The 42,539-nt window shown below is 59.6% G+C and carries 41 protein-coding genes and 2 pseudogenes; 25 read left to right on the forward strand and 18 right to left on the reverse strand.

Annotation, left to right across the window (positions count from 1 at the left end; translation table 11 throughout):
- Positions 1-19 precede the first annotated feature (19 nt).
- From cyoA to ACQKPS_RS20205, 5 genes are all read left to right on the forward strand, one after another.
- Entirely contained in the window at positions 20-943 is a 924-nt protein-coding gene (gene cyoA, locus ACQKPS_RS20185; RefSeq protein WP_427605458.1) for a ubiquinol oxidase subunit II, read from the forward strand.
- Between the two features lie 5 nt (positions 944-948).
- Positions 949-2,922 carry a cytochrome o ubiquinol oxidase subunit I gene (gene cyoB / locus ACQKPS_RS20190; RefSeq protein WP_427605459.1) on the forward strand — a complete coding sequence of 658 codons (1,974 nt, stop codon included), beginning with the start codon at positions 949-951 and terminating at the stop codon, positions 2,920-2,922.
- A gap of 3 nt (positions 2,923-2,925) precedes the next feature.
- Entirely contained in the window at positions 2,926-3,540 is a 615-nt protein-coding gene (cyoC, locus tag ACQKPS_RS20195) for a cytochrome o ubiquinol oxidase subunit III (protein WP_283722993.1), read from the forward strand.
- Positions 3,537-3,875 (forward strand): cytochrome o ubiquinol oxidase subunit IV, encoded by a 339-nt coding sequence (cyoD, locus tag ACQKPS_RS20200; RefSeq protein ID WP_283722994.1) that lies wholly within the window; start codon positions 3,537-3,539, stop codon positions 3,873-3,875. The genes cyoC and cyoD overlap by 4 nt, the downstream gene beginning before the upstream one ends.
- A gap of 208 nt (positions 3,876-4,083) precedes the next feature.
- Positions 4,084-4,908: an MBL fold metallo-hydrolase gene (locus ACQKPS_RS20205; protein ID WP_427605460.1), complete on the forward strand. Its 825-nt coding sequence runs from the start codon at positions 4,084-4,086 to the stop codon at positions 4,906-4,908.
- 194 nt (positions 4,909-5,102) lie between these two features.
- Here ACQKPS_RS20205 and ACQKPS_RS20210 read toward each other — a convergent pair whose 3' ends face one another.
- Positions 5,103-5,852 (reverse strand): gamma-glutamyl-gamma-aminobutyrate hydrolase family protein, encoded by a 750-nt coding sequence (locus ACQKPS_RS20210; protein WP_313202265.1) that lies wholly within the window; start codon positions 5,850-5,852, stop codon positions 5,103-5,105.
- Between the two features lie 212 nt (positions 5,853-6,064).
- Here ACQKPS_RS20210 and ACQKPS_RS20215 point away from each other — a divergent pair, with 212 nt between their 5' ends.
- On the forward strand, positions 6,065-6,418 hold the full coding sequence (locus ACQKPS_RS20215; protein ID WP_427605461.1) for a hypothetical protein: 354 nt from the start codon (positions 6,065-6,067) through the stop codon (positions 6,416-6,418).
- A gap of 43 nt (positions 6,419-6,461) precedes the next feature.
- Here the strand turns inward: ACQKPS_RS20215 and ACQKPS_RS20220 are convergent, their stop codons facing one another.
- From ACQKPS_RS20220 to ACQKPS_RS20245, 6 genes and pseudogenes are all read right to left on the reverse strand, one after another.
- Positions 6,462-6,839, reverse strand: a complete 378-nt coding sequence (locus ACQKPS_RS20220) for a DUF4440 domain-containing protein (RefSeq protein ID WP_427605462.1) — start codon at positions 6,837-6,839, stop codon at positions 6,462-6,464.
- Between the two features lie 18 nt (positions 6,840-6,857).
- Positions 6,858-7,370, reverse strand: coding sequence for an IclR family transcriptional regulator (locus tag ACQKPS_RS20225; protein ID WP_427605492.1), 513 nt, complete (start codon positions 7,368-7,370; stop codon positions 6,858-6,860).
- Positions 7,371-7,424: 54 nt separating this feature from the next.
- Positions 7,425-7,628, reverse strand: a pseudogene (locus tag ACQKPS_RS20230) (helix-turn-helix domain-containing protein); the annotation flags it as partial.
- A gap of 136 nt (positions 7,629-7,764) precedes the next feature.
- On the reverse strand, positions 7,765-9,084 hold the full coding sequence (locus ACQKPS_RS20235) for an MFS transporter (protein ID WP_427605463.1): 1,320 nt from the start codon (positions 9,082-9,084) through the stop codon (positions 7,765-7,767).
- A 174-nt stretch (positions 9,085-9,258) separates the two neighbouring features.
- The gene (locus tag ACQKPS_RS20240) at positions 9,259-10,461 is read right to left on the reverse strand and encodes a CaiB/BaiF CoA transferase family protein (RefSeq protein WP_427605464.1); all 1,203 of its coding nucleotides are present in this window, start codon (positions 10,459-10,461) and stop codon (positions 9,259-9,261) included.
- A complete protein-coding gene (locus tag ACQKPS_RS20245) occupies positions 10,458-11,399 on the reverse strand; it encodes a hydroxymethylglutaryl-CoA lyase (RefSeq protein WP_427605465.1) in 942 nt (313 codons plus the stop codon). The genes ACQKPS_RS20240 and ACQKPS_RS20245 overlap by 4 nt, the downstream gene beginning before the upstream one ends.
- A gap of 390 nt (positions 11,400-11,789) precedes the next feature.
- On the opposite strand from ACQKPS_RS20245, the gene ACQKPS_RS20250 reads away from it, so the two are divergent.
- The 4 genes from ACQKPS_RS20250 (at position 11,790) to ACQKPS_RS20265 (ending at position 15,781) form a co-directional block, all read left to right on the forward strand.
- Entirely contained in the window at positions 11,790-12,722 is a 933-nt protein-coding gene (locus tag ACQKPS_RS20250) for an SMP-30/gluconolactonase/LRE family protein (RefSeq protein WP_427605466.1), read from the forward strand.
- Positions 12,723-12,828: 106 nt separating this feature from the next.
- Entirely contained in the window at positions 12,829-14,115 is a 1,287-nt protein-coding gene (locus tag ACQKPS_RS20255; RefSeq protein ID WP_427605467.1) for a CitMHS family transporter, read from the forward strand.
- Between the two features lie 150 nt (positions 14,116-14,265).
- Positions 14,266-14,763, forward strand: coding sequence for a GNAT family N-acetyltransferase (locus ACQKPS_RS20260; RefSeq protein ID WP_427605493.1), 498 nt, complete (start codon positions 14,266-14,268; stop codon positions 14,761-14,763).
- A gap of 172 nt (positions 14,764-14,935) precedes the next feature.
- Complete coding sequence (locus tag ACQKPS_RS20265; RefSeq protein WP_427605468.1) at positions 14,936-15,781, forward strand: alpha/beta fold hydrolase; 846 nt, start codon at positions 14,936-14,938, stop codon at positions 15,779-15,781.
- A gap of 61 nt (positions 15,782-15,842) precedes the next feature.
- On the opposite strand, the gene ACQKPS_RS20270 is transcribed toward ACQKPS_RS20265, so the two are convergent.
- The 3 genes from ACQKPS_RS20270 to ACQKPS_RS20280 all read right to left on the reverse strand — a co-directional run bounded on the left by ACQKPS_RS20270 (position 15,843) and on the right by ACQKPS_RS20280 (position 18,758).
- Positions 15,843-17,063, reverse strand: a complete 1,221-nt coding sequence (locus ACQKPS_RS20270) for an MFS transporter (protein ID WP_427605469.1) — start codon at positions 17,061-17,063, stop codon at positions 15,843-15,845.
- A 123-nt stretch (positions 17,064-17,186) separates the two neighbouring features.
- Entirely contained in the window at positions 17,187-18,047 is an 861-nt protein-coding gene (locus ACQKPS_RS20275; protein ID WP_427605470.1) for an N-acyl homoserine lactonase family protein, read from the reverse strand.
- Between the two features lie 162 nt (positions 18,048-18,209).
- Complete coding sequence (locus ACQKPS_RS20280; protein WP_427605471.1) at positions 18,210-18,758, reverse strand: TetR/AcrR family transcriptional regulator; 549 nt, start codon at positions 18,756-18,758, stop codon at positions 18,210-18,212.
- Positions 18,759-19,090: 332 nt separating this feature from the next.
- Between ACQKPS_RS20280 and ACQKPS_RS20285 the strand changes: the two genes are divergently transcribed.
- The 6 genes from ACQKPS_RS20285 to ACQKPS_RS20310 all read left to right on the forward strand — a co-directional run bounded on the left by ACQKPS_RS20285 (position 19,091) and on the right by ACQKPS_RS20310 (position 24,401).
- Complete coding sequence (locus tag ACQKPS_RS20285; protein ID WP_427605472.1) at positions 19,091-19,885, forward strand: SDR family NAD(P)-dependent oxidoreductase; 795 nt, start codon at positions 19,091-19,093, stop codon at positions 19,883-19,885.
- 25 nt (positions 19,886-19,910) lie between these two features.
- The gene (locus ACQKPS_RS20290; protein WP_427605473.1) at positions 19,911-20,675 is read left to right on the forward strand and encodes an SDR family oxidoreductase; all 765 of its coding nucleotides are present in this window, start codon (positions 19,911-19,913) and stop codon (positions 20,673-20,675) included.
- Positions 20,676-20,713: 38 nt separating this feature from the next.
- On the forward strand, positions 20,714-21,232 hold the full coding sequence (locus ACQKPS_RS20295; RefSeq protein WP_427605474.1) for a carboxymuconolactone decarboxylase family protein: 519 nt from the start codon (positions 20,714-20,716) through the stop codon (positions 21,230-21,232).
- 181 nt (positions 21,233-21,413) lie between these two features.
- Complete coding sequence (locus ACQKPS_RS20300) at positions 21,414-22,421, forward strand: zinc-binding alcohol dehydrogenase family protein (RefSeq protein WP_427605475.1); 1,008 nt, start codon at positions 21,414-21,416, stop codon at positions 22,419-22,421.
- Between the two features lie 81 nt (positions 22,422-22,502).
- On the forward strand, positions 22,503-23,600 hold the full coding sequence (locus ACQKPS_RS20305; protein ID WP_427605494.1) for an L-dopachrome tautomerase-related protein: 1,098 nt from the start codon (positions 22,503-22,505) through the stop codon (positions 23,598-23,600).
- Between the two features lie 12 nt (positions 23,601-23,612).
- Positions 23,613-24,401: a glycine betaine ABC transporter substrate-binding protein gene (locus tag ACQKPS_RS20310; RefSeq protein ID WP_427605476.1), complete on the forward strand. Its 789-nt coding sequence runs from the start codon at positions 23,613-23,615 to the stop codon at positions 24,399-24,401.
- A gap of 36 nt (positions 24,402-24,437) precedes the next feature.
- Here the strand turns inward: ACQKPS_RS20310 and ACQKPS_RS20315 are convergent, their stop codons facing one another.
- Both ACQKPS_RS20315 and ACQKPS_RS20320 read right to left on the reverse strand, forming a co-directional pair.
- Positions 24,438-25,328 (reverse strand): LysR family transcriptional regulator, encoded by an 891-nt coding sequence (locus ACQKPS_RS20315; protein ID WP_090346847.1) that lies wholly within the window; start codon positions 25,326-25,328, stop codon positions 24,438-24,440.
- 478 nt (positions 25,329-25,806) lie between these two features.
- Entirely contained in the window at positions 25,807-26,742 is a 936-nt protein-coding gene (locus ACQKPS_RS20320) for a DMT family transporter (protein WP_427605477.1), read from the reverse strand.
- Positions 26,743-26,880: 138 nt separating this feature from the next.
- On the opposite strand from ACQKPS_RS20320, the gene ACQKPS_RS20325 reads away from it, so the two are divergent.
- Positions 26,881-27,384, forward strand: coding sequence for an Lrp/AsnC family transcriptional regulator (locus tag ACQKPS_RS20325; RefSeq protein ID WP_085601731.1), 504 nt, complete (start codon positions 26,881-26,883; stop codon positions 27,382-27,384).
- Between the two features lie 287 nt (positions 27,385-27,671).
- Here ACQKPS_RS20325 and ACQKPS_RS20330 read toward each other — a convergent pair whose 3' ends face one another.
- Complete coding sequence (locus ACQKPS_RS20330) at positions 27,672-28,022, reverse strand: putative quinol monooxygenase (RefSeq protein ID WP_427605478.1); 351 nt, start codon at positions 28,020-28,022, stop codon at positions 27,672-27,674.
- Positions 28,023-28,422: 400 nt separating this feature from the next.
- Between ACQKPS_RS20330 and ACQKPS_RS20335 the strand changes: the two genes are divergently transcribed.
- On the forward strand, positions 28,423-28,683 hold the full coding sequence (locus ACQKPS_RS20335) for a DUF2790 domain-containing protein (protein ID WP_254480317.1): 261 nt from the start codon (positions 28,423-28,425) through the stop codon (positions 28,681-28,683).
- A 50-nt stretch (positions 28,684-28,733) separates the two neighbouring features.
- Here the strand turns inward: ACQKPS_RS20335 and ACQKPS_RS20340 are convergent, their stop codons facing one another.
- Positions 28,734-29,681, reverse strand: a complete 948-nt coding sequence (locus ACQKPS_RS20340; protein ID WP_427605479.1) for an AraC family transcriptional regulator — start codon at positions 29,679-29,681, stop codon at positions 28,734-28,736.
- Positions 29,682-29,853: 172 nt separating this feature from the next.
- Here ACQKPS_RS20340 and rclC point away from each other — a divergent pair, with 172 nt between their 5' ends.
- Both rclC and ACQKPS_RS20350 read left to right on the forward strand, forming a co-directional pair.
- The gene (gene rclC / locus ACQKPS_RS20345; protein WP_427605480.1) at positions 29,854-30,453 is read left to right on the forward strand and encodes a reactive chlorine resistance membrane protein RclC; all 600 of its coding nucleotides are present in this window, start codon (positions 29,854-29,856) and stop codon (positions 30,451-30,453) included.
- A 65-nt stretch (positions 30,454-30,518) separates the two neighbouring features.
- A pseudogene (locus tag ACQKPS_RS20350) lies at positions 30,519-30,686 on the forward strand (arsenate reductase ArsC); the annotation flags it as partial.
- Here the strand turns inward: ACQKPS_RS20350 and ACQKPS_RS20355 are convergent.
- From ACQKPS_RS20355 to ACQKPS_RS20365, 3 genes are all read right to left on the reverse strand, one after another.
- A complete protein-coding gene (locus ACQKPS_RS20355) occupies positions 30,653-31,498 on the reverse strand; it encodes a sugar phosphate isomerase/epimerase family protein (protein ID WP_427605481.1) in 846 nt (281 codons plus the stop codon). The pseudogene ACQKPS_RS20350 and the gene ACQKPS_RS20355 sit on opposite strands and share 34 nt — an antisense overlap.
- 23 nt (positions 31,499-31,521) lie before the next feature.
- Positions 31,522-32,574, reverse strand: a complete 1,053-nt coding sequence (locus ACQKPS_RS20360; protein ID WP_427605482.1) for a Gfo/Idh/MocA family protein — start codon at positions 32,572-32,574, stop codon at positions 31,522-31,524.
- Positions 32,575-32,714: 140 nt separating this feature from the next.
- Positions 32,715-33,491, reverse strand: coding sequence for an IclR family transcriptional regulator (locus ACQKPS_RS20365; protein WP_427605483.1), 777 nt, complete (start codon positions 33,489-33,491; stop codon positions 32,715-32,717).
- Between the two features lie 186 nt (positions 33,492-33,677).
- Between ACQKPS_RS20365 and ACQKPS_RS20370 the strand changes: the two genes are divergently transcribed.
- From ACQKPS_RS20370 to ACQKPS_RS20380, 3 genes are all read left to right on the forward strand, one after another.
- Complete coding sequence (locus tag ACQKPS_RS20370) at positions 33,678-35,390, forward strand: FAD-dependent oxidoreductase (protein WP_427605484.1); 1,713 nt, start codon at positions 33,678-33,680, stop codon at positions 35,388-35,390.
- A 104-nt stretch (positions 35,391-35,494) separates the two neighbouring features.
- A complete protein-coding gene (locus ACQKPS_RS20375; protein ID WP_225923498.1) occupies positions 35,495-35,881 on the forward strand; it encodes a YidH family protein in 387 nt (128 codons plus the stop codon).
- The gene (locus ACQKPS_RS20380; RefSeq protein ID WP_054883855.1) at positions 35,874-36,203 is read left to right on the forward strand and encodes a DUF202 domain-containing protein; all 330 of its coding nucleotides are present in this window, start codon (positions 35,874-35,876) and stop codon (positions 36,201-36,203) included. The genes ACQKPS_RS20375 and ACQKPS_RS20380 overlap by 8 nt, the downstream gene beginning before the upstream one ends.
- An 11-nt stretch (positions 36,204-36,214) precedes the next feature.
- Here the strand turns inward: ACQKPS_RS20380 and ACQKPS_RS20385 are convergent, their stop codons facing one another.
- Positions 36,215-39,058, reverse strand: coding sequence for an HD domain-containing phosphohydrolase (locus ACQKPS_RS20385; protein ID WP_427605485.1), 2,844 nt, complete (start codon positions 39,056-39,058; stop codon positions 36,215-36,217).
- 378 nt (positions 39,059-39,436) lie between these two features.
- Here ACQKPS_RS20385 and nhaA point away from each other — a divergent pair, with 378 nt between their 5' ends.
- Together nhaA and ACQKPS_RS20395 are read left to right on the forward strand one after the other, a co-directional pair.
- Positions 39,437-40,795 carry a Na+/H+ antiporter NhaA gene (nhaA, locus tag ACQKPS_RS20390; protein WP_427605486.1) on the forward strand — a complete coding sequence of 453 codons (1,359 nt, stop codon included), beginning with the start codon at positions 39,437-39,439 and terminating at the stop codon, positions 40,793-40,795.
- A 126-nt stretch (positions 40,796-40,921) separates the two neighbouring features.
- Positions 40,922-42,301, forward strand: coding sequence for an 8-oxoguanine deaminase (locus tag ACQKPS_RS20395; protein ID WP_283723011.1), 1,380 nt, complete (start codon positions 40,922-40,924; stop codon positions 42,299-42,301).
- Positions 42,302-42,539: the final 238 nt, after the last annotated feature.

Consider the following 42,539-nt stretch of genomic DNA (forward strand, 5'->3'; position numbering starts at 1 on the left):
CAATTACAGGACCGGGCGCATGGTAAAGGGAACTTCCAAAGCCGCACGACTATTCGGGCTGTTGATGCTGGGCATCATCGCGCTGCAGCTTTCGGGCTGCGACATGGTGTTGTTCAACCCAAAGGGCCAGGTCGGGCTGGAACAACGCAACCTGATCATCCTGGCCACGCTGTTGATGCTGGTGGTGGTCGTCCCGGTCATGATCATGGCGTTGGTGTTTTCGGTGCATTACCGCGCCTCCAACGAAAAGGCCCGCTATACGCCCGAGTGGAGCCACTCGCGCGCAATCGAGGCCGTGGTCTGGGGCGTGCCGCTGATCATTATCATCGTGCTCGGGGTGGTGACCTGGCGCTCGACCCATGCGCTCGACCCCTACCGCCCACTCGATGCCGCCAAGGCGCCGGTCAAGGTGCAGGTCATCGCCACGGACTGGAAGTGGCTGTTCGTCTACCCCGAACTAGGTATCGCCACGGTCAACGAGCTGGCCATGCCGGTGGACACGCCCGTGGATTTCCGGGTGACCTCCGATGGCGCCATCACCTCGTTCTTCATCCCGGCACTGGGTGGGCAGATCTACGCGATGGCCGGCATGCAGACCCAGCTGCACCTGATCGCCAACGCGCCGGGTCGCTACACCGGTATCGCCGCCAACTACAACGGCCCCGGCTTCTCCGACATGCACTTCAACGCCCTGGCACTGGACCAGGCCGGTTTCGATGCCTGGGTGGCCAAGGTGCGCAGCTCGCAACGCCAGCTCGATCAGAGCCGCTATGCGCAGCTGGCCAAACCCAGCGTCGCTCACCCGGTAGAGCATTACGCAGCGGTCGACGCCGGCCTGTTCCAGTCGTTGATCGACAAGTACCAGGGCGTCAACCGGTCCCGCGAGGTCGAGGAGCGCCTGGGCGCTCCTGAGGGTCAATCGCCGCAAGGCAGCAAGGAGTGAGGCACATGTTCGGAAAACTGACCTGGGATGCCATCCCCCTCGGCGAGCCCATCATCATGTATACCCTTGCAGTGGTCGGGCTGATCGGCTTCGGCGGGGTCGCAGCCATCACCTACAAACGCAAATGGACCTACCTGTGGAAGGAGTGGTTTACCTCGGTCGACCACAAGCGCATCGGCGTGATGTACATCGTCGTCGCCCTGGTGATGCTGCTGCGCGGTTTCGCCGACGCGTTGATGATGCGTACCCAGCAGGCCATGGCCTCGGACGGTTCGCCTGGTTATCTGCCGCCAGAGCACTATGACCAGATCTTCACCGCCCACGGCGTGATCATGATCTTCTTCATGGCCATGCCGTTCGTGGTCGGCCTGATGAACATCGTGGTGCCGTTGCAGATCGGCGCCCGCGACGTGGCCTACCCGTTCCTCAACGCGGTGAGTTTCTGGCTGTTCGTTTCCGGCGCGGTGCTGGTCAACCTGTCACTGGGCATTGGTGAGTTCGCCCGCACCGGCTGGGTCGCCTATCCGCCCTTGTCCGGCATCGCCTACAGCCCCGGAGTGGGTGTGGACTACTACATCTGGTCACTGCAGATATCGGGGATAGGCACCTTGCTGACGGGGCTCAACTTCCTGGTCACCATCCTCAAGATGCGTACCACGGGCATGACGCTGTTCCGCATGCCGGTGTTCACCTGGACGGTACTGTGCACCTCGATCCTGATCCTGGCGGCATTCCCCATCCTGACCGCCACCTTGTTCATGCTCAGCCTCGACCGCTACCTGGGGATGCATTTTTTCACCAACGAGCTGGGTGGCAACCCGATGATGTACATCAACCTCATCTGGGCCTGGGGCCACCCGGAGGTGTACATCCTGATTCTGCCGGCGTTTGGCATCTTCTCGGAAGTTGCCTCGACCTTCTCGCGCAAGCGGCTGTTCGGCTATTACTCGCTGGTGTGGGCGACCATCGTCATCACCGTGCTGTCGTTCATCGTCTGGGTCCACCACTTCTTCACCATGGGTGCCGGGCCGAACGTCAACGCATTCTTCGGCATCATGACCATGATCATCGCCGTGCCCACGGGGGTGAAGATCTTCACCTGGCTGTTCACCATGTACCGCGGGCGGGTGCGTTTCGAGACACCGATGCTGTGGACCGTCGGCTTCATCGTCACCTTCAGCATCGGCGGCATGACCGGCGTGCTGCTGGCCGTGCCAGGCGCCGACTTCCTGCTACACAACAGCCTGTTCCTGATCGCGCACTTTCATAACGTGATCATCGGCGGCGCAGTATTCGGCTACATGTGCGGGCTGACCTACTGGTTCCCCAAGGCGTTCGGCTTCAAGCTCTACGACCCGTTGGGGCGCGCTGCGTTCTGGTGCTGGCTGGTGGGGTTCTATTTCGCTTTCATGCCGTCGTACTTCCTCGGCTTCATGGGCATGACCCGGCGCCTCAACCATTTCAACGTGCCCGAGTGGCGCCCGTTCCTGCTGCTGGAGATGGTCGGCGTGCTGATCATCCTCTGCGGCGTGGCCTGCCAGCTGACGCAACTGGTTGTGAGCATCCGCAAGCGCCACGAAAACCGCGACCACACCGGCGACCCTTGGGACGGCCGCACGCTGGAATGGGCCACTGCATCTCCGCCGCCGTTCTACAACTTCGCCGAGCAACCGGTAGTACACGGCATCGACGCCTATTGGGGCATGAAGGAACGCGGGGTCAAGACGCTGATCGAGGCGGATTTCCGCAAGATTCACATGCCCTGCAACACCAGCCTGGGCGTGGTGATCGGCGCGTTGAGCACGGTGCTGGGCTTCGCCTTGGTCTGGCATATCTGGTGGCTGGCGATCGCCGGCCTGCTGGCCACGGTGGCGGCATTGATCGTGCGCAGCTACGACCAGCATACCGAGTACTACGTGACTGCCGAGGAAGTCGAACGCGTGGAAACCGAACGGCGCCAACTGATGGCGGAGGCCTGATCCATGTCGCATATCGTCCTGAACGAAACCGCCCATCAGCAAGAGCAAGGTTACGAGGATGCCGGCTCCCTGAGCCTGTTTGGCTTCTGGATCTACCTGCTGACCGACTGCATCCTGTTTGCCACGCTGTTCGCCACCTACGCCGTGCTGGGCCAGTCTGTGGCAGGTGGCCCGGGCGCGGCAGACATCTTCGAACTGCCCTACGTGCTCGCTGAAACCGGCCTGCTGCTGTTCAGCAGCGTCACCTACGGCTATGCCATGCTCGCCAATCACCGCAAGGACAAACGCCGCGTGTTGCAGTGGCTGGGTGTCACCTTCGCGCTGGGCCTGGGCTTCATCGCCATGGAGGTGAACGAGTTCCACCACCTGATCGCCGAGGGCTACGGGCCGCAGCGCAGCGCGTTCCTCACCGGCTTCTTCACCCTGGTCGGCACCCACGGCCTGCACGTGCTGACAGGCCTGGTGTGGATGGCCCTGCTGATGATTCAGGTGCAGCAGCGCGGCCTGTGCTGCGTCATGTCCACACGGCTGAGCTGCCTGAGCCTGTTCTGGCATTTCCTCGACATTGTGTGGGTGTGCGTGTTTACCGTCGTTTACTTGTTCGGGGTGATCCGATGAGCAGCGAAAGCCAGGTTCATAGCAGCGCAGGGGCCAGCCAGTCCAGCCACAAGTCCTACAACATCGGCTTTGTGCTGGCCGCTCTGCTGACGCTCGTTCCCTTCGGGCTGGCCATGTATCCCAGTTTGTCGCGCAGCGCCACGTTCCTGCTGGTGCTGGCCTGTGCGGTGATGCAGATTCTGGTGCACATGGTGTTCTTTCTCCACCTGACCACCGCGCGCGAGCAGCGCTGGAGCCTGGTGGCGCTCATTTTCACCGTGGTGATCATCGTGCTGTTGGTGGGGTTGTCGCTGTGGATCATGTACTACGTGCACTACAACATGCTCGGTTTGTGACAGCTGACCGCCCTGTGGCGAGGCCGCCGGTGCGGTAGTGGTTGACCCGGCACCAGGCGTTGAACCCGTTAGCTGGCTGGCTGCAAAAGCAGCGACACAGAGGCTTTGGCAAGCGTAGCGAGGCGGCCGTTGATCGCGCCAGGGGAGCATTGCCCTGCACCCCGCCGTCGACGGACAACAGGCTTGCCTATGCCATAGGAGTGTCGCGATGAACATCCATCATTTGAACTGCGGGTGCATGTCCCCGCTTGGCGGTGCGCTGTTTGACGGCTACAGCAAGGGGCTTACAGCCAAGGTGCCTTGCCACTGCCTGCTGATTGAAACGGAGCATGACGGCCTGGTGCTGGTCGACACTGGTTTCGGCCACAACGATATCCAGCACCCCGAGCGCCTGAGCCGGTTCTTTCGTGTGTTCAACAACATTCAGTTCGATCAACGCCTCACTGCGCTGGATCAGATACGGCGGCTGGGGTTTGAACCGGCTGATGTCCGCCACATTGTCCTGACACACCTCGACTTTGACCATGCTGGCGGGCTGGATGACTTCCCCCAGGCGCGAGTGCATCTGCTCGGCGATGAAATGCGACAGGCCAGCCAGGTCCGCAGCTGGGTCGAACCCCGGCGCTTTCGCGCCAGCCAGTGGCAAAGCCGGCTCAACTGGGAGTTCTACCCGGGCCAGGGTGAGCACTGGTTCGGCTTCGATTCCGTGCGCCCGCTGATTGATGTGCGCGAAGACATTCTGCTGGTGCCACTGGCTGGGCATACCAGCGGCCATGCGGGCGTTGCCCTGGGCACTGAAAAGGGTTGGCTGCTGCATGCAGGCGATGCGTATTTCCACCATGGGGAAGTCCATGGCACGCAGCGCCGCTGCCCCCTTGGCATGCGCCTCTACCAGCGGATGATGGACAGCGACCACCGATTGCGCATGACCAACCAGCGCCGTTTGCGCGAGCTGATCCTTGCGCATGGCAGAGACCTGGAGGTGTTCTGCAGCCATGATCCATGGGAACTGGCGCAAGCCGCATCGCGCTGAGCCCCCCGCCAGGCTGTGGCCTCGTGAAGTCATAAAAAAAGGCCCGCACTGGGCGGGCCGAAGACCTGACGTGGAGAGTCGAACGAACTCTACAACTGTTTTGATGGACGCCTTCGTCGAGGGTTTTTTCCTATTTGCAGAGCCCCGACAGACGGATGATTGTGATTGCAACCTGACAGCCGATCATGGGTGAACTACCTTGGCCGCTGTGCCGCTCGCATTCTGCAAGCAAGTCCGAACGCCTCGAAAATAGCGCGATATTGTGGATGGAACATCACCTGCCACTCAGGATGCCACTGCACGCCGAGGGCAAAGGAGCGGCTACCTTCCACCGACAATGCTTCAACCAGGCCATCCATGGCCACAGCCTCGATGCGTAAGCCTTCCCCGACCCGTTCTATCCCTTGCCCATGTACCGAGTTGACTTCGATCACTTCGGGAAACCCCAGCCCATGCAACACGCCACCTGGTCGCACCGTAAGCCTGTGGGCGGGTGCGTACTGGTCTTCAAGCGGTTCGTTGCTTGGCGGCTCATGCTCTATGCCAGGTTGATGGAGTTGCTGCACGAGCGTGCCGCCAAAGGCCACATTCATTTCCTGGAAACCCCGGCACACGCCCAGCACCGGCAGCCCTGCTTCTACGGCCGCTCGCCACAGCGGTAGCGTGAGGTGATCACGAGCGGCATCTTTTTGTGTCCCGGGTGGACTCGGCGGCCCCTCGTAGTGGTGAGGCTCGATATTGGAAGGTGAACCGGTGAAAAGCAGACCATCCAGTCCATCGATTATGTCTGCTATGTTCAGCAACTCTGGAAACATCGGTAAGATCAACGGCAATCCATGGGCAGCAGTGGCTACTGCGCGGGCATTTTTGTCGTCATTCAATTGAACTGCATGCGGGCCGACCTTATAGCTACAGGCCGTCACCCCGATAATTGGCAGCCGCAATGTCTTCTCCCCCTCGCCAAGCCGCTTGTCGCTGTAGCCCCAGTAATCAAAACCAGCGATTGCCTCGAGGAAAGTACAGGTATCCGACCCTATGAAATTCCCGAGGCAGATGAAGCGCGAATCTACTGGGTTGAACCTGACGCAGCCGCATCCGTTCACCCCGATTGACGATTGGCATATCCACAACGGTTCAATACGCCAGGCAGGCCCCCATGAGCGACATTGAAATACTGTCCGTCTCTCCAGACGGTCGCTACCAGGTCCAGGCGACCCCGTGGGAAGCAGGCAACTCGCACTGGGTGTTTCCGCCGCAGATCATGGACCTGCGTAACGGACACGTGGTGTTCGGCTTTGAAGACCCTCTGTGGTCGGCAGACCTCAGCAACTGGACAAGCCCGACCCAGGTCGAACTCACGCTGCGCAAATACCCCGGCCATCGAGCACCTCGGGGGCTCAAGGTAATCATTGAATGTGCGCTGGGGACCGCAGAGTATGGCGACGGCATGCACATCGAACTGGCCCGTCTGGAAAGCAGCCTTGAGCGGATGCTCGATCTGCCCGGCTGAACTATGCCTCTGCCAGCGACTTGGCTGCGGCTCAAGCGGTAAATCACGCTGCCCAGGTTTCATGGAGATGGCGCCACAGAACCCGGTCTCCCTGAAGGCTGAACAGCGCCGTCGAGCGCCGTGTCGTCGCGTCCTGACCCGGCAGCCGATGGGTCTCTTGATAGCGGACCATTGCACCGTCCGGCCATTGCGCCAGGGTTTCCAAGCCGCAGAGCTCGATGCTCAACCCCGGTTGACTACCAGCGCGCGTGGCGAACAGCGTGGCGACATCCTGCAGGTTCACCTGCAAGCCAGTCGGCGTGATCATGGAGAAATCCGCCGTGAAACGCTCGACCATCGCCTCGACCTGGCCCTCTCCTCTGGCGAAGAGCGCCTCGATCAACACGTGCAGGTCGATGACTTCTTGTAGATAAGGATTCATGGTTCGATAACTGCTCGCCTACTTTTCACCAACTTTTTCTAAAGCGGCAAGTAACTCCCGGTTGCTTCCCCCAAGCAGGCTTGTCGCCTGGGCGGCACGCTTCAACACCATCAATCGAGCCGCTTGCAGCTGATCCTTGTTGAACCGCTCGGCTGGGCCCGACAGCGTTAAAGCACCTTTGAACTCGTGGGCGACGCCAAACACAGGAGCCGAGATCGACGATGTATCGGGGTCGCGCTCACCAAATGAGGTCGCCCAGAACTGCTCCCTGACCTCCGCCAAAGCGCGATCTGCTGGCGGGCCAAATGCCCTGAGGATCTTTCCGGAAGCGCCGGCATGCAGCGGGAAACGGTCACCCTCATGGATGCTGAAGCGCACTGCTCGCTTGGGTTCCACCCGGAAAAGTACCACCCGGATATCGTTCTCGATCACATAGAACGAAGAGGTCTCCCCGCTCTCTTCAGTGAGTGCCTCGAGCACCGGGTAAATCGTATCGCGTAGACGGAAGGAGGATTGGTAAATCTGAGCCAACCGCAGGGGCTCATGGCCCACAGCGTACTGCCCGTCAGCCAGGCGCCTGACAAATCCAGCCCTTTCCAGGGAGCTCATGAGCCGAAGGATGGTGCTTTTGTACAAACCCGTGCGACGAGCGATTTCCGCCAACGGTAGCGTGCTCCGATCAGGCTCGAAAGCACCCAGGATCGCAAAGGCCCGGTCAACCGCTGCCACCCCTCCGTCAGCATTGTTCCTGGAAGCTTCGGCTACCGCTGGCTCATTTTTTGGTGACATCGGACTTCATCTCGGCGCTATCGTGAAAAAGCGGCCCCTTGAAGGGGCCGTTCAGATGGCTGTTACCTTACCTGTGAGTACGGTGAGCAGCTAGTCCATTGTCCAGAACAACGTTCCACGTTGCCAACACCAGGCGTCAGGCATCCCGCATGAACAGTCGCAGGGACAATGCCATCACGGCGGCGAAGAACAGGATGCATCCCATGACCATCAGGCCCGCCGTGAAGGAATGGGTGTAATCCTTCAGGAACCCCATCAGATAGGGCCCGACGAACCCACCGAACGCACCGATGGAGTTGATCAGGGCGATACCCCCTGCTGCAGCCTGGCCACTCAGGAACTTTGCCGGCAGCGTGTAGAAGATCGTCTTCGCCGAGATCGTCCCTACCAGGGCCAGGGTGATACCTGCCAATGCGGGTATCAGAGCATTCATGTTTACCGCAAAGATCAATGCCATACCGGCCAATACCAGCGCGATGATGAGGTTCAGAATGCCGCGTCCACTTCTATCCACATGCTTGGCCCAGAACAGCAAGCCAACCGTCGAGAAGAAGTAAGGTACCGCAGCGACCCAACCAATCAGGCTCACTTCGACACCCTGGGCCTTCAACATCTGCGGCAGCCAGATACCGATCCCGTAGGTGCCGATGGTGAAGCTGAAGGTGATGGTGCTCAGGATCCAGACGCGCGGATCCTTGAGTGCTGCACCGAGACCGTGGCTCTTTTGGCTGCCGGCCTTTTCCTTCTCCAGCATTGCGGTAAGCGCATCCTGCTCTTCCTGAGACAGCCACTTGGCCTGGGCAGGCCGGTTGGCCAGTACCTTCAACGTGATGAGTCCCAGGAGGCAAGCTGGCAAACCCTCAATGATGAACATCCACTGCCACCCCGCCAGCCCCCAGGCTCCATGCAACTGGAGCAGGTAGATGGAAAGCGGGCCCCCGACAAGGAATGAGATCGGCGTTGCAACCGTGAACCATGCCAGCACCCGAGTGCGATATTGGGCAGGGAACCAGAGGGTGAGGAAGAAGATCACGCCAGGGAAGAAGCCCGCCTCGGCTACCCCCAAAAGGAACCGGACAACATAGAAGCTGTAGGGGCCGATCACGAAGGCAGTGGCCGCTGCGGCAAGCCCCCAGGTGATCATGATGCGGGCCATCCAGAGGCGCGCACCGAAGCGGTACATGGCGAGGTTGCTCGGGACTTCGCAGAGGCAATAGCCCACGAACATGATCCCTGCACCCAGGCCAAACTGCGCTGCAGTGAGCCCTAACTGATCAGTCATCTGCAGCGCCGCGTAACCGACGCTGGTGCGATCCAGGTAGTTGAAGAAATAGGCCAGCGCCAACAAGGGGATAAGGCGCCAGGCGGCCTTCTTCATCGCGCGTTGCTGCAAGGCAGACGTGGCTTCGGGCTGGGGCAGGGAAACATGGGTATCCGGGGTCGTGACATTCGCCATGACGGTGTCCTCGGTTTTGTTGTTATGAATACCGTGGCTGGATCGGCCATCGGAGCGCGCAGACCGTGGTACGTCCCATACCTTCAGTGCTGCTGATTTCGCTCGAGAGTCAGTTCGAGCTGGGCGTAAAACTCATCGGGAGCGGGCCGTCAAAGGAGACCCGCCCCAATCTGATCAAACGGTTCTGATCGCGCCGCTGGATTCGAGCTGACTGATCTCGTCGTCGCCATAACCCAGCTGTGCGAGCACCTCTCTGGAATGGCTGCCCAAGGCCGGGACATTGAGACGAGCACCAAAACGTTGGCCGTTCATCTCGATAGGCAGCATCGGCACCTTCACCTGCTCACCATCAGGCAATGTCAGCTCAGCCATACCGCCAGACTGATTAAGGTGCTCATCCTCAAACATGTCTTCCGGTCGCTGGATCGGGGAAAACGGCAAGCCCGCCTTCTCACAAAGCGCCATCACGGTCTGCTTATCCATGCCAGACAAGCGCTCTCTCACCATGGGAATAATTCGGTCGCGTGCCTGGACGCGCAGATTGTTCCGGCTCAGTTCGGCGTCATTTCCAAGTTCAGGGAAGTCGAAGGTTTCGCAGAAGGCGACCCACTGACTGTCGCTGACGACACCCATGAAGACCTGCTCACCTTCCTGGACGGTCTCGAACACGTCATAGATGGCCCAAGCCGAAATCCGGCTTGGCATGGGTGCAGCCGCTTTACCGGTTACGGCTTTCTGCATCATGTGCTGAGCGACCAGGAAGGCCGAGTTTTCAAACAGACCGGTCTGTACGAACTGACCGCGCCCCGTCTCTTTGCGCTGCAGCAGGGCGGCAAGAATCGAGACGGTACTGAACATACCGCCCATCACATCGTTGACAGACGCTCCGGCGCGTAACGGGCGCCCGACGGGCCCCGTCATGTAAGCCAAGCCCGTCATCATCTGTACCACCTCATCCAGCGCGGTGCGTTTCTCGTAGGGGCCTGGCAGAAAGCCTTTCATCGAGCTGTAAATGATGTCCGGCTTGATGGCCTTGACCTGCTCATAGCCCAGGCCCAGTTTCTCCATGGCCCCAGGGCGGAAGTTCTCTGTGACGACATCTGCCGTGGCCAGCAACTTCTTGACGGCAGCCATGCCTTCTGCGGACTTGATGTCCACCGCAAAGCTCTTCTTGTTACGGTTGTAGGCCATCCAGTAGCCGGCACCGGACCCCATCAGACGGCGCGTGTTATCACCCTCCGGAACGGGCTCTACCTTGATGACCTCGGCGCCGAGATCGGCAAGCAGCAACCCGCAGGTCGGGCCCATCACCATGTGCACAAACTCGACTACGCGAATGCCCGCCAGAGGCAGAGACTTCTGTTCACGCTGGCTCATACGGCCTCCTTCGCGTAGATGAAATTCTTGCCAACACCGGCATCTGGGATGAAGCCATAAACAGGCTCTTCCGGGAGCCCTCGGCGAAGCACTTCACGCGCCGCAACGAGGCGATCAATGTCTACACCGGTTTTCAGGCCCATGGACTCGAGCAGATACACCAGGTCTTCGGTGACGATGTTGCCCGAAGCACCCGGTGCGTAGGGGCAGCCGCCCAAGCCGCCTTGGGAACCATCGAAGGTCTTCACCCCTGCTTCCAGTGCAGCGACGACGTTGGCCAGACCCTGGCCGCGAGTGTTGTGGAAATGGGCGCTGCCTGCGAGCGCGCCGAGCTCCTGGAACAGACGCGTGAAAAGTCGACGCACTTGAACCGGGTTGGCGTAACCGACCGTGTCTGAAAGGCCGACCTCGTCTACCCCCAGTTCGGCCATTTTCAAGGCAATCGCCAGGGTCTCGTCGTCGGTTACGACGCCTTGAAGTGTGCATCCGAAGGCAGTCGAAACGCCCGCTTCGATCAGCACATCCGGGAAGCGTTCATTACGCAAGGCAACCACCGCCCGAACCTCATCGAAGACCTGGGCGTGCGTCTTGCGGATGTTTGAGATCGAGTGCTGCTCGCTGACCGAGATGGGCAGCGTGATCTTATGCACACCCGCGTTGAAAGCAGCTTCGGCCCCCTTGAGGTTCGGCACCAAAGCAGTAACGAAAAGATCTGGCAGCGTCAGGGCATGGGCTACTACCTGTGCAGTATCTGCCATCTGCGGCAGCAGTTTTGGCGATACAAACGATCCGACCTCGATTTCTCTCAAACCGGCGCCCGCCAGAGCCGAGATCCACTCCAGCTTCACCGCGGTGGGCATGGTGGCCTTGACGCTCTGCAAGCCATCTCTGGGCCCGACTTCGCTGACGAGGATGTCGATATCTGTCGCTTCTTTCACGGAGGTCCTCCTGTAGCTGGGGAGAGCCTGTCCGAACATTCACTCAGTGCGGCTGCGATGCGGAGCGCTGTTTTTATGATTGTTCTGTCAGGCAGAATTACGTTCTGATTTAGTATCTACCCACATTTTCACACCTGTCAATGAGGGTGACGATGAACGGATTTCGCTGGCTTTTTGGCTGGCTACCGAAGAGAGGCAGGGTTTCGAGCAAGGCTTGACAGCTGGGAAAATTGCTTGGAAAGTGTTCTATCAAGAGCAATGTAGTTCTGCCCAACAGAACAACTACTCGAAACAACAAGATATCCCAGGCAACGCACACTGATGAAACTGGCCCAGACTCTGCCGTTGGAGCCTCAGTGTCGCGTGTCTGTTTTCACATGGAGATTTGCCATGAGCCTGTATGCCCCTCCCGAGGAACGACCAACCGAAATCTTCAGCAGATTGCCGAAAGCGTTTTGGCGCGACGGGGATTCCGACTGGGTCAGAGCCAACAAGCCAGGCCAGCGCGTGGCGAGCTTCCTGGAAGGGCCCTCCTTCGACCAGGCCGGCAATCTCTATGTTACGGATATCCCCTACGGCCGGATCTTTCGCGTTTCCCCTCAGGGAGACTGGGATCTGGTTGCTGAATACGACGGCTGGCCTAACGGTTTGAAAATCCACCGTGACGGGCGAATCTTCATTGCCGACTACAAGAACGGGATCCTGGTTCTCGACCCGATCAGCAAACGCATCGAGCCGTTCCTGACGCATCGCCGAAGTGAAAGCTTCAAGGGTGTCAATGATCTGTTCTTTGATCGACAGGGGCACCTCTTCTTCACCGATCAAGGTCAGACAGGCATGCACGATCCAACGGGTCGGGTTTTCCGCTACGACCTGGAGCAACAGCGCCTGGAATGTTTGCTGGATAACGGCCCTAGTCCCAATGGCCTGGTGATGGACCTCCAGGAAAAAGCGCTGCTGGTAGCGATGACGCGCGGCAACGCAGTATGGCGACTCCCGCTGCAACCCGATGGCACTACGTCCAAGGTGGGTGTCTTCACCTCAATGGCCGGGGGCGTGAGTGGCGCTGACGGCATGGCTTTGGATGAGTCTGGGAATCTCTATGTCTGCGATGCAGGCAATGGATGCGTATGGGCATTCGACGCCCATGCCGTGCCACTCTACCGATTCAAATCGTGTACCGAGGGCCGTACGTTGACCAATCTCGCCTTTGGCGGTGAGGGCAATCGTGGCCTCTACATCACCGACTCGTCGACCGGACACATCCTGAGAGCTGAGCCCGGTCACGCCGGGAAGCTGATGTTCTCGCACGCCCCGGCTTAACGACTGCTTGCGACAGCCCTGTGCACATGGCGCACGGGGCCTGCTCGGCCCTGGAAAAGCCTGGCAATTCTTACGACTCATACAAAACAGATAATAAGAGGGCTACATGCTCACACTCTTGAGCTACACAATGATCGTCTGCTTCATGTATCTGGTCATGAGCAAACGACTGTCACCGCTGGTTGCGCTGATTCTGGTGCCGGTTGCATTCGCCAGTCTGGGAGGCTTTGCCACCCAGCTCGGCCCCATGATGTTCGATGGCGTGAAGATGCTGGCCCCGACAGGGATCATGCTGACGTTCGCGATACTCTACTTCTGCATGATGACCGATGCAGGCTTGTTCAACCCGCTGATCAAGCTGATCCTCAAGTGCGTGAAAGGCGACCCACTGAAAATTGTCATTGGCACCGCTGTGCTCGGCATCTGCGTGGGCCTGGATGGCGACGGTGCCACGACCTACATCATCACCACCGCAGCACTTCTTCCGCTCTACCGGCGTACAGGCATGAGCCTGCAGGTTCTGGCCACCGTGCTGTTGCTGACCAACGGGGTGATGAACATCCTCCCTTGGGCCGGGCCCTTTTCGCGTGCAGCAAGCGCCATGCACGTAGACATCACTGAACTGTTCATCGAGATGCTACCGCTGATGATCGCTGGAGCGGGTTGGGTGATTTTCGCGGCGTTCTTTCTGGGTAGCCGGGAGCGCCGTCGTCTGGGTGTCGTGCAACTCGATCATGACGAGGGCATGAGCCATTTCACCGCGTTCAAACTGACCGACTGGCGCTTCCTCTTCAACGCGGTACTCACCATCGCGCTGATCAGCATGATGATGCTCAGCCTCATGCCCCTGCCGATCCTCTTCATGCTCGCCTTCGGCCTGGGCGTCCTGGTGAACTTCCCAAGTGTCAAAGACCAAAAGGAAGTCATCGGAAAATACGCCGACAACGTCATGGCAGTCACCCTGCTGATTTTCGCCGCCGGCATCTTCGTCGGGATCATGTCCGGCACTGGGATGATCAAGGCGATCTCGGAAAGCCTGATCCATGTGATCCCTGAATCCGCTGGCCATTTCATGTCGGTCATCACGGCCTTCCTCAGCATGCCTTTCACCTACGTGCTGACCAACGATGCTTTCTATTTCGGGATTCTCCCCATTTTGGCCGAGACTGCGAGCCACTACGGTATCGGCGCCAAGGAAATGGCCATCGCCGGTTTGATCGGGCAGCCAGTCCATCTGCTCAGCCCACTGGTTGCCTCAACCTATCTGCTCTGTGGACTGCTTGACCTGGACTACGGAGACAACCAGCGAGCGTCCATCGGCTGGAGCATCGGTACGTGCATGGTGATGTTCGTTGCGGCTATCGCGATTGGAACCATCGACATTTTCAACTGAGGGCATTCCTCCACCGAGCCATTCCCAGGTGGGCAATCTCACCTGCTGTTGAAGTGGGCTGGGGGCGTCGTTCTTGAGGAAGTTGCGAGGGTTTAGGGAGTGACATAGGCTGCATCTTCATGAGTGGATGCTACTGACGCTGGAGAACCGATGATGGGATTACAAGGATGTGCAGCGTTTCACGGTCTGGCGTGCCGCCCTGTCGGGCCCTCTGACGCCGAAATGATCTGCTCGCATCGCGAGCAGATGTTCCTTGAAGCGGGTGGCATTGCTGAAAATCTGCGCGTCATGACTGAGCACTTTCGCCCATGGCTGCAGGAGCGGCTGGGTGACGGTCGGTATTACGGATTCAAACTCCTGGATGGCGAACAGGTGGTTGCAGCGATTGGCCTGATGAGCATCGATTGGCCTCCCCATCCCTCGCACCCTACCCTGGACAAGCGTGGCTATGTGTTGAATGTGTACGTCCAGCCGGCCTACCGCCGCCGGGGCCTGGCTTCGTCATTGATGCAAGCGGCTGAAGCCGAATTCGCTCGCCGAGGCATCACCTTCGCTGTCCTGCATGCCACCGAGACGGGCAAACCGGTGTATGAGCAAGGCGGTTGGGCTGGAACGGCGGAAATGGCCAAATCCATTGCTGTGCTGTGATCACTTACGAGACTTTGCGGACGCACGGCCTTGGGGCCGAAGGTCCACCCGGTTAGGCCGGGGGTGTTGGCCTTGCCGCAGCAGTATGTCCTGAAAACCAACCCTAAACGACGTACCGCCTTGGACAACGAACCTTCAGGATTGGACCACACCAAACCAAGGAGCAGGCCCGATGTCCACCTCGATCAAAAGCGCTGAAGCAGAAACTCGTTTCATCGATGTCAGCAATCGCCGACTCGCCTACCGCACGATAGGCGATGGCAAGCCCTTGCTCTTGCTGGTTCGCTATAGAGGCACGATGGATGATTGGGATCCCCTGTTTCTCGATAGTCTGGTCACGCAAGGCTTTCAAGTAACAGTCTTCGACTACAGCGGTCTGGGCCAGTCAACAGGTGAGGCTAGCTATAACCCAGGCTCTCTGGCAAAGGATGCCATCGAGCTGATTCACGCCCTTGGCCTGCGCCGCGTCGTGATTGGAGGGTGGTCGCTTGGCGGCATTGCTGCACAAATTGTTCTGGCGCAGGCACCACAGCTGGTGAGCCACGCGGTACTGCTGGGCACAACGCCTCCTGGCCAGTTGGTGAAAACGGGCGAGCCTCTGTTTTATGAGCTTGCACGACGTGAAAATGACTTCGAAGATTTTGTGAAACTGTTCTTCGAGCCAACCTCGGATCGGAGTCGAACGGCGGCTGAGCTCGCCTGGTCGCGACTGGCGTCGAGAACCCAAAATCGTAGCCCGCAGGTGCCAGTTGCCTGGGCTGCACAGCAACTCGGCGACGCCCCCAAGAACCCGGTATTCCCCGTAGAAGCAGTACTGCAGGTCCTCAAGACCACCAACATCCCGGTTCTGCACATAGGCGGTGATCACGACATCGTATTCCCTGTCGAGAACTGGCAGGCGCTGACCCAGCAACTTCCGTCGCTGACCCAACTCAGCTTGCCGAATACCGGGCATGGCCCTCACATGCAATACCCCATCGCCACTGCCCGGCACATCGGGGCATTCGTTGCGGAGTAGCGACCAGTAGCCGCTCACTGAAAAGGCCACTTTACGTGGCCTTTTCTACTTTCTACTAGCGTCATACCTTAGCGCCACCACTCATCATCCTGTAGACCGCTACGAATGAAAGGCTCATTACCAGCATGGCGAACACTATTGCGGTTTCGAAGATGCCGTATCCGCTAGCTACCGCATACCCAGCGATCATCGCCGGAACACCCATACCGAGGTAGCAACAGAGGAAGGCAACGGATAACACTCCCGCGACCTCCTCGGCACGTGACTTGGATAAAACCAGTCGAATGCCACCTTGAAAACCAGCACCAAAGCCAGCTCCTGAAATCACAACGCCAAAGACAAAGGGTGCGAGCGAACCGGTGATCAATGAGGCTAAGACCATAGCCATACCGGTCAGCAGCCCCAGTGCACCAATCCAGGAGAGGGTATGCATCGACCGATTAACGAATGTGCCGATCGCAGCTACCCCACTTCCAGCGAAAGCTGCCAACACCAATCCTCCTGCCCATGACGCGGATAACGCAAAGAGCTGCTCAATTAACCGTGGTCCCATCGAAGCAAAAAAACCGGCGACAGCCCAGCCAGCAACGAATAGCGACGATGCAATGATCATGGGTCCGCGCACAGGCACAGGTATGCTGAATTGAGGCACCATTGACCGGGCAGCCCCAGGTATTCTTGAGCGGACATCCCTCATGATGAGTAGACCAACGCCCTGAATGACCAAAATGAAAGATAGCGCCGCGAACACGGTATGAGTGGGGTACGGTAATGCCTGTGCGAATACGCTACCCATCAGAGCGCCAACAGCGCTGCCGATGGCAGGAGTGAGGGCATTCACGACTGCGCCGCGCTTGTGGTTGAGGTCAATCAAGGCTGCGCCTACCGCAGGAACTGCAGCCCCTGTCGACACGCCTTGAATCAGCCTGCCAAGCACCAAATCCGTGAAGCCCTCAGCTACACCCAGCACGTACATGGCCACCAATTGCAAAACAGTCGTCCACAACAGTACCGATCGACGACCGACGTAGTCGGACAGCCGTCCGAACACTAGCAGCCCGGCAAGTACTGATATGGCATAAATACTGAAGATAAAGCTGATGCCCATCGCAGTGAAATGCCACTGGTCCTGATAGATCGGATACAACGGTGTAGGTACGCTGGATCCAGCCAGGAAAGTCACTGTGATGGAGGCAAGCAGCCCAAAACGAGTCCGCGGGCCAAGACGCTGCTTGTCGTCATTGGCAACGCTTACTCCAGGGGTTATCAGAATCTGGTTCATGACTTGTGCTCACAGTAAGCGGTTGATCAACAGGCATACGCCCATCGCAAATACCAGTGTTCCAGTCCCGAAGCGCACGGCTCGCCAAGGGCGAGCGCGTGCAAAGGTGATGAAAGCCATGCGTCACACTGAAGCCAAAAGCGAATAATTGATGGCTTTTGTAACGTCAGCTTGTGGATTAGAAATGGCATCGAGCATACGCCCAACGACTCTTCCGCCCTTGATCAAGGCAGGCGCGTCGTGACTTGGAAGCAGAAATTTGCTATCTGCAAGCGCCCTTTTGAGAGCTTTCTTTTCATCCAGTGTGGACATGGCCCGATTCGCTGTGATCGTCGGCTCATGGGACGCTTGATCGAGAATGGGCTCAATCAATTGGTCGTGAATGTCGTAGGCGATGTCGCCGCAGATATTCGCCAGTCCTTCGTCAGTTTCGACCAGGACCGATATCGAGCCTGGCGTGTGTCCCCCTGACAGTCGAACTGCTACGCCAGGGATAACCTCTTCTTCGAACGTGCCATCGACATCGAACAGGCGAATTGCGCCTCGAGTGTGGAGACGATCAATCAAGTGCTTGGTATCAGCCGCGGTGTACATGAGCGGTCCCATGATGCCGGATGCAGCGAACTCCAGTTCACGACGGGAGATGCCGACAGTAGTCGCCATCGGGAAAAGATCAGTCATGCCGACGTGATCGATATGAGCATGCGTGTGGACGATGTGCCGGATGTCTTCCATCCGCAACCCATGCTGGGCCAGATGGTATTCAAGCGTCATTTGCGGCGTCACTTCGTACGTCAGTCCATATTCTTCATACTGCTGGGCATTGCGTGACCCCGTATCGACCAGGATCGGTTCCTCCCCTCCAGTAATAAGGAAACCCAGAACCGGGATGCTGACTTGCTCGCCGGGGTTCCGGAACATGACCAGACCACTCGAATCCATCTGCATGTTTCCGAGGTTAATTGGATGGATCTTCAGTGCCATGGTGATTCTCCTTGCAGGCGACGCTTGGGTTAAGACAGACCGTCGGACGGGTAAGTACCGTCTTGCTCTGCCCTGTTAAGAACCGATCGGTTCAATATAGGGCGACCCAAGCCTGGGCGCAAGAGAAAAAAACCATTCGGTTCAAAAAGTGTTGGGTGTTGCTCAGAGAGCCCGCAGCACTTCCATGAAATGGTTGACCGGATCGCCCGTTCCATCAGCAGGCAAGCAGCTTTCAACACACACACCAGAGAAAAACACCATGATGATGTCCGCAACAATCTCTGGAGCCAGTCGGGTCTTCTCAGCCCTTACGTTGTCAGCGATTTGCGGGAGCAAGCGACGATGACAATCCACGAGCAGTTGACGGACCTGGTCGGAAAGCACGGGAAACTCACGTAGCGCATTGACCGAAAAGCAGCCCATACACCCGTTATCTTGAGGGTCGCCAAGCCGAAGAAAACGCTCGATATTGGCCCATCCTTGCGGCTGAGCAGCCAGGATTTCTGGTGCTCCGCGGTTTGCGTAGTAATACGCCAAAGCGCTCAGAAACAGATCATCCTTATCCTTGAATTCTGAATACAGGCCTGACTTATTCACGCCCGTAGCCTGCTCAAGGTGATGAAGAGAGGTGCCGGAGTAGCCGTACTGCCAGAACACGGGCAGTGCCTTCTGCAGAACCGTCTCACGATTGAATTTTCGAGGGCGTCCCATTTTCGGTACCTAAACGATCGACATGATCCCAGTATCGAACCGTTCGGTTTGATAGGAAAGCGTTTTCTATTCGACTGGCCTCCAAGCAGGGCCGTCCACATTGAAGATTCGACCCTCTACCCCCCTCAATGCTCCGGTTCATGCTTTGAAGAGTCTTGGCATTTGCCCATTTAGTAGTCACACGCCGGTTATCGAGGACACCCGCTTGAGTATCCGATTCGATGCATGACCGTGCTCCGATTGCGATGTCCTAAAACATGACCATATGCGTCGTTTAAGACAAATCTGTTTTTTCGCATCATGGCTCCACACCCAAACAACGGAGCTAGACCATGACTCAGGAATACAAAGGCACCGCCCTGATCACAGGCGCATCCACCGGCATCGGGGCAATTTTCGCAGACCGCCTGGCTCAACGTGGCTATGACCTGGTACTCGTCGCCCGCAATCGTGATCGCCTGAACGCTCTTGCCAGCCGCATCACCAACGAGACTCAGCAGAGCGTTGAAGTCTTCCCCGCAGACCTGGCCAACGCAGCGGACCTGGCGCGAGTGGAACGCAAATTGCGCGAAGACGCCAGCATCAATCTGTTGGTTAACAACGCAGGCATCGGTACTCACACCCGTTTGCTGGACAGCGACGTGGAGCGAATGGCCGAGATGATTAGCCTCAACGTCACGGCACTGACTCGACTGACCTACGCCGCAGTTCCAGGCTTCATCGCTCGCCAACAGGGCGCAATCATCAATATCTCATCAATCGTCAGCCTGGCACCGGAAATTCTGAATGGCGTGTATGGCGGGAGCAAAGCCTACGTCACGGCCTTCACACAGTCGCTGCACAAAGAGCTGGCAGAACAGGGCATCAAGATTCAGGCGGTACTGCCAGGAGCTACGGCTACCGATTTCTGGGAGATCGGGGGGCTGCCCGTAGAGAACCTCGATCCCAACATCGTGATGTCAGCAAGCGACCTGGTGGATGGCGCCCTTCAAGACTTCGACAACGGTGTCCTGATCTCCATCCCTTCCATGCAGGACATACAGCATTTCGAGCTGTACGAAAGCAGCCGCAAGGCGCTCTTCGGACATCTCTCCAGCAACAAACTCGCTCCGCGTTACGACGTTTAATCAATCAATTGAAAGGATACAAATCATGAAAACTAGCGCAAACACCATCTTCATTACTGGCGGCACCTCGGGCATCGGCCGCGCTCTGGCCGAAGCGTTCCACCAGCGTGGAAACAAAGTCATCATCGCGGGCCGACGCCAATCGTTGCTGGATGAAATCGCCAGCGCCAATCCCGGCATCGACACCGTTCAGCTTGATATCAATGATCACCAGCAGATCAAGGACGTTGCACAAGAGGTTATCCGTCGGCATCCCACGCTGAACGTCATCATCAACAATGCCGGCATCATGCCTTTCGACAACCCAGGCTCTGGGGATTATGACGATGAGCAGGCTGTAGGGCTGCTGCAAACCAACCTGCTGGGCCCGGTGCGTGTTAGCGCAGCGTTTGTAGAGCATCTCAAGCGCCAACCCGATGCCTACATCATCAACAACAGCTCGGTACTGGCCTATCTGCCACTGGCCGCGACAGCCCTCTATTCGGCGACCAAAGCTGCGATTCACTCCTACTCGCTGTCGCAACGTTTTGCCCTGCGCGATACCAGCGTCAAGGTTCTGGAAATCGCACCGCCATGGGTAGACACCGATCTGATCCACAAAAGTGGTGATGAACGCGCCATGCCGCTGGACGAATTCATCCAGGAAACCCTGGAAAAACTGGAAACAGCGACAACCGAAGTTCTGGTTGACCGCGTCGTACCAGTACGCGCCAACCAAGGGCCAAACGAGCATGAACTGATCAACCAGTTCAACCAGGCTCTGGCCGAAAACCCTATCCCTGTCGCCTGAACATAAACGCATGGGACAACCTGGAAGGAAGCAAAATCATGACCCGAATTGCTGCTTTGACCCTTGACCAAGCTCCAGCCGCTGCGCGCACTGCCCTTCAGGGCATTGAAAAAGGCTTGGGGTTCATCCCTAACGCCTTCGCTACCTTGGCTCACTCTCCAGCAGCCTTGGGAGGATATCTCGCTCTGGCACAGGCGCTTAGCAAGAACAGCCTGACACCTGCCGAACGTGAAGTAGCGGCACTGGCGGCCTCGGAAGTTAACGGATGCGATTATTGCGTCGCGGCTCACAGCTTCTTCGGTGGGAAGACCGGACTGAACGCTGATGATTTGCTGGCGGCGCGCGCTGGCACGCTGAATGGAGTCGCTGCACTGGCTCGGGCTGTCACCCTCAGCCGCGGCCAAGTGAGTGACGAGCATCTCTCAACCGCACGGAAAGCAGGGTTGGACGATGCAAAAATCGTCGACGTCATCGCGCAAGTCTCGCTGCTGACCTTGACGAACTACCTGAACAACGTGGCGAAAACAGACATCGACTTCCCACCGAAAGCGATCTGACCCGACGCCTGACTTTGAGCGACGCGTGCGCTCCTTCCAAGGCGATCAGCCATTCCTCGAATGGCTGATCGCCTCAACCTTCAGCGAAACGGCGAAAGTCTTCCTCGGGTTAGCTAGTTTTTGTGGCTCACGAAGGGAGTTAGCCTGACATCACTCTCTGACCTGTAAAGGACAACCTCATATGAAAGCCGTAGTTTTCCAAGAAGCTGGTTTGCCAATCCAAAACGCTCGTTCCCTGTTCGAAACGGACCTGCCGAAGCCCACCCCAGGCGCTCGAGATCTGCTTATCGAAGTGAAGGCGATTGCGGTGAACCCGGTAGATACGAAGGTGCGAGCCCGCAGTACCAGCCAAGAGGTCCAGGTGCTGGGTTGGGATACCGTTGGTATCGTCCGTGAAGTGGGCAGCGACGTTTCATTGTTCAACGTTGGCGACGAAGTATTTTACGCCGGCGCTATTGATCGCCCTGGTAGCTACAGCGAATTTCACCTGGTGGATGAGCGCATCGTCGGCCAAAAACCACGTAGCCTGGACAATGCCAGTGCCGCAGCCTTGCCGCTGACTTCCATTACTGCCTGGGAGCTGTTGTTCGATCGACTGGGCGTTCAGGAGAACGGTGGTAAAGGGCGAAGCCTGCTGGTCATCGGCGCCGGTGGTGGGGTTGGCTCCATCCTGGTCCAGCTGGCCCGCAAACTTACCCAACTCACTGTCATCGGTACAGCGTCGCGGCCAGAGACTCAGTCTTGGGTACAGGAACTGGGCGCCCACCATGTGATTGATCACTCCGCCTCGATCCCGCTGCAGCTTGAAAACCTGAAACTCAACCCAGTCGACTACGTTATCAGCCTGACCCATACCGAAACCTACCTGCCCCAGATCGTTGAAGTGCTTCGCCCACAAGGCAAACTCGCGCTGATTGATGACCCAGCACAACTGGACGTCATGCCACTCAAGCGCAAATCGCTTTCGCTGCATTGGGAACTCATGTTCACGCGTTCTCTGTATCAAACCGCAGACATGATCAAACAGCATCAGTTGCTGAACAGAATTTCCGAGCTGGTCGATAACGGCGTCATCCAGACCACCATTGGGGAACACTTCGGCAAAATCAGCGCAGATAACCTCAAGCGCGCCCATGCGCTGATCGAGAGCGGCAAAGCCAAAGGCAAGATCGTTCTCGAAGGCTTCTAACCCGCTGATACGCTCAAGGACAAGCATATGAAAGCTTTCTTCCAAGCCACTGGCCTGGCTGTCGCGGTCTCGCTCAGTGCAATGGCCATGGCCGATACCGCCTCGGGCACAGGCACCAACCCCGAACGTGTTTTCGCTTTCAATGGCGCCATGCCTACAGGCGTGACCGTCACCGAAACGGGTCGGATCTTCATCAACTTCCCTCGTTGGGGAGATGACGTACCCTACACTGTGGCGGAGATCAGACAGGGCCATCTGGTTCCTTACCCGGACCTGAAAACGAATGTCGAAAACGCCAAGGATCCGGCCGCCGGGTTCATCAGCGTGCAGAGCGTCGTAGCTGACGGTCAAGGGCGTGTCTGGGTATTGGATACAGCCGCTCCCGGCTTCTCCGAGCCCAAGGCAGGTGGAGCCAAGCTGATCGCAATCGACTTGAACACCAACAAGATCGTGAAAACAGTTGTGTTCCCGCGTGAAGTGATTCTGCCAACAACCTATGTGAATGACGTACGTTTTGATTTTCGCGTAGGTAAAGAAGGTACCGCTTACGTCACCGATTCGTCGGTAAAAGGGCCAGGCGGAATCATCGTCCTGGACCTGGCCAGCGGTACGGCAACCCGTCGCCTTAGCGGGGCCAAATCAACTTCCGTAGACCCTGAGTTCCGACCTGTCATCGAAGGGAAACCAGCACTCATCACCCGCGACGCGCAGGGTAAATCAGGACTGCTGACCGTAGCCTCGGACGGCATCGCCCTGTCGAGCGATGGTAAGACGCTGTACTTCTGTCCGCTTTCGAGTCGACACCTGTATTCGGTTCCAACGGCTTTGTTGCGAGACCCCACTGTAAGCGAAGCCGAACTTGAACACGCTGTTGTAGATCTTGGTGAGAAAGGCGCTTCCGACGGTCTTGAGGCTGATGCTGACGGTGCAGTCTATGCGGGCGATTATGAGCACAACTCCATCCGCAAACGCCTTGCCGATGGCACTTGGCAAACCCTGGTCGAGGATTCGCGAGTCCTTTGGCCGGATACCTTGTCGATCGGCCCAGACGGGTATCTGTACTTCACTGCCAACCAGCTGCACCGCTCACCTGGCTTCAACGATGGCCAAGACAAACGGGTGAAGCCTTACAGCCTGATGCGCGTCAAGATCGACGCCAAGCCTGCGCAAACGCATTGATAAGGAAATGACATGCAAAAGCACATTCGCTTGGGCTACATCGACCTCAGCTTCCATGCCGCTAGCGCAGCGCTAGTGCAGCGCACGCTAGAGCGACATGGTTATCTGGTGAAGGTCAGCACAGCGCCTCATGAGGAAATGTTCCGGTTGTACAGCGAAGGACAGGTAGAGATGCTCGTATCAGCCTGGCTGCCAGCCAGCCACGGTGCCTACCTGGCAGCTTGCAAGAAACCGAGCACTTCCCTTGGAGTTCTTTACAACCCGTTCTGCATTTGGGGTGTGCCTGATTATGTACCGGAGGATCAGGTCGCTACGATTGCAGACCTGCTGAGGCCGGATGTTGCCCAGCGGATGAGCCGCCGCATCCAAGGCATAAACCCTGGTGCTGGTATCAGTCGCTTTTCCAAAGCCATGGTGACGCAATACGAGTTGGATGCTGAAGGCTACTTTTTTGCGCAAGGCACCGAGGCCGATTGCTTCAATCGTTATGAGCAATCCTATGCCGAGCGGGAATGGTTTGTCGTGCCGCTGTGGCATCCTCAATATCTGCACCATGCCTACAAAATCCGAGCCCTGGATGAACCGCTCGGGCTGTTGGGTGGTGAAGATCAAGCAACGCTCATTGCCGCCAGTGACGTTGTGCAAAAGATGCCGAAAGAACTGATTGAGGACCTGGTCTCGCTACAACCTGGCAATGCCGCGATCAGTGAGCTTGATTTTCTTATCCGTCACAAAAAGCTTTCAGCCTTGGACGCTGCAGACATTTGGCTCTCACGTCAGTCAGCACCGGCGCAAGCTTGAATCAATAGCGGGGCCCGGTGCCCCGCCACTGCCCGACTAGCTTTCGAAACGTTTTGCCAGAAAGGCTCTAAGCGATTGGATGGCCGGCGTGAGCGATGTGCGATGGGCACATACCAGCTGAAGCGGTGCCGGCTGCCCATAGCTTTCCGGGAATAGCTCAACCAGGCGGCCGCTACGAAGATCCTCAGCAACATCGAGCCTGGACTTGTAAACGATCCCCAATCCGGCGACAGCCCAGCGTCGAACAATATCGGCATCATCGCTGATCCGATCACCTGTCACCTGAACCGTCCGCACTCCCTGTGGGAAATTGAAGCTCCAACGCTCGTAGGTTTGCTCGCCCATCACATATCTCAGGCAATTATGCCCGCTCAACGCCTCAGGAGATTCCGGCATACCATGACGCGCGAGATACGCCGGCGAGGCGCAGACTGTTCTGCGGTTCATCGGTGCGAGTGCCAAGGACACCAGGCCCGAGTCACTCAACTGCCCATACCTGATACTAGCGTCCAGATGTTCCCCAACCAGATCGGCCACCTGATCACTCACCCGCAATTGCAGACGTACCATGGGGTGCGTTTGCTGAAACTCGTCAAGCCATGGAAGCAACACATTCCTGCCGATATCAGATGGCATCGACAAGCGAATAGTGCCAGCGATCTCGTCACGGCCCTGGGTCAACGCCACCTCGCCATTATCAAGTGCTTCCAAGGCTTGCCGCGCGTGCGGCAAGTAGCGCTCGCCATCATCGGATAATCTCAACCGACGCGTCGAGCGAACAAACAATCTCGCGCCCAGGTTGCTTTCCAGACGCTGAATGGCACCGCTCGCCAAGGCGGGCGAGATGTCGAGCAACCGCGCCGCGGCGGAGAAACTACCCGCAGCAGCCGACGATACGAAGACCTGCAGATCATCGATTCGTATGATTTTCTTCACTTTGACGAAATTCTTTACGTGGTGGCGAGGTTTTTCAGCGTAATGGGAAAAATGATCATTGCCCAGCCCTTCAAACAGGAACTTGCAATGAACTTCCCTAAACGACTTGCACTAACAGCTGTGATGGCAGGCTTTATCGGTGTCGACTGAACAAGCCTACTCGATCGACTTGCGCTGCCGGCAAGTACAATCTGCCCTGGTTGTCGAACGCGGGTGCATCGACCCAGTGCAGGCGAGTGTCCTTTGCAATGGTCTGAATGGTGCCGTCAGTGGCGATTCGCTTGACGCTATTCAGCTAAATCACTGAAGTAGAAATTGCCCAACCATGGCGCATCGAAGGTCGAGCGACCACTGAGCGTCTATCGCATAGACCCTAAGTAACCTCACTGCACCCGTTTCAGAGCTAATGCGTTACGCATTGCGAACTCTGAAACGGGTTTATCGAAAAGCCTTCGCCAAACGTTATGGTTCAGGTCCGGCGGGAGCGCGAAGCTAATGCAGAGACCACGACCCCCAAAACCACAAGGCCGAGCCCGGCAAGGAACATGGTGGAAACGGTCGCACCAAAAGCCAAGCAAGAGAACACTGTTCCAATCAGGGGTACCCCAAGGGTGAAATTTGACATGCCAAACGTCGAAATTCGCCGTCCGTACTCCGCAGAAATCACAAAGCACGCCGATGTCGCAATCGGACCGATGAAGAACAATTCCTCAGCGAGTTTCCTATCCAGGACAAGGGATGTCGGTGAGCCTTCGCTGACATAGGCTGCAATCGCCAATGGTATGGTAGCCAAGAGCATCTGCCACGGGGCAAGCGCCAGAGGCGGGGTCACCCACCGATGACGTTTCACATGAAGGATGACAATCGCCCAGCTGACCGCTGCAAGAAGCAGGAATATTGCCCCCAACACGGTTTCCTGATTTGTCCATTCGAGCTCTCCTGGGGAGCACACAGCCGCGATCCCTGACATCCCTATGACAAGCCCTGCAATCTGCAACCTGGAGGGCATTTCACGGAACATGACCCAGGCGACAACCACACACCACAGTGGCGTTGTGTATGCCAAGAGCACAGCGCGGCTAGTGTCGACATGAACCATCGCCACCATACCCAGACCTGTGAAAGCCATCATCTGCAACAAACCCACGCTTGCGATGATTGGCACATCCTCTCTAACGGGGAGCTTGAGCTGTCCTCTCGCAAACAGATAGGCAAAAAGACAGACCGCGGCACTGGCGAAACGAATGGTAGCCAGCCAGAGCGCAGGCACGTCATGCAATGCAAGCTTGGTAACCGGCCAGCTACTTCCCCACAGGAGCACCATGACACCAAGCCAAACGTAAGTCGAAGATATCCCGAAATTTTTGGAGCGGGTCTTAAACACTTGCTGAGTTGAAGCGCGCATGGTGCCACCTCGTTGCAATCTAGTTACGTAGCACCATGATATTTTTGGGCAAGCGAAAAAACGTACCTATCTCTTCCTCAGAAGTAGAAATACCGGTACATTTCATTGGAAAGCTCTCATGAAGAGGAAAAATTTACCATGAGCCGCTCGAAGCTCGATGACGCTAGCCTGCGCATCCTTGATGCACTCCAAGAAAATGCGGAGTTAAGCAATGCAGAACTCGCTGAAATGGTAGGGCTTTCAACATCGCCGTGCTGGCGACGTGTCTCAGAGATGAAGGAAAGTGGGGTCTTACGAGGGGCCGTAACGCTAGTTGATCCTGCAGCGCTCGGTCTTGCAATAAACGTATTCGTACACGTGTCGCTCAAACTTCAGGACAAACAGTCTCTAGAAGTATTTACGAACGCAATCAGGGAGCGCCCAGAGGTGATGGAGTGCTATTTGATGAGCGGCGAGGCGGATTTTATGCTGAGGGTGGTAAGCGAAGACCTGACAAAGTATCAGGCACTACTGCTTGACTGTTTGACCACGATACCCGTTGTGGCAAGCATCAAGTCGAGTTTCGCACTAAGCCAGGTTAAATATACGACTGCACTGCCCACGAATCATTTGAGAGGGCGCGCTTCAGCGGGCAACAACTAACGCTCATCCTTTCTTTCATTCCTCAACTGCGGAGTGAAAGGTAGTTTCTGATTGGCGGAGCTTGCTCGCGCCGCCTGCTCACCAAGCCTAGCCAAGACACTTCCTGCAAACCATTAACGGGGCAGAAGGTAACTCTAGGTAGGCTCACTGCGACGGCTGCCGATTTCGGCACGATAGAGAACCCTTGGCCCAGTGTCACCAGAGCCAATACCGCGACTAAGCTCCCGTGCTGGGGCCCAAGCCTTGGCCGAGGAAGCTCTACCATAGGATATTCGCATGTATAAAGCTCATGGCAAACCGTTTCCAAGCCAGAAGTCTGGGTTTACAACAGACTCCACCTGTACAGCAGAAGCAGCTGGAGCCAAGCGGAAAACCTGTACACTCGCTTTGCCGTCGATAGCCGCGCTTAAAGTTTTAAACGCCTCACCGAGTGTATGTTGAGTCAGCGCATCATCATTTTGCCAAAGCTCAAGCATGGTCCAGTGGCCTTGAGTGTCCATGTTTTCAAAAAGACGATAATGAAGACACCCGCGCTCTGACTGCGTCGCTTCGACAGCTATTAGCAGGGCGCTGTGAACCTCTGCTACTGATGATGGATCTGCGGTGATATGCGCTACAACGGTAATCGTACTGGTCATGGCGAGCACTCAGTGTGTTGATGCCCTAGCTTGATCACTTCCACTGGTACGTGAAACCCAAAGGGTAATGAAACAGTTTCAACAAATTGACGAAAGTCCCGGGAACCCTTCTGGCGCGGGCGAGCGCACAGCCGCCATGCCTGCGTTAGTTTTTGCTAACGAGCACAACAATGCGATTCTCGGCCATCAGTCTTGCCATGGGTGCCGCGTTGATCGTTGGCATCTACCTACACCAGCCGCTGCCAAAAGCGGTGTGACATAGCTGAGATGATTGGACAAGAATCTGAGCCGAAAGCGAAAGAGCTCGTGCAGCTTCGCCAATAGCATGGTCATCAAGGGAGTCGAATAGATCCCGCCACCAAACGAGCGACACGCCGCTCAATGCAGATTGGAGATGATCATGAAAACATTCATTGTTGCACTCGCTTTAGTGACCCCGGCCGCTTTCGCGGTGGCACAAGACAACAATCCGGACGCAGACGCTCACCAGTACCGCTACGGTGATGTGATTGACGTGGATAAAGTAATCTCGCAAGACGTTGTGATTCAGTCCGAAACTTCACAGGGGCTGGAAACGGTGAAGCTGGTGTACCGTGATCACGCGGGGATAGAGCACGACGTTTACTACAAACGCGTCGCTGAAACTCATCAAGACAGCTGACATACGCTTTCGTGACTGGCCCGTCGCAATGCGCCGGGCCCACCGCGAAGTCAATCCGCATCCTTAGCCAGCCTAGCCTCCACTTCACCCAGCTTTCGCTCTCGCCGATATTGTCCAGGGGTCTGCCCCAGAACATCCTTGAAGACTTTGCTGAATGACGCCTGCGTTTGGTACCCCACCTCCAAAGCGATATCGCTCAAACCAGAGTCCGTCTTCGCCAGCAGCAAGCATGCGATTTCCATTCTGATTCGAACCAGTAAGGTTCCCGGCGGGCAACCTGCCATGCGCGTAAAGGCTCTCATGAAGCTGGCTCGCGACATGTTGGCCATTTCTGCCATGCGCTCAACGGTCCAGGCATCTGAGGGATCCTCTAACAACGCATGCCATACCTTGGAAAGACGGCGGTCGGCCAGAAGACCAATGCTACTTTCAACAGGTGGGCTGGTATCCAGCCATGACCGCAGAACCATCGTGAACAGAGCGGTAGTCAGCGCATCGACTATGGACCGAGCACCCTGATGGTTGGCTTCGGCTTCGCTACGAATCAGCCCCAACATTGCAGAGAGCGCGGAAGCGGACTGTGACGAACTCAAGCTGACATGGATGTACTCAGGCAGCGCTTCGAAAAGTGATGAGCCTGGCTGGTAGATAAACCTGCCGCATAGCAAATCCAAAGGCTCGCCTTCGCCTGTTAACCGATGCAAAGGTAAGAGCCCCTCGCGAACGACTACAGGACGATTTGGCTGATCGACACCCGAATCACTCTGAAGCAAGTGATCGGTGCCGCGTGGGAGCAACAGGATGTCGCCTGCGTTGAGCTCAATAAGGCTGTGGCCAGGCAAGCGCAGTTGGCAGCGGCCTGAGAGGACGATGTGGTAACGCGCAGTACCGAGCTCATCCGGCTGATGGTCAATCGACCAACGCCCGGCAAAATGGCAACGTAGGTCCATGCTGCCGCGCACATCAGCAAGCGTGATGAGTTTGTCTAGCGTCGTCATGGTCATCTCTCAGAAGGCTATCCGGGCGCAATTTAAACCAACCCAAGGGAAAGCGCAGTCGCCAGAGGCGATGATTTGAGACGATTGGCAAAAAGGCGGAGCGTATCCGGCAAAAGCGCGAAGCGGAATCTTCTTAGGATGGACTCATCTTGAAACCACAAGGAGTCACACCATGAGTCCCTATCAACTGCTGGTCACCGCAAGCCGCCTGGATAAGATTGGCATCCATCTCGTACGCTTCGGCGTGGCCATTGTTTTCCTGTGGATTGGCGCGTTGAAATTTGTGCCTTACGAGGCTGACAGCATTACTCCATTTGTAGCGAACAGCCCGTTCTTCTCGTTTCTCTACGCACACCCAGAGGCCTATCGCGAGCACTTCACTCACGAAGGTCAGCTCGATCTGGCGCAGCGTGCTTGGCAAGTTGCAAACCATACCTATGCGTTCTCCAATGGACTGGGGGTGGTCGAGATCAGCATAGGTTTGTTGGTATTGGCTTACCTTATCTCACCGAAGCTGGGGCTCGCGGGAGCTGTGCTCGCTTTCCTCACACCCATCGTGACGCTGTCGTTCCTGATCACAACGCCTGAAGCGTGGGTAGCGAATCTAGGAGATCCTCAATTCGGCTTCCCGTACCTTTCTGGAGCTGGACGCCTGGTCTTGAAGGATGTGTTGATGCTGGCAGGAAGCGTGTTGATGATTGCTGACTCTGCTAAGCAGCTAATAAAGGACACCAGCCTGATCAATCTGGAGAATAAGAAAGTGAGTGGCTAGGTAGCCCTCGCAGCCCCGAGTCAGCGCTACGCGTGGTCGAGGAAAAAGGTATCCATGGGTCGATCGCGGTCACCAGCGACTGGGGGCTTGAGGATCCGTCCGATGTCGTAGGTGACGAAGCGTCTATCGACGCTACATTCCACGCCACGCTGGCCCGCATCGAAGCACGCTGCCAGGCCTTCTTTGCACTGCCTTTCGCTCACCTCGACCGTTCCAGCGAACACAACGCGTGAACGCGGGCCAGCACAGCCTTGGCCCTGTCCAACGCCATACGCGCCCGCTGCTCACCACTGATGCCCTGCTCCAGCAACTGCCGGGTGGGGATCTCCAGGCTCAATGGCAGCGTCGCCGGCAAGCCACGCAACAGCCCGATCAGGTCGGCGTCGCCCTCCCCTGGGAAGCGCCGTTCATTGCGCGCCTGGCGCAGGATCTCGTCCATCTCGGCCGGCACCGGGCCGGCGACGTCGCACAACTGGGCATAACGCATGCGTTGCGCCGGTAGCGTCGCCAAATCGTCCAGCGAGGAACGCGAGCGGTTGAAGTGGAAGGCATCGACCAGCACGCAGCCATTGGCCCGCTCGGCATTGGCCACGACGCGCATGGCCTGGCGCAGGTCGCGCACGTCGGTCCAGGGCATGAACTCCAGGTGCGGGTAGATTCCATACCCGGCAGCCAGATCGCAGAGTTCGGCAAAGCGTGCGGTGAGGCGTGCTTCATCCGGATCGTTGCCGGCCACCAGCAACTCGGTACCGCCCAGTTCGGCGCCGACCGCCAGGATCGGTTCGAAATCGGCCACGCACGTGTCCGCCTTGAGGCGGAGGATTTCCAGGTCGAGCACCTTGATGCCGGTGTCGCGCAGGCGCGCCAGGGTCTGCCGGCGCAGGGTGGCATCAGCCACCAGCGGGAAATGCTGTTCCTGCTCGGTGGCCGGTACCAGGCGCAGGCCGACGTGGCTGTAACCGGCGCGGGCGGCGGCTTCCACCATGTCTGGCGGCGACAGCTCGAGCACCGTCAGGGCGGCGAGGGAAAAGATTCGGTCGGTCATGTCATTCACCAAAGGTCGGGAAATCAGGCGATCAGTTCGGGCGAACAGGCCCGGCCCGTTTCGGCGGCCTGGCGGATCGCTTCGATCAGGGCCAGGGTACGGCCAGCGTCGGCTGCATCGATCAACGGCGCTTCAGTGCCCTGGACGACGCGGATGAAGTGTTGCAGTTGCAAGGTCAACGCCTCGCCTGCGGGGATGGCCTCCTCGCTCTGCAGCAACGGTGTGTGCCAGCCGGAGCCGGCCTCAGCGTAGTGCCAGCGCTTGAGCTGCGGGATGCTCAGCGCTCCATGGGTGCCGGCCAGCAGGTAGCAGGGCTGACCGTCCTGGCGCGGGTAGATCGGGCTCTCGCCGGAATCCAGCTCCCAGCTCCACGGCGCGGCGACCGCGTCGGAGCCGGTCAGGCTACCCAGTGCACCGTTGGCGAACTGCAACAGCACCGCCGCGCTGTCTTCGTTGGCGAAGCCGCGCACGTCGTTGCGGGTGAATGCCTGCACCTGCACCACTTCGCCGCACAGGTGGCGCAGCAGGTCGATGTCGTGAATCAGGTTGGTGAGCAGAAAGCCCGCCCCCGGCTCGCGGCGCCAAGGCGTCTCGAAGTAGCTGTCGGGCTTCTGCAGCTGCCACAACGCGGTGACGTTGATCAGCCGGCCCAGTTTGCCATCGGCGATGACCTGACGGGCTTTGGCGATCAGCGGGTTATGCCGCCGGTGATGGCCGACCAGCACCGGCACGCCACGACGGCGCGAGGCCTCGACCAACGCACGCACTTCATCCAGGTGCACGCCCACTGGTTTTTCCAGCAGCACCGGTACGCCAGCCTCGACGCAATCCAGGGCGGTGGCGACATGCAGGTTGTTGGGGTTGGCGACGATCACCGCATCGGGCCGGGCCTGGTCGAGCATCTGCCGGTGATCGGCGAAGCAGGCTACCCCGCATTCTGCGGCAAACGTCTCGGTCTGTGGGCCAGGGTCTGCCACGGCACACAGCTGGGCTTGCGCCAGCCTGCGCAGATGCTGGTAATGCTGGCGGCCCATGATGCCGGCACCAATCAGGGCGATGCGTAGGGGTGCGTTCAACGTGCTGTCCTCTTGTCATTATTGTGCTAAAGATTGTGAAACCAAGTTCCAGAATCGACATATGCACAATGTAGAACCAAGTTCAGCTTTCCAGAACGACCTCTCACATAGAGTGTGCGATTACCGACCAGAAACGCATCTCAGGCGAACAGTTCGCTCGCCCGGCTGGCCGCTGACAGCTCTTTTGCCGCGGCCAGCAACAACGGCGCCAATTCTGCCAAGCGGGTGTGCGCCAGGCGGGCGCTGGGGCCGGCAATGCTGAGCACGCCTATGACCTCGTCGCTTTGCGGGCGTCGCACTACGGCGGCAAGGGCCGATGTGCCGATGGCCGAGGTCTGCTCCACCCAGGCATAGCCGCGCTCGCGGGCGCGGTGCAGGTAGGCCAGCAGGTCATCGGTGGAGCGCGGCGCGTTGGGGCCGAACTGGACGGGGTCGGCAATGCCTTGGCGCAACACCATCTGCAACGCTTCTTCATCCGTCAGGCTGGCCAGCCAGGCATGCCCGGAGGCGGTGTAGAACAGGGGCGCGTCACGCCCCATGTCCGGGTCGTAGCGCAGACCGGAACGGGCACCTTGAGACTTGGCGATCCAGGTCTGGCGATGGCCTTCGATCACCCCCAGGCGCACCAGCTCGCCGCTGTCCTGGGCCAGGCGATCGAGAATGGGCTGAATGATGTCCGCACCGCTGCTGGACAGGTAGCGAAAGCCCATCGCCACCAGCTTGGCGGACAATTGATAGCGGCTGTTGTCGCGGTTCTGGCGCACGTAGCCCAGGCGCACCAGTTCGGTAAGCATGCGGTGGGCCGCGCTCTTGGGGATGCCCAGGCGCTCGGCCAGGGTTTGCAGCGGCAAGCCGTGGGGCTCGCCGGTGAGGCTTTCTACAAGATTGAAGGCGCGTTCGATCTGACTACCAGCCATGACACGTATTCCTGAAAATTTGCCCGATTCTAGAAGATGATTCCATGCCGTCGAAAGCCAGCGCAGCCTGTCCGCATTGAAGTGTCCGGTTATCGACCATTAATTGGCGCTCGCCCTTGCGGTGCAGCCGGGCCTGCAAGGTACATTGTGGAACCATGTTCCAATAATAATCCAGGAGATACCGCAATGCCCGCCGAACCCTTCCCAAGCGACTGCGACGTACTGGTCATAGGCTCCGGCGCGGCCGGCCTGGCAGCGGCAGTCACGGCCGCCTGGCACGGGCAGAAGGTCATCCTGGTGGAAAAAGACGCCGTGCTCGGCGGTGCCACCGCCTGGTCCGGTGGCTGGGCCTGGGTGCCGCGCAACCCGCTGGCCCGGCGCGCCGGGATCATCGAGGACATCGAGCAGCCGCGCACCTACCTGCGCCACGAACTGGGCAGCCACTACGACGCCGAGCGCGTCGACGCCTTCCTCGAAGCCTGCCCGCACATGGTCGCCTTCTTCGAACAGCACACAGCCCTGCAGTTCGCCGACGGCAATGGCATCCCCGACATGCACGGCGACACGCCCGGCGCCGCGCTCGGTGGCCACCAGGTGATTGCCGCGCCTTATGATGCCCGCCAGCTGGGCGCGCTGCTGCCGCGCCTGCGCAAGACCCTGCGTGAAACCTCGTTCATGGGCATGCCGATCATGGCCGGCGCCGACCTTGCCGCCTTCCTCAACATGACCCGCTCGCCACGCGCCTTGCTGCATGTGTGCAAACGCTTCGCCCGCCACCTCTACCACCTGGCCCGCCATGGCCGGGCGATGCACCTGGTCAACGGGGTGGCGCTGGTGGCACGACTGGCAAAGTCGGCGGACGACTTGGGCGTGCGCATGATCGAGTCGACCGCAGCCCAGGGCCTGCTGATGGAGGACGGCAAGGTTATGGGGGCTTTGCTTGCCACGGCGCAAGGCGAGCGGGCGATCCGCGCCAAGGCCGTGGTACTGGCTGCAGGCGGCTTCCCCAACGATACGGCCAGGCGCCGGCAGCTGTTCCCGCGCGATGCCAGCGGCCACGACAACCTCGCCCTGCCGCCGCAGTCCTGCTCTGGCGATGGCCTGCGCCTGGGCGAGTCGGCCGGTGGCGTGGTGGCCACCGACCTCAAGTCACCGGTAGCCTGGGCGCCGGTGTCGAAAGTGCCGCACCGCGACGGCAGTGTCGGCCACTTCCCGCACATCATCGAACGCGGCAAGCCGGGCATCATCGGTGTGCTCGCCAACGGCAAGCGCTTCGTCAACGAGGCACACGGCTATTACGACTATGTATCGGCCATGGTTGCCGCCGTGCCGCAGGGCCAGGAGGTCTGCTCATGGCTGGTCTGCGACCACCGCTTCCTGCGCCGCTACGGCCTCGGCCATGCGCGTCCGGCGCCCCTTCCAGTAGGGCCGCACCTGCGCAGCGGCTACCTGAAACGCGGCACCACCCTGGCGCAACTGGCCCAGGTTTGCGGCATCGACCCCGCGGGGCTGGCCACCACCGTCGCCGAATTCAACCGGCATGCGCGCCAAGGCCAGGACCCGGCCTTCGGCCGTGGCTCGACGCCGTTCAACCGCAAACAGGGTGACCCGTTGCACAAGGGGCCGAACCCCTGCGTGGCGCCCATCGAGCATGGGCCGTTCTACGCGGTGAAGGTACAGCCTGGCTGCTTCGGTACCTTCGCCGGCCTGCGCACCGACGGCCACGCCCGCGTGCTCAACGACGCCGGCCAGCCAATCAGCGGCCTGTACGCGGCCGGGACCGACATGGCCAGCGTGTTCGGCGGCTGGTACCCGTCTGGCGGCATCAACCTCGGGCCGGCGCTGACCTTCGGCTATGTCGCCGCGCGGCATATCAGCGGCGTCACGGCATACGAATGACGGCAGCGGTTGGCAAACCATGGACATTGGCGGGGTTTGCCACTCACACTTGGCCAGCGCCAAAAAGAGTGCCCACCGACCTTACCCGAGGAGGACGACTGCCTTTGAACAAGAATACCGAGCACTCACGCGGCTGGCTGGCCAGCAAACTGCTTGCCGATGGCCAGGAGCCGGACCCGCGCTTCACCCTGGCCAACGAGCGCACCTTCCTGGCCTGGATCAGGACCGCCTTGGCGCTGTTGGCCAGCGGCATCGCCGTGGACATGTTCACCGCCGAAATCTTCAGCGCCGGCACCCGCCGCCTGCTGGCAGTGGCGTTGATCAGCCTGGCCCTGCTGCTGAGCTTGCCGGCCTTCGTCCGCTGGCTCAATGTGGAGCGGGCGATGCGCCAGAAGCGCCCGCTGCCATTCCCGCTGATCGCCCCGGCGCTGTCGATTGGTGTGTCACTGGTGATGGCGTTCTTTGCCTACGCGGTGTTCTTCCATGCCTGACCCACAACTGGCCAACGTCGATGAGGGGTTGCAGCCAGAGCGCACGCTGCTGGCGTGGCGCCGGACCATCCTGGCGATGGTCGTGTGCAGTTGTTTCTTCCTGCGCTGGGTGCCGCACCATCGCTGGCTGGCGGTGGCACCGGCGGTGCTTTGCCTGCTGGCGGCCGGCGCCGCCTGGCTGCGCTTGCGGCGCAGTTACCTGCGCAATGTCACTGGCCTGCAGGCCGAGACCATTGCCTCTGGCATCACCGTGAACCTGTTGCTGGCGGTATGCGTTACCGCCCTGTGCGCCGTCGAGCTGGCCGCGATCCTGGCCTGGTGAGTCAGCGTACCCTAGAACTGCGCCAGCCAGTACGTCACATCCACCTCGTCGATCTGGTCCTCACGCAGGAAGCGCGCGGCATATTCGTTATGCACACCGCTGCTCAAGAACAGCCGTAGCAACTGCCCATCGATGTGGTTGTCGCGGGCCATGGCAACCAGGATCTTCACCGACTCCGACAGGCTCTTCGCCGCCTTGTACGGCCTGTCCGCCGCCGTCAGCGCCTCGAAGATATCGGCAATGGCCATCACCCGCTCGGCAATGCTCAGGTCATCCTTGCGCAGCCGCCGCGGGTAGCCGCCGCCATCCATCTTCTCGTGGTGGTTGCCGGCGATATCCGGTACCCGCCGCAGCTGGCGGGGGAACGGCAGCGCGGTCAGCATGACGATGGTCTGCACGATATGTTCGTTGATCTTGAAGCGTTCTTCATCATTGAGCGTGCCACGGCGGATCGACAGGTTGTACAGCTCGCCGTGGTTGCTGGCATTGGCCGGCAGGCGCATGTCGAAGCCCCAGACATTGCGCGGGTCGTCCTTGGCCACTGGCGGCTTGCGCCAGCCCCAAGGCACTTGGTGGTCAGGCCGATCGGCCAGCAGCGACTCAGCCACCGGCAACGGCGCGGGCGGGGCACCTGCATGGCGCTGCGCCTCCTCGTGGGAAATGCCCAGACGGTTATCGAAATGCCGCAGCCAGCGGCGCTGGCCGATACGCTGCAGGCGCTCGACGTCCTCATCCTGCATGAATTCGCCGCCGATATTGGCCTTGGCGACGAAGGCGAAGTCGTCCTGCAGTGCAGTGCGATTCTGCTCCAGTGTTCGCTGCAGTATCGTTTTGTCCTCGCCCGCCGCCAGGCCTTGCCAATAGGCCAGTTCGGCGTCGCGCCAGAGCACCTCGAAGCGCGTGCGGACTTCATGGATGCGGTTGTACAGGGTCTCCAGCTTGGTTGCCTTGTCCACCACGTATTCAGGGCTGGTGACCTTGCCGCAATCGTGCAGCCAGGCGGCAATGCGGAATTCGTAGCGCTCGGCCTCGCTCATGCTGAAGTCGGCGTAGGGGCCACTGTCGGCCTGCACGGCCTTGTCCAGCAGCATCTGCGCCAACTCTGGCACCCGCTCGCAATGGCCACCGGTATAGGGGCTCTTGGCATCGATGGCGTCGGCCAGCAGCTTGATCATCGCGTCCAGCAGGCGTTTCTGGGCTTCGACCAGCTGGCGGGTCTCGATGGCCACGGCAGCGGCACCGGACAGCTCTTCGACGAAGCGGCGGAACGGCGCGCCGACTTCAGCGGGCGTTTGCTGCAATTCAAGCACAAGGATGCCTAGCAGCTCATGACCACGGTCCTTGAGCACCAGCGCCAGGCTGCGCCCGCCCAGCCCCAGGGCCTGGGTCACCGTCGCGGCCAGGTCACGGTGCTCGGCTTCGCCAACCGCAAGCGCCTCAGGGTAGTCACTGCCCCGGCAAGCGGCCGCCAGGCGCAGGTGGGCGTGCTCTTGATCGAACAGGTACACCGCGCCCGCACGGACACCGGCGGCGTCTACCAGATGGCTCAACACCCCGTCGAGCATGCGTTCCAGCTGGCTCTCCCGGCTAAGCGTCAGGGTGATGGCCTGGAAGCTGCGGATGGTGCCGGACATGCGGCTGAGCACCCGGCTCAGCTCCTTCACCTCGGACACCTGCGATGCCACCCCCACTGCGCGGCTGAAATCGAAATCGGCCAGGCCGCGCACCTGTTCGGCCAGCTGATGTAGCGGGCGCCCGATGCGCTGGCCAAGCCAGCCACCCAGCAGCATCAACACGGCCATCAGCATGGCCGTCCACAGCATCTGGCGGAACAGCACCTTGCGTGCGCCTGCCAGCAACTCCTGCGCCGGCACCGCAATCAGCACCTGCAGGTCCTGCCCGGCCAGGTTGGTCAACTGCACACGCATGCCGTACCACGTGGCGCCGTCCACCTCGTACACCTCGGGTCGAGTGCCTTGGGGCAAACGGTTGTAGACCTGCTGCAAGCTGGGGATGCCCAGTTCGGCCACCCGCGACAGGCGCACCGCTTCGCCGTCATGCACGATGACCCGCTGCAGGTCCGGATAGGCGACCACGCTGCCTTGGTCATCGATCACGGCGATCTCGGTGCCGGGCGTCATGCGCAGGTCGCGGGCCTCGTTGGCCAGGTCATCGACCGAGACATCCATGCCGATGACCGACGCGCCATCGACGCTGCGCTGGGCCATGGTCATGCCGATTTCGCGGGTGGTGAAGAACACGTAGGGCCGGGTCAGCACCGTGCTGGCCTGCGCCGAGGCGTCGGCAAACCACGGGCGCGTGCGCGGATCGTAGTGATAGTCCGGCATGGCCTGGCGTTTGAGCAGGGTCAGCGCCGGGTCATAAAAGCGCCACTCGCCCACCCTCGCCCCACCCTCGCCCAGGCTGACACTCTGCACCAGGAAGCGGGTACCGGTCGGCGCGGCAAAGCGTTCAAGCAGCTGCGGGTCGCGCAAGCGGCGCACCAGCATGAATTCGCCATTGGGGTAGCCGACATAGGCGGCGCTGAGCATCTTGTTGGCCTTGAGGCTCTCGACCAGTTGCGGCAGCCGCTCCAGGCGCTGGTCCTGGTTGACGGCAACCGGGTTGAAGGCCAGCAGGCGGATGCTGCTCTGCACCGGATCGACCAGGCGTCGGGCACGTTCGTCGATGGTCTTGCCAACCTGCTGCGCGGCATCGCCGGCAGCGGCCACCAGGGCCTGGCTGGTACCGTGATAGCCTTGCCAGGCCAGGCCGGCGCCGAGCAGCAGCATACCCAGCATGATGGCCATCGCTACCAACAGTTGCAGGGGAATACCCCGCCCGGCGTTGCTCATGGCTGGTTGCTCCACGAACGCCCGATGCACACCCTGTTCGCCCACAGGCGACCTGCCGAACCGGCAGCACAACCCAGCAATACGCAGACCATCCGCGGCATTCCTTGTGTAGCGACTTCAACAGTGTAATCAGTCGAGACGAACATGCCGGGCGGAAGTGGCGTGTGGCAGCTAGGCATGCCCGATAGCGGCACAGCGCAATTATCGACTTCAATGCAGAACGACCATGACCGCCCGGCGTCGAAGACTGCTCAGGTGGAAAACCTTGGCCTGCACGCCCCTACCCGCTAAAATCCCCCGCGGGTGCTAGCTGCAAGGTGCAGTGACGCAGGTTAAAGAACAGTGCAGGTCGGGCCGCCTGCAGGGGTTCTTGTGCCTATGCAAAAAACCAAATTGACCCGCGCCCAGCGTCTGGCCCAGCGGGCCTTCGCCAATTTCGAGCGTTTCCTGCACATCGAAGCGGTCAGCGGTATCGTCCTGCTGATCACCGCCGTCGCGGCCCTGATCTGGGCCAACTCCCCGGCCGCTGCCAGCTACGACGCCCTTTGGCACACGCCGATCAGCTTCGGGATCGGGTCGCTGAACTTCTCGCAGTCGCTGCACTTCTGGATCAACGATGGCCTGATGACCATCTTCTTCCTGGTGGTGGGCATGGAGATCCGCCGCGAAATCCACGAAGGCGCGCTGTCCAGCCTGCGCCAGGCCACCTTGCCGATGGCCGCTGCGGTGGGTGGCGTCGCCGTCCCCGCGCTGATCTACCTGGCCTTCGGCCATGCGCCGGCCGAGCAGCAAGGCTGGGCCGTGCCGACCGCTACCGACATCGCCTTCGCGGTCGGCGTGCTGGCCTTGCTGGGCAAGTCGATCCCGTCCAACATCCGCGTATTCCTGCTGGCGCTGGCGATCATCGATGACATCATTGCCGTGCTGATCATCGCCATTTTCTACTCCGGTGGCCTCGACTACAGCGGTTTCGGCGTGGCTGCCATCGGCCTGCTGCTGGTGGTCGGGCTGCAGAAGATCGGCGTCGGCTCGGCCTGGGCCTATGTCATCCCTGGCGCCATCACCTGGGTCGGCATGTTGATGACCGGTGCCCACCCGACCCTGGCCGGCGTGATTCTCGGCCTGATGACGCCGGTTGCCGCCATGCCGTTGGGCGAGCGCCCGCTGGATGCGATCTCGCGCTTCACCAACGACCTGCTCGGCCGCGCCAAGGCCCCCGAGCAGGACACCGGCGACCTCAGCGCCCCGCTCAAGCGCCTGCGTCTGGCCCAGCGTGAACTGGTACCACCTGTGACCCGTGTGGGCGGCGCCCTTCACCCTTGGGTGGCGTACGCGATCATGCCGCTGTTCGCCCTGGCCAACGCCGGTGTCGGCCTGTCGGGCATCGACCTGTCCGCCGAGGCGCCGCACTGGGTGATGATGGCGGTGGCCGTGGCGCTGGTGGCCGGCAAGCCGCTGGGCATCATCAGCGTCAGCTGGCTGATGGTGCGCCTGGGCTGGTGCAGTCTGCCGGCCCAGGTCAACTGGCGCGGTATCACCCTCATCGGCCTGCTGGCTGGCATTGGCTTCACCATGTCGATCTTCATTGCCAACCTGGCCTACAGCGACCCGGCCTCGCTGGGTGCAGCCAAGCTTGGCGTGCTGTCGGGCTCGGTGATCGCAGCCGTGCTGGGCCTTGCCTGGGGCGTCACGGGCTTGCGCAAAGGCGCCGGCAAGGCACCTGTGCAAGCGAGCTGAAGGGTGACCGGGGCCTGTTGGCCCCGGCATTTTCCTGTATACAAAAAACTCGAACTTTGCTTACATGCGTGTCTGTGCGCCTACGACAGCGGCAATCGTCGCTGCGTATTGTGCCAGGCACGAGCCATGCAAGCTTCTCAGCAACACACCCCCAAGACCCTGCTGGTCAAGAACGCCGCACTGCTGGTCACCATGGACGGCGAACGCCGCGAAATCAGAGGTGGCGGCCTTTACATCGAAGACAACCTGATCAAGCAGGTCGGCCCCAGCGATACGCTGCCACAGCACGCCGACGTGATCCTCGACATGGCCGGCAAGGTGGTCATCCCGGGCCTGGTCAACACCCACCATCACATGTACCAGAGCCTCACCCGGGTAGTGCCGGCGGCCCAGGACGGTGAGCTGTTCAACTGGCTGACCAACCTGTACCCGATCTGGGCACGGCTGACCCCGGAAATGATCTCGGTCTCGACCCAGACGGCCATGGCCGAGCTGATCCTGTCGGGTTGCACCACCTCCAGCGACCACCTGTACATCTACCCCAACGGCTGCAAGCTCGACGACAGCATCCACGCTGCCGGCGAGATCGGCATGCGCTTTCATGCTGCCCGCGGCAGCATGAGCGTGGGCCGCAGCCAGGGGGGCCTGCCGCCTGACTCGGTGGTGGAGAAGGAAAGCGACATCCTCAAGGAGTCGCAGCGCCTGATCGAGGACTACCACGATGCCAGTCACGGTTCGATGCTGCGCGTGGTGGTGGCGCCCTGCTCGCCATTCTCGGTCAGCCGTGACCTGATGCGCGAAGCCGCGGTACTGGCGCGCAACTACGGCGTATCGCTGCACACCCACCTGGCCGAGAACGTCAACGACATCGCCTACAGCCGTGAGAAGTTCGGCATGACCCCGGCCGAATATGCCGAAGACCTCGGCTGGGTCGGCCATGACGTGTGGCACGCCCACTGCGTGCAGCTTGACCAGCATGGCATCGAGCTGTTCGCTCGCACGGGCACCGGTGTCGCCCACTGCCCGTGCTCGAACATGCGCCTGGCGTCGGGCATCGCGCCGATCCGCAAGATGCGCGACCACGGTGTGCCGGTGGGCCTGGGCGTCGATGGCTCGGCCTCCAACGACGGTGCCAGCATGATCGGCGAAGTGCGCCAGGCGCTGCTGCTGCAGCGCGTAGGCTTTGGGCCTGACGCGATGACCGCCCGCGAAGCCCTGGAAATCGCCACCCTGGGCGGCGCCAAGGTGCTTAACCGCAACGACATTGGCGCCCTGGCGCCGGGCATGATCGCCGACTTCGTCGCCTTCGACCTGGGTCATGTGGCTTATGCCGGTGCCCTGCACGACCCGCTGGCGGCCCTGGTGTTCTGCACCCCGACCCATGTCGACACCAGCGTGATCAATGGCCGCGTGGTGGTGCAGGATGGCCGCATCACCACCATCGACCTGCCGCGTGTGCTGGAACGCCACAACCAGCTGGCCTACCAGCTCGTCAGCGGCGACTGATACCCGGCAAGTGCTTTGCTCTGCTTTTGCTCTGCTTTTGCTTCTAAGCGCGCGGTAGTTCAGCAAACGCCGAATGCGACTTCAGGAGGCCGAGCGCAGGTCTTGCGGAGGGAGATGACGGGACAGGCCCAGCAAAAACCCCCGCTCCCATCATCCGGCCCCTACGCTACGCTCCGGGGTCCCCTCACTCCGGCGCCTTCCGGGCCCGCGCGGCCTACGACTTGCTGCGCAAGTCTAC

The organism is Pseudomonas sp. NPDC086566, assembly GCF_050280885.1.
GTDB classification, from domain to species: domain Bacteria; phylum Pseudomonadota; class Gammaproteobacteria; order Pseudomonadales; family Pseudomonadaceae; genus Aquipseudomonas; species Aquipseudomonas vlassakiae.

Bases quoted from the DNA above. Each gene is read 5' to 3' on its own strand.
- cyoA (WP_427605458.1), top strand. From the start codon at position 20: ATGGTAAAGGGAACTTCCAAAGCCGCACGACTATTCGGGCTGTTGATG.
- cyoB (WP_427605459.1), top strand. From the start codon at position 949: ATGTTCGGAAAACTGACCTGGGATGCCATCCCCCTCGGCGAGCCCATC.
- cyoC (WP_283722993.1), top strand. From the start codon at position 2,926: ATGTCGCATATCGTCCTGAACGAAACCGCCCATCAGCAAGAGCAAGGT.
- cyoD (WP_283722994.1), top strand. From the start codon at position 3,537: ATGAGCAGCGAAAGCCAGGTTCATAGCAGCGCAGGGGCCAGCCAGTCC.
- ACQKPS_RS20205 (WP_427605460.1), top strand. From the start codon at position 4,084: ATGAACATCCATCATTTGAACTGCGGGTGCATGTCCCCGCTTGGCGGT.
- ACQKPS_RS20215 (WP_427605461.1), top strand. From the start codon at position 6,065: ATGAGCGACATTGAAATACTGTCCGTCTCTCCAGACGGTCGCTACCAG.
- ACQKPS_RS20220 (WP_427605462.1), bottom strand. From the start codon at position 6,839: ATGAATCCTTATCTACAAGAAGTCATCGACCTGCACGTGTTGATCGAG.
- ACQKPS_RS20235 (WP_427605463.1), bottom strand. From the start codon at position 9,084: ATGGCGAATGTCACGACCCCGGATACCCATGTTTCCCTGCCCCAGCCC.
- ACQKPS_RS20240 (WP_427605464.1), bottom strand. From the start codon at position 10,461: ATGAGCCAGCGTGAACAGAAGTCTCTGCCTCTGGCGGGCATTCGCGTA.
- ACQKPS_RS20250 (WP_427605466.1), top strand. From the start codon at position 11,790: ATGAGCCTGTATGCCCCTCCCGAGGAACGACCAACCGAAATCTTCAGC.
- ACQKPS_RS20255 (WP_427605467.1), top strand. From the start codon at position 12,829: ATGCTCACACTCTTGAGCTACACAATGATCGTCTGCTTCATGTATCTG.
- ACQKPS_RS20260 (WP_427605493.1), top strand. From the start codon at position 14,266: ATGATGGGATTACAAGGATGTGCAGCGTTTCACGGTCTGGCGTGCCGC.
- ACQKPS_RS20265 (WP_427605468.1), top strand. From the start codon at position 14,936: ATGTCCACCTCGATCAAAAGCGCTGAAGCAGAAACTCGTTTCATCGAT.
- ACQKPS_RS20270 (WP_427605469.1), bottom strand. From the start codon at position 17,063: ATGAACCAGATTCTGATAACCCCTGGAGTAAGCGTTGCCAATGACGAC.
- ACQKPS_RS20275 (WP_427605470.1), bottom strand. From the start codon at position 18,047: ATGGCACTGAAGATCCATCCAATTAACCTCGGAAACATGCAGATGGAT.
- ACQKPS_RS20280 (WP_427605471.1), bottom strand. From the start codon at position 18,758: ATGGGACGCCCTCGAAAATTCAATCGTGAGACGGTTCTGCAGAAGGCA.
- ACQKPS_RS20285 (WP_427605472.1), top strand. From the start codon at position 19,091: ATGACTCAGGAATACAAAGGCACCGCCCTGATCACAGGCGCATCCACC.
- ACQKPS_RS20290 (WP_427605473.1), top strand. From the start codon at position 19,911: ATGAAAACTAGCGCAAACACCATCTTCATTACTGGCGGCACCTCGGGC.
- ACQKPS_RS20295 (WP_427605474.1), top strand. From the start codon at position 20,714: ATGACCCGAATTGCTGCTTTGACCCTTGACCAAGCTCCAGCCGCTGCG.
- ACQKPS_RS20300 (WP_427605475.1), top strand. From the start codon at position 21,414: ATGAAAGCCGTAGTTTTCCAAGAAGCTGGTTTGCCAATCCAAAACGCT.
- ACQKPS_RS20305 (WP_427605494.1), top strand. From the start codon at position 22,503: ATGGCCATGGCCGATACCGCCTCGGGCACAGGCACCAACCCCGAACGT.
- ACQKPS_RS20310 (WP_427605476.1), top strand. From the start codon at position 23,613: ATGCAAAAGCACATTCGCTTGGGCTACATCGACCTCAGCTTCCATGCC.
- ACQKPS_RS20320 (WP_427605477.1), bottom strand. From the start codon at position 26,742: ATGCGCGCTTCAACTCAGCAAGTGTTTAAGACCCGCTCCAAAAATTTC.
- ACQKPS_RS20325 (WP_085601731.1), top strand. From the start codon at position 26,881: ATGAGCCGCTCGAAGCTCGATGACGCTAGCCTGCGCATCCTTGATGCA.
- ACQKPS_RS20330 (WP_427605478.1), bottom strand. From the start codon at position 28,022: ATGACCAGTACGATTACCGTTGTAGCGCATATCACCGCAGATCCATCA.
- ACQKPS_RS20335 (WP_254480317.1), top strand. From the start codon at position 28,423: ATGAAAACATTCATTGTTGCACTCGCTTTAGTGACCCCGGCCGCTTTC.
- ACQKPS_RS20340 (WP_427605479.1), bottom strand. From the start codon at position 29,681: ATGACGACGCTAGACAAACTCATCACGCTTGCTGATGTGCGCGGCAGC.
- rclC (WP_427605480.1), top strand. From the start codon at position 29,854: ATGAGTCCCTATCAACTGCTGGTCACCGCAAGCCGCCTGGATAAGATT.
- ACQKPS_RS20355 (WP_427605481.1), bottom strand. From the start codon at position 31,498: ATGACCGACCGAATCTTTTCCCTCGCCGCCCTGACGGTGCTCGAGCTG.
- ACQKPS_RS20365 (WP_427605483.1), bottom strand. From the start codon at position 33,491: ATGGCTGGTAGTCAGATCGAACGCGCCTTCAATCTTGTAGAAAGCCTC.
- ACQKPS_RS20370 (WP_427605484.1), top strand. From the start codon at position 33,678: ATGCCCGCCGAACCCTTCCCAAGCGACTGCGACGTACTGGTCATAGGC.
- ACQKPS_RS20380 (WP_054883855.1), top strand. From the start codon at position 35,874: ATGCCTGACCCACAACTGGCCAACGTCGATGAGGGGTTGCAGCCAGAG.
- ACQKPS_RS20385 (WP_427605485.1), bottom strand. From the start codon at position 39,058: ATGAGCAACGCCGGGCGGGGTATTCCCCTGCAACTGTTGGTAGCGATG.
- nhaA (WP_427605486.1), top strand. From the start codon at position 39,437: ATGCAAAAAACCAAATTGACCCGCGCCCAGCGTCTGGCCCAGCGGGCC.
- ACQKPS_RS20395 (WP_283723011.1), top strand. From the start codon at position 40,922: ATGCAAGCTTCTCAGCAACACACCCCCAAGACCCTGCTGGTCAAGAAC.